Source organism: Shewanella nanhaiensis (assembly GCF_019457885.1).
Taxonomy (GTDB): Bacteria; Pseudomonadota; Gammaproteobacteria; order Enterobacterales; family Shewanellaceae; genus Shewanella; species Shewanella nanhaiensis.
On sequence record NZ_JAHZST010000004.1, the window covers coordinates 1 to 57,356 of the forward strand.

At 43.3% G+C, this 57,356-nt stretch carries 57 protein-coding genes (1 of these 57 running past the window's edge); 37 read left to right on the forward strand and 20 right to left on the reverse strand.

Going from position 1 to position 57,356, the window contains the following annotated elements; genetic code table 11:
* Window positions 1-925 precede the first annotated feature (925 nt).
* Window positions 926-1,204 (reverse strand): peptidylprolyl isomerase PpiC, encoded by a 279-nt coding sequence (ppiC, locus tag K0625_RS06675; protein ID WP_012323592.1) that lies wholly within the window; start codon window positions 1,202-1,204, stop codon window positions 926-928.
* A gap of 237 nt (window positions 1,205-1,441) precedes the next feature.
* On the opposite strand from ppiC, the gene K0625_RS06680 reads away from it, so the two are divergent.
* Both K0625_RS06680 and K0625_RS06685 read left to right on the forward strand, forming a co-directional pair.
* Window positions 1,442-2,722, forward strand: a complete 1,281-nt coding sequence (locus K0625_RS06680; protein ID WP_220108987.1) for an ABC transporter substrate-binding protein — start codon at window positions 1,442-1,444, stop codon at window positions 2,720-2,722.
* A gap of 12 nt (window positions 2,723-2,734) precedes the next feature.
* A complete protein-coding gene (locus K0625_RS06685; protein ID WP_220108988.1) occupies window positions 2,735-4,825 on the forward strand; it encodes a sensor histidine kinase in 2,091 nt (696 codons plus the stop codon).
* 178 nt (window positions 4,826-5,003) lie between these two features.
* Here K0625_RS06685 and rpiA read toward each other — a convergent pair whose 3' ends face one another.
* The gene (gene rpiA, locus K0625_RS06690) at window positions 5,004-5,660 is read right to left on the reverse strand and encodes a ribose-5-phosphate isomerase RpiA (RefSeq protein ID WP_220108989.1); all 657 of its coding nucleotides are present in this window, start codon (window positions 5,658-5,660) and stop codon (window positions 5,004-5,006) included.
* A gap of 255 nt (window positions 5,661-5,915) precedes the next feature.
* Between rpiA and K0625_RS06695 the strand changes: the two genes are divergently transcribed.
* Window positions 5,916-6,839 carry a DUF808 domain-containing protein gene (locus K0625_RS06695; protein WP_220108990.1) on the forward strand — a complete coding sequence of 308 codons (924 nt, stop codon included), beginning with the start codon at window positions 5,916-5,918 and terminating at the stop codon, window positions 6,837-6,839.
* A 207-nt stretch (window positions 6,840-7,046) separates the two neighbouring features.
* The gene (locus K0625_RS06700) at window positions 7,047-7,694 is read left to right on the forward strand and encodes a peptidylprolyl isomerase (protein WP_220108991.1); all 648 of its coding nucleotides are present in this window, start codon (window positions 7,047-7,049) and stop codon (window positions 7,692-7,694) included.
* 61 nt (window positions 7,695-7,755) lie between these two features.
* Here K0625_RS06700 and K0625_RS06705 read toward each other — a convergent pair whose 3' ends face one another.
* Window positions 7,756-8,178 carry a CBS domain-containing protein gene (locus K0625_RS06705; protein ID WP_220108992.1) on the reverse strand — a complete coding sequence of 141 codons (423 nt, stop codon included), beginning with the start codon at window positions 8,176-8,178 and terminating at the stop codon, window positions 7,756-7,758.
* Window positions 8,179-8,357: 179 nt separating this feature from the next.
* On the opposite strand from K0625_RS06705, the gene K0625_RS06710 reads away from it, so the two are divergent.
* Both K0625_RS06710 and K0625_RS06715 read left to right on the forward strand, forming a co-directional pair.
* On the forward strand, window positions 8,358-10,127 hold the full coding sequence (locus K0625_RS06710; protein ID WP_220108993.1) for an alkaline phosphatase D family protein: 1,770 nt from the start codon (window positions 8,358-8,360) through the stop codon (window positions 10,125-10,127).
* A 250-nt stretch (window positions 10,128-10,377) separates the two neighbouring features.
* On the forward strand, window positions 10,378-10,944 hold the full coding sequence (locus K0625_RS06715; protein ID WP_220108994.1) for a phosphoribosyltransferase: 567 nt from the start codon (window positions 10,378-10,380) through the stop codon (window positions 10,942-10,944).
* 66 nt (window positions 10,945-11,010) lie between these two features.
* Here K0625_RS06715 and K0625_RS06720 read toward each other — a convergent pair whose 3' ends face one another.
* Window positions 11,011-11,223, reverse strand: a complete 213-nt coding sequence (locus tag K0625_RS06720) for a hypothetical protein (protein ID WP_220108995.1) — start codon at window positions 11,221-11,223, stop codon at window positions 11,011-11,013.
* Between the two features lie 196 nt (window positions 11,224-11,419).
* Window positions 11,420-14,056, reverse strand: coding sequence for a M1 family metallopeptidase (locus tag K0625_RS06725; RefSeq protein WP_220108996.1), 2,637 nt, complete (start codon window positions 14,054-14,056; stop codon window positions 11,420-11,422).
* Between the two features lie 139 nt (window positions 14,057-14,195).
* On the opposite strand from K0625_RS06725, the gene yfcE reads away from it, so the two are divergent.
* Entirely contained in the window at window positions 14,196-14,753 is a 558-nt protein-coding gene (gene yfcE, locus K0625_RS06730) for a phosphodiesterase (protein WP_220108997.1), read from the forward strand.
* Window positions 14,754-14,826: 73 nt separating this feature from the next.
* On the opposite strand, the gene lpoB is transcribed toward yfcE, so the two are convergent.
* From lpoB to K0625_RS06750, 4 genes are all read right to left on the reverse strand, one after another.
* Window positions 14,827-15,420, reverse strand: a complete 594-nt coding sequence (gene lpoB / locus K0625_RS06735) for a penicillin-binding protein activator LpoB (RefSeq protein WP_181950444.1) — start codon at window positions 15,418-15,420, stop codon at window positions 14,827-14,829.
* A gap of 22 nt (window positions 15,421-15,442) precedes the next feature.
* Window positions 15,443-16,810: a COG3014 family protein gene (locus tag K0625_RS06740; RefSeq protein ID WP_220108998.1), complete on the reverse strand. Its 1,368-nt coding sequence runs from the start codon at window positions 16,808-16,810 to the stop codon at window positions 15,443-15,445.
* Between the two features lie 202 nt (window positions 16,811-17,012).
* Window positions 17,013-17,225: a SlyX family protein gene (locus tag K0625_RS06745; RefSeq protein ID WP_065187640.1), complete on the reverse strand. Its 213-nt coding sequence runs from the start codon at window positions 17,223-17,225 to the stop codon at window positions 17,013-17,015.
* An 8-nt stretch (window positions 17,226-17,233) separates the two neighbouring features.
* On the reverse strand, window positions 17,234-18,193 hold the full coding sequence (locus K0625_RS06750; protein WP_220108999.1) for a WD40 repeat domain-containing protein: 960 nt from the start codon (window positions 18,191-18,193) through the stop codon (window positions 17,234-17,236).
* 165 nt (window positions 18,194-18,358) lie between these two features.
* Here K0625_RS06750 and fkpA point away from each other — a divergent pair, with 165 nt between their 5' ends.
* Both fkpA and K0625_RS06760 read left to right on the forward strand, forming a co-directional pair.
* A complete protein-coding gene (gene fkpA / locus K0625_RS06755; RefSeq protein ID WP_220109000.1) occupies window positions 18,359-19,138 on the forward strand; it encodes an FKBP-type peptidyl-prolyl cis-trans isomerase in 780 nt (259 codons plus the stop codon).
* 267 nt (window positions 19,139-19,405) lie between these two features.
* On the forward strand, window positions 19,406-19,780 hold the full coding sequence (locus tag K0625_RS06760) for a YacL family protein (protein ID WP_220109001.1): 375 nt from the start codon (window positions 19,406-19,408) through the stop codon (window positions 19,778-19,780).
* 67 nt (window positions 19,781-19,847) lie between these two features.
* On the opposite strand, the gene K0625_RS06765 is transcribed toward K0625_RS06760, so the two are convergent.
* Both K0625_RS06765 and narQ read right to left on the reverse strand, forming a co-directional pair.
* The gene (locus K0625_RS06765; protein ID WP_220109002.1) at window positions 19,848-20,477 is read right to left on the reverse strand and encodes a response regulator; all 630 of its coding nucleotides are present in this window, start codon (window positions 20,475-20,477) and stop codon (window positions 19,848-19,850) included.
* 42 nt (window positions 20,478-20,519) lie between these two features.
* Window positions 20,520-22,223, reverse strand: coding sequence for a nitrate/nitrite two-component system sensor histidine kinase NarQ (gene narQ, locus K0625_RS06770; protein ID WP_220109003.1), 1,704 nt, complete (start codon window positions 22,221-22,223; stop codon window positions 20,520-20,522).
* Between the two features lie 244 nt (window positions 22,224-22,467).
* Here narQ and nrfA point away from each other — a divergent pair, with 244 nt between their 5' ends.
* The 5 genes from nrfA (at window position 22,468) to K0625_RS06795 (ending at window position 26,811) form a co-directional block, all read left to right on the forward strand.
* Window positions 22,468-23,868, forward strand: a complete 1,401-nt coding sequence (gene nrfA / locus K0625_RS06775) for an ammonia-forming nitrite reductase cytochrome c552 subunit (RefSeq protein WP_220109004.1) — start codon at window positions 22,468-22,470, stop codon at window positions 23,866-23,868.
* A 734-nt stretch (window positions 23,869-24,602) separates the two neighbouring features.
* On the forward strand, window positions 24,603-25,055 hold the full coding sequence (locus K0625_RS06780; protein ID WP_232846968.1) for a GNAT family N-acetyltransferase: 453 nt from the start codon (window positions 24,603-24,605) through the stop codon (window positions 25,053-25,055).
* 144 nt (window positions 25,056-25,199) lie between these two features.
* Window positions 25,200-25,496 (forward strand): hypothetical protein, encoded by a 297-nt coding sequence (locus tag K0625_RS06785; protein ID WP_220109005.1) that lies wholly within the window; start codon window positions 25,200-25,202, stop codon window positions 25,494-25,496.
* Window positions 25,497-25,615: 119 nt separating this feature from the next.
* Window positions 25,616-25,834 carry a hypothetical protein gene (locus K0625_RS06790; protein WP_220109006.1) on the forward strand — a complete coding sequence of 73 codons (219 nt, stop codon included), beginning with the start codon at window positions 25,616-25,618 and terminating at the stop codon, window positions 25,832-25,834.
* Between the two features lie 641 nt (window positions 25,835-26,475).
* Complete coding sequence (locus K0625_RS06795; RefSeq protein WP_220109007.1) at window positions 26,476-26,811, forward strand: 5-carboxymethyl-2-hydroxymuconate Delta-isomerase; 336 nt, start codon at window positions 26,476-26,478, stop codon at window positions 26,809-26,811.
* 449 nt (window positions 26,812-27,260) lie between these two features.
* Here the strand turns inward: K0625_RS06795 and K0625_RS06800 are convergent, their stop codons facing one another.
* Entirely contained in the window at window positions 27,261-27,803 is a 543-nt protein-coding gene (locus K0625_RS06800) for an isochorismatase family protein (RefSeq protein WP_220109008.1), read from the reverse strand.
* Window positions 27,804-28,067: 264 nt separating this feature from the next.
* Here K0625_RS06800 and K0625_RS06805 point away from each other — a divergent pair, with 264 nt between their 5' ends.
* The 5 genes from K0625_RS06805 to K0625_RS06825 all read left to right on the forward strand — a co-directional run bounded on the left by K0625_RS06805 (window position 28,068) and on the right by K0625_RS06825 (window position 32,858).
* Complete coding sequence (locus K0625_RS06805; RefSeq protein WP_012323619.1) at window positions 28,068-28,406, forward strand: P-II family nitrogen regulator; 339 nt, start codon at window positions 28,068-28,070, stop codon at window positions 28,404-28,406.
* A gap of 11 nt (window positions 28,407-28,417) precedes the next feature.
* Entirely contained in the window at window positions 28,418-29,668 is a 1,251-nt protein-coding gene (locus tag K0625_RS06810) for an ammonium transporter (RefSeq protein WP_220109264.1), read from the forward strand.
* Window positions 29,669-29,931: 263 nt separating this feature from the next.
* Window positions 29,932-31,140, forward strand: a complete 1,209-nt coding sequence (locus tag K0625_RS06815; protein ID WP_220109009.1) for a DsbA family protein — start codon at window positions 29,932-29,934, stop codon at window positions 31,138-31,140.
* A gap of 53 nt (window positions 31,141-31,193) precedes the next feature.
* Window positions 31,194-31,544, forward strand: a complete 351-nt coding sequence (locus K0625_RS06820; protein ID WP_220109010.1) for a hypothetical protein — start codon at window positions 31,194-31,196, stop codon at window positions 31,542-31,544.
* A 105-nt stretch (window positions 31,545-31,649) separates the two neighbouring features.
* The gene (locus tag K0625_RS06825) at window positions 31,650-32,858 is read left to right on the forward strand and encodes a tetratricopeptide repeat protein (protein WP_220109011.1); all 1,209 of its coding nucleotides are present in this window, start codon (window positions 31,650-31,652) and stop codon (window positions 32,856-32,858) included.
* An 83-nt stretch (window positions 32,859-32,941) separates the two neighbouring features.
* Here K0625_RS06825 and K0625_RS06830 read toward each other — a convergent pair whose 3' ends face one another.
* Window positions 32,942-34,231: a DUF4785 domain-containing protein gene (locus K0625_RS06830; protein ID WP_220109012.1), complete on the reverse strand. Its 1,290-nt coding sequence runs from the start codon at window positions 34,229-34,231 to the stop codon at window positions 32,942-32,944.
* A 10-nt stretch (window positions 34,232-34,241) separates the two neighbouring features.
* Complete coding sequence (locus K0625_RS06835) at window positions 34,242-35,099, reverse strand: esterase/lipase family protein (protein WP_220109013.1); 858 nt, start codon at window positions 35,097-35,099, stop codon at window positions 34,242-34,244.
* A 719-nt stretch (window positions 35,100-35,818) separates the two neighbouring features.
* Between K0625_RS06835 and aroG the strand changes: the two genes are divergently transcribed.
* A complete protein-coding gene (gene aroG / locus K0625_RS06840) occupies window positions 35,819-36,877 on the forward strand; it encodes a 3-deoxy-7-phosphoheptulonate synthase AroG (RefSeq protein ID WP_220109014.1) in 1,059 nt (352 codons plus the stop codon).
* Between the two features lie 67 nt (window positions 36,878-36,944).
* Here the strand turns inward: aroG and K0625_RS06845 are convergent, their stop codons facing one another.
* The gene (locus K0625_RS06845; RefSeq protein WP_012323627.1) at window positions 36,945-37,121 is read right to left on the reverse strand and encodes a hypothetical protein; all 177 of its coding nucleotides are present in this window, start codon (window positions 37,119-37,121) and stop codon (window positions 36,945-36,947) included.
* Between the two features lie 300 nt (window positions 37,122-37,421).
* On the opposite strand from K0625_RS06845, the gene K0625_RS06850 reads away from it, so the two are divergent.
* The gene (locus K0625_RS06850; RefSeq protein ID WP_220109015.1) at window positions 37,422-39,197 is read left to right on the forward strand and encodes an ABCB family ABC transporter ATP-binding protein/permease; all 1,776 of its coding nucleotides are present in this window, start codon (window positions 37,422-37,424) and stop codon (window positions 39,195-39,197) included.
* A gap of 73 nt (window positions 39,198-39,270) precedes the next feature.
* Window positions 39,271-39,534, forward strand: a complete 264-nt coding sequence (locus tag K0625_RS06855) for a hypothetical protein (protein ID WP_220109016.1) — start codon at window positions 39,271-39,273, stop codon at window positions 39,532-39,534.
* Window positions 39,535-39,619: 85 nt separating this feature from the next.
* On the opposite strand, the gene K0625_RS06860 is transcribed toward K0625_RS06855, so the two are convergent.
* A complete protein-coding gene (locus K0625_RS06860) occupies window positions 39,620-39,811 on the reverse strand; it encodes a hypothetical protein (protein ID WP_012323630.1) in 192 nt (63 codons plus the stop codon).
* A gap of 177 nt (window positions 39,812-39,988) precedes the next feature.
* The gene (locus K0625_RS06865; RefSeq protein ID WP_220109017.1) at window positions 39,989-40,528 is read right to left on the reverse strand and encodes a histidine phosphatase family protein; all 540 of its coding nucleotides are present in this window, start codon (window positions 40,526-40,528) and stop codon (window positions 39,989-39,991) included.
* A 116-nt stretch (window positions 40,529-40,644) separates the two neighbouring features.
* Here K0625_RS06865 and K0625_RS06870 point away from each other — a divergent pair, with 116 nt between their 5' ends.
* The 3 genes from K0625_RS06870 to K0625_RS06880 all read left to right on the forward strand — a co-directional run bounded on the left by K0625_RS06870 (window position 40,645) and on the right by K0625_RS06880 (window position 42,687).
* Complete coding sequence (locus K0625_RS06870; protein WP_220109018.1) at window positions 40,645-41,238, forward strand: DUF5610 domain-containing protein; 594 nt, start codon at window positions 40,645-40,647, stop codon at window positions 41,236-41,238.
* Window positions 41,239-41,318: 80 nt separating this feature from the next.
* Window positions 41,319-42,059, forward strand: coding sequence for a ferredoxin--NADP reductase (locus K0625_RS06875; protein WP_220109019.1), 741 nt, complete (start codon window positions 41,319-41,321; stop codon window positions 42,057-42,059).
* A 31-nt stretch (window positions 42,060-42,090) separates the two neighbouring features.
* The gene (locus K0625_RS06880) at window positions 42,091-42,687 is read left to right on the forward strand and encodes a glutathione S-transferase N-terminal domain-containing protein (RefSeq protein WP_220109020.1); all 597 of its coding nucleotides are present in this window, start codon (window positions 42,091-42,093) and stop codon (window positions 42,685-42,687) included.
* A gap of 19 nt (window positions 42,688-42,706) precedes the next feature.
* Here K0625_RS06880 and K0625_RS06885 read toward each other — a convergent pair whose 3' ends face one another.
* The gene (locus tag K0625_RS06885; RefSeq protein ID WP_220109021.1) at window positions 42,707-43,156 is read right to left on the reverse strand and encodes a hypothetical protein; all 450 of its coding nucleotides are present in this window, start codon (window positions 43,154-43,156) and stop codon (window positions 42,707-42,709) included.
* A 254-nt stretch (window positions 43,157-43,410) separates the two neighbouring features.
* Here K0625_RS06885 and K0625_RS06890 point away from each other — a divergent pair, with 254 nt between their 5' ends.
* The 5 genes from K0625_RS06890 to K0625_RS06910 all read left to right on the forward strand — a co-directional run bounded on the left by K0625_RS06890 (window position 43,411) and on the right by K0625_RS06910 (window position 50,407).
* Window positions 43,411-44,418, forward strand: coding sequence for a Fe(3+) ABC transporter substrate-binding protein (locus tag K0625_RS06890; protein ID WP_220109022.1), 1,008 nt, complete (start codon window positions 43,411-43,413; stop codon window positions 44,416-44,418).
* 135 nt (window positions 44,419-44,553) lie between these two features.
* Entirely contained in the window at window positions 44,554-46,185 is a 1,632-nt protein-coding gene (locus K0625_RS06895) for an ABC transporter permease (RefSeq protein ID WP_220109023.1), read from the forward strand.
* Between the two features lie 43 nt (window positions 46,186-46,228).
* Window positions 46,229-47,257: an ABC transporter ATP-binding protein gene (locus tag K0625_RS06900; protein ID WP_220109024.1), complete on the forward strand. Its 1,029-nt coding sequence runs from the start codon at window positions 46,229-46,231 to the stop codon at window positions 47,255-47,257.
* A 359-nt stretch (window positions 47,258-47,616) separates the two neighbouring features.
* Window positions 47,617-49,311, forward strand: a complete 1,695-nt coding sequence (gene ggt / locus K0625_RS06905; RefSeq protein WP_220109025.1) for a gamma-glutamyltransferase — start codon at window positions 47,617-47,619, stop codon at window positions 49,309-49,311.
* A 160-nt stretch (window positions 49,312-49,471) separates the two neighbouring features.
* Entirely contained in the window at window positions 49,472-50,407 is a 936-nt protein-coding gene (locus K0625_RS06910; RefSeq protein WP_012323640.1) for a Dyp-type peroxidase, read from the forward strand.
* An 81-nt stretch (window positions 50,408-50,488) separates the two neighbouring features.
* On the opposite strand, the gene argR is transcribed toward K0625_RS06910, so the two are convergent.
* A complete protein-coding gene (argR, locus tag K0625_RS06915) occupies window positions 50,489-50,959 on the reverse strand; it encodes a transcriptional regulator ArgR (protein WP_012323641.1) in 471 nt (156 codons plus the stop codon).
* 336 nt (window positions 50,960-51,295) lie between these two features.
* Here argR and mdh point away from each other — a divergent pair, with 336 nt between their 5' ends.
* Window positions 51,296-52,231 carry a malate dehydrogenase gene (mdh, locus tag K0625_RS06920; RefSeq protein ID WP_012323642.1) on the forward strand — a complete coding sequence of 312 codons (936 nt, stop codon included), beginning with the start codon at window positions 51,296-51,298 and terminating at the stop codon, window positions 52,229-52,231.
* Window positions 52,232-52,442: 211 nt separating this feature from the next.
* Here the strand turns inward: mdh and ispB are convergent, their stop codons facing one another.
* On the reverse strand, window positions 52,443-53,414 hold the full coding sequence (ispB, locus tag K0625_RS06925; RefSeq protein WP_220109026.1) for an octaprenyl diphosphate synthase: 972 nt from the start codon (window positions 53,412-53,414) through the stop codon (window positions 52,443-52,445).
* A gap of 274 nt (window positions 53,415-53,688) precedes the next feature.
* On the opposite strand from ispB, the gene rplU reads away from it, so the two are divergent.
* From rplU to folA, 6 genes are all read left to right on the forward strand, one after another.
* The gene (gene rplU / locus K0625_RS06930; protein WP_012323644.1) at window positions 53,689-54,000 is read left to right on the forward strand and encodes a 50S ribosomal protein L21; all 312 of its coding nucleotides are present in this window, start codon (window positions 53,689-53,691) and stop codon (window positions 53,998-54,000) included.
* A 16-nt stretch (window positions 54,001-54,016) separates the two neighbouring features.
* Window positions 54,017-54,271 carry a 50S ribosomal protein L27 gene (gene rpmA, locus K0625_RS06935; protein ID WP_012323645.1) on the forward strand — a complete coding sequence of 85 codons (255 nt, stop codon included), beginning with the start codon at window positions 54,017-54,019 and terminating at the stop codon, window positions 54,269-54,271.
* Window positions 54,272-54,404: 133 nt separating this feature from the next.
* Window positions 54,405-55,574 (forward strand): Obg family GTPase CgtA, encoded by a 1,170-nt coding sequence (cgtA, locus tag K0625_RS06940; RefSeq protein WP_220109027.1) that lies wholly within the window; start codon window positions 54,405-54,407, stop codon window positions 55,572-55,574.
* Between the two features lie 50 nt (window positions 55,575-55,624).
* On the forward strand, window positions 55,625-56,386 hold the full coding sequence (locus K0625_RS06945) for a threonine/serine exporter family protein (RefSeq protein ID WP_220109028.1): 762 nt from the start codon (window positions 55,625-55,627) through the stop codon (window positions 56,384-56,386).
* Window positions 56,383-56,853, forward strand: a complete 471-nt coding sequence (locus K0625_RS06950; protein ID WP_220109029.1) for a threonine/serine exporter family protein — start codon at window positions 56,383-56,385, stop codon at window positions 56,851-56,853. Before K0625_RS06945 ends, K0625_RS06950 begins: the two co-directional genes overlap by 4 nt.
* Before the next feature lie 58 nt (window positions 56,854-56,911).
* A protein-coding gene (gene folA / locus K0625_RS06955; protein ID WP_220109030.1) for a type 3 dihydrofolate reductase crosses the window boundary here: on the forward strand, window positions 56,912-57,356 show its 5' portion. The gene runs 38 nt beyond the window's last position; the window shows 445 of its 483 coding nt (coding positions 1-445); the start codon lies at window positions 56,912-56,914; its stop codon lies off the right edge, out of view.

Below are 57,356 nucleotides of genomic sequence, written 5' to 3' on the forward strand. Positions count from 1 at the left end.
AAGTATTCTAATCATAAAACTTCCATGTTAGCCAAGCTCTTGCTGAATAGGCTCTTGGCATTTTCAATTTAAAGTAATAGCTTAAGGAGGTTAACTCAGGAGCAACTGGTTGTATATAATTTAAGCTTCAATTCCCAAAGCTTACAGAATCAATCAGGCTTTCTGCCTATCAGGTGGCGACCAAAAAATAGGACAAGTATAACCTTTTTAGATTATCACACTCTTTCAGATTAGCTTTTGTATGGACAAAGCTTTACTCAGCCTACTTATCTTTTGAGCTGTGAAACTCATAATGGGGCAAAATCAGTTACGAAACCCTACCAAGTAAAGATAAATCGAAGAGACAAATGAACAGGTGTGGGTGTGGCTGCGAGCTTCCAAAACAGGGATGTTTTGGTAGAGACCACAAGGACGTGCTTGTGGCGCCTCGTAGAAGTAACTACACATTCCCCCGCTGGAGGCGATAGATAACAATGAAGGTTCGACCTTCAAAAACAGCACCAAATATCAAACCAGCCAGAAGCTAAACAAGAAAATGTAATCAGCCTTAATTCGAAGGCTAGCTAACTTTGGGGTAAAAATTAGTTACGAAACCTTACCTAATACAGCTAAATCGAAGAGAAAAATAACCAAGTGTAGATGCGGCAGTGACCGTCCGTGACATGGCCGTTCTATGACATCCATGTCACCACGGCATTCGTGAATCCATTCACATCAGATGTCACGGCCGAGACTATAGGGATATACTCGTGTCGTGTCACTGAAGTAGCTGCACATAAGCCTGCGGCAAGCAATAAACAGTAATGAAGGTACGACCTTCAAAAACTCACCCTGTACCAATCCAGATAAAAATTAACACATAGAAAATGTGACTAGCCTTCATTCGAAGGCTTGCCAACTTAGCGAGAAACTAGCTATATCGTCATTAAGTGCGATATAGCACTTTAATCACATGCCAACCAAACTTTGTCTTCACTAGATGTGGTGTGATCAGCTCACCAGTAAAACAGACCTTATCGAAAGCGGGAACCATCTGACCTTTCTTAAATTCGCCTAAACTGCCGCCTTTCTTACCCGATGGACAGGTAGAGTGCTTTTTGGCTAATTGGTCAAATTTTGCACCTTTATTGAGCTTTTGAATTATCTCTTCGGCTAGCTCTTTATGTTTGACCAAAATGTGTAGGGCGGAAGCGGTTCTTGCCATCTGTTTAGGTTCTTTATCTGCATGTTTGTGGTGTTGATTATACCGAGTATGTTATCGAGAGCCTAAGTTAAACGGGAATTTTTTAGCCTTGATTATCATTGATGAATGAAAAGCATCAACTTTTTAGCTGGCCATACCTCAATTGAGTTTGTGCAATCCATGTCCTACATTTATTAGATAGCAATTACTAGATAGCAATGCCGCCGATCAAACAGATCTCTTTGAGGAGATATCGAGATGCTAAAAGCAACCCGTTTTTCAGGTAGACATTATTCCGTAAGGTTGAATTTTGCTTTATTAAGGCATTTTCAACTTTCCTCCCTTTTACTCATCTTCCTTAGTTTTATTTTTGCTATTGGTGCCGAGGCTTGGGCACAGTCTTCTGAGTCCAAAGATAATAAAGGGGAGATTTTGCTTGGTATGTCTACAGCACTAAGTGGTCCCGCTGAGCAGCTAGGTAAAAATATGCTGTTAGGCGTCAATATGCAGTTTGAACAGGAGAATAACCAGGGGGGGATTAATGGCCGTAAACTTAGGTTAATCGCACTTGATGATGGCTATGAGCCTAACCGAACAGCGCCAAATATGAGAACCTTGATTGAAAAAAATAAGGTACTTGCTGTAATTGGTAATGTAGGTACGCCTACCGCAATCTCTGCTATTCCCATCGCCAATGAAAAACAGACTTTACTGTTTGCTCCCTTTACTGGAGCTGGTGTTTTGCGTAAGACGCCACCAGATCGCTACATTATAAATTATCGGGCTAGCTACGCTGAAGAGACTGCTACTATGGTTGATGCTTTAATAAAACATGCTGGCCTTAAGCCTGAAGAGATAGCGTTTTTTACTCAAAGAGATGGCTATGGTGATGCTGGATATATCGGTGGTATTACCGCTTTACTAAAAAATGGGCTGAAGTCTAAATCTCAGGTTGTTCACGGCCGATATGAACGAAATACCCTCTCAGTAGACAATGCACTTGCCGATATCATCTTGGCTGAGGTTACCCCAAAAGCGATTATCATGGTTGGTGCATACGCCCCTTGTGCCCGTTTTATTAAACTGGCCAGGGAGTCTGGAGTTAATGCTCTGTTTCTTAATGTCTCTTTTGTGGGAAGTGCACCTCTAGCTAAACAGTTAGGAGAAAATATTAAGGGGGTAGTTGTGACTCAGGTTGTGCCGCACCCTGAAAATCTTTCACTGCCTGTTGTTAAGGAGTACCGCGATGCACTCAAGGCGTTTGCACCAGAAGCCCTACCCTCATTTGGTAGCTTAGAGGGGTATATCGCAGCCAAAATTATGACAAAAGCGTTAAAAACGATAGGCGGTAAACCAACGAGAGAGTCGCTTATCGATGCACTGGAGGCATTAGGTAAGTTTGATGCTGGCGTGGGAAATCCGCTCTACTTTGATACCAATAGTCACCAAGCAAGCCATATGGTTTGGCCAACCCGTTTAGAGAAAGGCAAGTTTGTCTCTTTTGAATGGCCAGATATCGCCTCTTTTGTTGAGCAGTAATAGTGCTAAATTATGACTGAATCATCCATTGAGGCAAAACGTGTTGGAAAGATGCTGTGGGCCATCATCGGCCTGACTATCGTTATCACTATCGGGGTTAATCTCTCCATGGGGTGGGGGATCACTAATCAGCGTGATCAGTTAGCTGAGTTGGCAAATGAAACGATTAGATTTGCAGAGGATGAATCGACGGTCCGTTTTGAGCTGGGAAGAGGAAGACTTGAGTTAATTAAGTTACTTAATCTGGATGAAACCGTTGATGAAGATGCGGGTACAGCCTCAATAGTAAACCTTCAGCGAAGTATTGAATCCCTTACAAATCCTCAAATTTTATCTTCATTCGATCATGAGAGTGAGCAGCTTCTATCTCGCTGGGAGGTATTAAAGCGAAAGGGGCAGGAGTTTAGTCGGTTATTGGTGACTGTGCAGTTATGGCGTAGTCGTAATGAATCATTAAATCAGGATGTAAGAGATAAAATATCATTAGATAAAGTGCGTAACCGTTTGCAGGATCTTCATGGCTTAATTAACGACTCGGCTGGACGTGAAAGGATACGCTCTTCACTTCAAATTAGACAGTATCAGAAAGCCAAAGCTGGCGTTGCCGATAAGTTGGCGCGTGAGATTGTCGCAACATATCTGAAAAAATTACGAGGAGGCCGAGATAACCTTCAACTTGAGATTGCCAGTATTCAACAGCTAGTTGAGGTGTTAGATGGCGTTGATCAATACGATCTTTTGGCAGATATCAAGGACAACAAGTTAAAACCAGTACTTGTGCGCCTTCAACGAGATATGGAGGCGGTATTTTCTAATAGTAATACCAATGGAGAGCTAGAACTGGAGGCGTTAAGAGTCTCCTTGTTTGGTGATAACTATAATATCGATGAGAAACACCAGACGATCCATGTTAGCCAAGGTGGGTTTTACACTCTGCGTCGTGACTATTTATCCATGCTGATTGAGAGACACCAATTTAAGCAGGAGTTGGAAGCATTAGTGCTTGATATTGAACAGGAGCTGGGGCGTTTCGTCCTCCTTGAGCAAAATCGACAAAAAGTGATGGAGCAAAGCTCGGCGGACAAACTAACGGCAACTTGGATATGGGTGCTGGCATTAAGTTTTATCGGAGGAGTTGTTTTTCTGTTTCTGATCCGCAGAGTATTCGGTGCAATCGAGAAACAGGTTGCAGCACTTGCTGTATTAAGGCTGAAAGCTGAAAAGTCGAAACAATCTGCTGAAACTGCATTGAATAAGCTGGAGCTTGCCCAGGAAACCTTAGTTCAATCGGAAAAAATGGCAGCCTTAGGCACTTTAGTTGCTGGTGTTGCTCATGAGGTGAATACGCCCATAGGTATCTGTGTCACGGCTATCTCTACTCTCGTTGAGGAGACTGAAAAGCTTCAGGACGATTATAACAATGAATGTTTAGAGCATGAGGGGATAGAGAGATTCTTTGAAATGAGCAAGATGGCTGAATCATTAATCTCAAGTAACCTCTCCAGAGCTAGGGACTTGATTAAAAGTTTTAAGCAGGTGGCTGTGGGTCAGCACGTGGATGATAGAGCCACGTTCGAGTTGCTTTCGTTTATCGAAGAGTCAATGTTGAGTATCAGGCATGAGCTTAAGATGGGGCAACATAAACTCAATATTAGTGGCACGGGATCGACTTATGTCCACGTTACGCCAAATCATATATGGCAGGTCGCGAGTAATCTGGTACTCAATGCAGTGAGGCACGCATTTAAAGATAGAACCGAAGGCACCATTAACATTGAAGTTGGCGAGATGGATGACAGTGTTTTCTTCTCCGTTGAAGATGATGGTCATGGTATGGATGAGGAGACAATGAAGAAGTGTTTCGATCCTTTTTATACTACAGCTAAGTTAACTGGAGGGAGCGGCCTTGGTTTATCAATTGTGCATAGCTTGATCACCGAGGGGTTAGGGGGAAGCATAGATGTGGAGTATAAAAATAGAGAAAAAGGCGTGAAGTTTATGGTGATCTTCCCAAGTGGTTTAGATGATGAACAAGTGGCTTCAGTAAAGGAGCAGGACGAGGTAAAGCCTGTACAGGGACTCATTGAGCCATTAGAGGAGTAAACACCACTTAGGATCTCCCGTTTAAAACAATGAAGGTTACCCATCCATGATAAATCTTCATAAGAGTTCCATACACAAAAGCCACCTTCGGTGGCTTTTGTGTATAAGGGCAAAGCATTGGAAGCCGATTTAATTTAGCGATTAAAATAGCTTCCTTTAATGTTGCCTGTAAACGGGTCTACTTTAATGTTTTAACACCATCTGGCGAACCCACTAACAGCACATCAGCGCCGCGGTTAGCAAATAGACCGTTAGTCACAACACCAACTATCTTATTTATCTGCTGCTCAAGCTCTTTTGGATTGACTATCTTCATGTTGTACACATCAAGAATAATGTTGCCGTTATCTGTGATCACACCTTCACGATAAACGGGATCTCCACCGAGTTTAACTAGCTGACGAGCCACATATGAGCGAGCCATAGGGATAACTTCAACGGGTAATGGGAATTCACCTAAAATATCAACCTGCTTAGTGTTATCGACAATACAGATAAACTTATCGGCGACTGCTGCAACGATCTTTTCGCGAGTTAAAGCGGCTCCACCGCCTTTAATCATATCCATATGAGCGTTGATCTCATCGGCGCCATCAACATACACAGAAAGCTCATCCACTGAGTTAAGATCAAATACTGGGATCCCAAGATCTTTCATCTTCTGAGTTGAGGCTTCAGAGCTAGATACTGCTCCCTCAATATCGGCCTTCATGGTGGCTAAGGCATCGATAAAGTGATTAACAGTAGAGCCCGTGCCAACACCTACGATACTGTCTTTTTCAACGTATTCTAGTGCTGCCCAACCGGCGGCTTTTTTCATCTCATCTTGTGTCATACTGGCTTCCTATGAGGAGTGCTTCATAAAATTCTGTATGTATTATACGCTTACATCGATACGAGTGTCAGTCCTCGGGTCGCACTTTTAGTTATAGGATTAAACACTAAAATTTTCATTTTTTCTTAGCGGTGTGTATCTTATGTTTGATATTACTGGTGGATTAACCTGATTTTCAGAAGAAAATCACTTCTATCAGTTTCGCTCTTCTCTTTTTATCTTGTTTAGAGAGTTTGTTTAACTTAGGGAGTTATTATGGCTGGAGCTAGCCTACTGACATTACTAGATGATATTGCGGCTATTTTGGATGATGTTGCTTTAATGAGTAAGGTGGCAGCGAAAAAAACGGCCGGTGTATTAGGTGATGATTTAGCACTTAATGCGCAACAGGTCTCAGGTGTTAGCGCCGATAGAGAGCTGCCAGTGGTTTGGGCTGTTGCTATAGGTTCATTGAAAAATAAATGTATTCTCGTCCCTGCAGCGTTGCTTATTAGTGCTTTTATCCCTCAAGCTATCACTCCTTTGCTGATGTTTGGCGGCTTGTTTCTCTGTTTTGAAGGGTTTGAGAAGATCTATCATAGCTATAGCCATAAGCGAGCAAAGCACAGTGAAGGTGGGGAGAGCGCGGTTGCGTTAGTGGATGATCTGGCCGCTTATGAAAAGGAGAAGATCAAAGGAGCGATCCGAACTGACTTTGTGCTTTCTGCCGAGATTATTGCCATCACTTTAGGCGTGGTTTCTGAGGCGAGTTTTTCAACTCAAGTCGTTACCCTATCTGCAATCGCTTTAATGATGACCATAGGGGTTTACGGTTTAGTGGCGGGGATTGTGAAACTTGATGATCTTGGTCTCTATTTAAATAGGCGGGAAGGTGCTGGGCTCTTCACCCGTTTTGGACGTTGGTTTGGTGGTGGACTGGTTAATGCCGCGCCTTATTTGATGAAGGGGCTGACTGTCGTAGGTACGATTGCCATGTTTATGGTGGGTGGTGGAATTTTAACCCACGGATTGCATGTGGTGAGTGAGCATATAACCCATGTTGCGACGCTACTTGGCGAGCTGTCTGTGGTGGGGCCAACACTGTCATTTATCACACCTAGCCTACTTAATACCTTGTTTGGGATTGTTGCTGGTGCATTGGCCTTGGCGTTAATCTCAATGGTTCAGAAGATTAAGTAGCTCTTTACTCACTTTTGGTTGTCGGGCCAACTGATTTGGCCCGATTATCCTACGGCATTGATTCACAGAAATACCTCTTCCCCTTTAAGTAACACTTTGTATCTACTATTGTTTCGCTTTCAACTTAACTATAACATCTTGTCAGCCTTTGGCAGTCTAGTGTCAACGTTCCTTAGAATGCGGCGCTAAAATAGAGAAGAGATAGCGATGAAGAAGTTAATATTGAGTTTAGTCTTGGGTTCTACCTTAGTGGCTTGCGGTGGTGGAAGCGATTCTGAAGACACTAGTGTGCCACCGACTCCAGATCCTGCTCCGGAACTGGCTGCCGACGTATGTTATCTGATGGATACCAGTATGGGAGAGGTGAAGTTAGCCATCGATCTGACCAATACCCCAGTGACTGGCAGCAACTTTAAGCAGTATGTGGATGAAGGCTTCTATGATGGTGTTATCTTTCATCGTGTGATAACTCAATTTATGGCGCAGACCGGTGGGTTTACACCGGGACTCATCTATAAAGAGGGGCGCGATCCCATTATTAACGAATCCGATGTTGGCATAAGTAATGCTCGTGGAACCTTAGCCATGGCCCGTACCAGCGCACCTAACTCAGCGACATCACAGTTCTTTATCAACGCTGTCGATAATACATTCTTAGATAAGGAGCATGCACAAGATGGGGTCGGCTATGCAGTTTTTGGTAAAGTGATTGAAGGTTTAGAGGATGTGATTGACCAGATAGATATTGTTGAAACAGGTATCGCTAAAGATCCTGATGGAAATAGCTTTAGTGATGTCCCTGTTGAGGATATTGTGATCAACAGTATCTCTGAAACAGCTTGTCCAACACGCTAAGATAGATCTCAAAGCTAGGAGTGACGCTCCTAGCTTTACTGTTTTTATGACATATTTGTTCTCATTGACTTTTTAGTAGTTCTGCACAGAGTTTCACAAAATCAGAGGATGTCACTATCCCCTCAATCTTACCTTCAGAGTCGACAACGGGCAGACAGCCTAGTTTATTATCGATAAAATATTCAACTACGATGGCAAGAGGCTCATCTTGAGCTAACCGTTGAAAGTCAGATTCCATCAAAGATTGGATCCCTTGAGCTCGCTCTTTTCTATCCAGTGCATCGGCGCCATATTTGTAGATCATAGACATGACAGTGCTTATCATCTTCTTGTGAGTCAGTATGCCCACAAGCTTGCCATCAGATTCTGAGATCACTGGTAGATGTCGTACACCACGATTTTGCATTAAGCTGTGGGCATCTTTTAAACTGGCTTCATCACTGATACAAACCAGTTGAGTACTCATTATATCCCTGACGTTCATTGACCCCTCCTTTTCTCATTAACTTATTACTTTGATTATATAAGATAAAAAAGATCGCCTACTTCAAAATTATCCATAACCTTGAGTTTTGTCTCATAAATGTCATAGTAGTGTTGCAAAATAGATACTCGTAAGACCTCTTACCACTACGAGATGATAAAAATAAAGGAATAATAATAATGAACCGGTCTTTTACACGTAGAGATTTTTTGGCCATGTCGGCTAAAGGTGTGGGCGCTGCTGTAGTTTCCTATGGCTTGATGGGTTGTAGTAGCAGTGATGATGACGATGCTAGTGCGATTCAAGCAAGCTTTAGTCATGGTATTGCCAGTGGTGATCCTAGCCATAGCGCTGTGATCCTATGGACACGTGTCACCCCAAGCAGTGAAGGTGAAGTGAAAGTAAGCTGGGAGGTGGCAACAGATTCAGGCTTTACCGATCTGGTGACCAATGGCGAAATGGTAACAACCGCAGAGCGTGATTATACCGTGAAGGTCGATGCCATCGGCCTAGACTCCGGCACTGCTTATTACTACCGTTTTACCTCAGGTGAGCTCACCTCTGAAGTGGGCATGACACGTACCTTACCGGAAGGTGCTGTTGACTCCGTTAAACTGGCGGTGATGTCATGTGCTAACTTTCCCGCTGGTTACTTTAATACCTATGAGCTGGCCGCTCAGCAAGATGAGCTGGATGCAGTGATCCATCTTGGAGATTATATCTATGAGTATGCTCGCGGTGAATATGCCAGCGAGAATGCCGCAGAACTTGATCGAGAAGTGCTACCAGAGGGGGAGCTGTTTTTACTCAGTGACTACCGTACCCGTTATGGCCAATATCGCGGCGATGCAAGTTTGCAGAAGCTTCATGCCAAGGTGCCGTTTATCACGGTATGGGACGATCATGAGGTCGCGAACGATACTTGGTCTGATGGCGCTGAAAATCATAATGAGGGTGAAGGTAGCTTTGATGACAGAAAAGCTGCTGCACTTCAGGCCTACTTTGAATGGTTACCGATCCGCCCTTGGAGTGAAGGGAACAATGAAGAGATCTACCGCTCATTTAGCTTCGGTGATCTTGTCGATCTGCATATGATGGATACACGCGTATTAGCGCGTAATAAACCATTGGATTATGCCGATTACATCGATCCGGCAACACAAGGTATAGATAGTGCCAGGTTTATGGCCGATGTGACGAGTACCGAGCGTACCATGCTAGGCCAAGAGCAGCTGCAGTGGTTACAGCAAACCCTGTTAACGGCAACTGGAAAATGGCAGGTGTTAGGACAGCAGGTGTTGATGGGAAGAATGTTGCTTCCAGCAGCAATTGCAACTCAGCAGTTAAGTATCGCCGAGTTTGCCGAGTTAGGAGCGATTGCACAGATTGCAGCAAGGGCTCAGGCCAATGATCCTACTTTAACGGCTAGCGAGTACAGCTTTTTAATCGCGAACCAGCATAGGTTAACGCTTGAGGTGATGGCACAACTACAATTGCCTAACATCCCTTATAATTTAGATGCTTGGGATGGTTACGCCTATGAACGTGAAGTTATCTTAGGCACAGCAAAATCGAAAGGGAGTAATCTCGTCGTTATTGCTGGCGATACCCATAACGCTTGGGCAAATGAGCTCAGTGATGCTGGTGGCGATGCCGTTGGGGTTGAGTTTGCAACTAGCTCTGTATCCTCACCAGGTTTAGAGTTTTATCTAGGGATCCCTGCCGATCAGCAAGCTGCCACAGAAGCGGGCGTGACTCAAATGGTCGATGGCCTGCAATATACTAATCTGCGCGATCGTGGCTTTATGGTTCTGACATTCACAGCAGAGCAGGTGCGCAGTGACTGGCACTTTGTTGATACCATCGAATCGACTGAGTTTAGTGAAGATATGGATAAACGTTATAGCGCTGTTAGCCAGCTAGGCTCGGCGAAAATAATGCCTGCGTAACAGCTCCCTTTGTTCGCTAAAGCCATCTCAGTTGAGGTGGCTTTTTTATCTCTAGAGAGAAGATGAAACATGCGCTAAATGACAACTTTTGACTTTAAATAGAGCATAAAGCCTATTTTTAGTTTAAAATTTCGCTCCAAAATCTGGTAGGTGTCGGTTATTTTGCTCTATGGGGCAGAATGGGCCGCGTATCTCCATCTTTTGGATGGCGCCTTACCTACTATATAAATAACAAGATGGGGACGGTTCGATGTCTGATAAACGGTTTATTACAGCTCAAGAGTTACTTGAAGATTCTTTTCGCTTAGCAGCGCAGGTGTATGAGAGCGGCTTTCGTCCGCAGTTTATTGTGGGCATTTGGCGCGGTGGTGCGCCAATAGGTATCGCGGTTCAGGAGTATTTTGATTTTAAAGAGGTAGAAACCGATCATATCGCTGTGCGTACCTCCTCATATTACGGCATAGGCACAGATAAGCAGAGTAAACAGATTAAGGTTCATGGTCTGCACTATATCGTCGAGAATGCCAATGCTGATGATGGGCTTTTGATTGTCGATGATGTGTTTGATTCTGGCCGTAGCATCCATGCCCTTATGGAAAACTTAAGTGATTTGATGCGCCTTAACTTACCTAAAGATGTGCGTATCGCTTGCCCTTATTACAAGCCAAAAAATACCGCCGTTCCGCTAAAACCTGATTACTTTATCCATGAATCTGATGAGTGGTTAGTCTTCCCTCACGAGGTGTCGGGCTTGACTCCGCTGGAGCTAGCTGAGGGTAAGGGCGATCTAAAAAACATTAAAGAGCTGTTTGCTTAATCGAAATCATCTTATACTGATTTGTATAAAGCAAAAAGCCAGCGATATCGCTGGCTTTTTGTTTTGTTAGAGCTTGTTAATCTGCTCACCGAGCTGGTATGACTTATCAGTCACTATGGTCTCTAAGGTTGCAACTCTTTCCTGAAGTTTCGCGAGTTCCGCTTTTAAGGCATCCACTTCACCTGAGTCCACATCTCCTTTGCGTTTGTTGTATTCCTTATAAGCACTCACCGAAAAAGCGCCGATGATAGCGATAGCTGCAATCTCAAAAGGTCCCATAACCTATACTCCTTACTCTTTTTTATAATTGGGTAATATCAATGCTGTATTAAAATGTATCAAGCTGATCTGTTTAATACAAACCTCATGCCAAAATAAAAAGTGATTTTTATCATTAGGTTAAATTAATGCTTAGCCTTTCTTCTGTAATAAACACTACTTTATGGTGAGTCTGGCTAATTTCACCATTATAAAATTAATGAAGTAATCTCTCCTTAATTCTCACGCAGCGAACCTCATCTTGATAGGCGCTAAGTAGAGCTTCTTGACTTGTTTTTGAGAGCTTTCTCTTTTGCAACGCGGTGAGGGGAAAGTTTACATACTCCTTCAGGACTTTTTCGAGTGTTTCAATACCGCGGTAGTTGCATTGAGCTGGAATTAAATGTTTAGCATACAGATCCATAAACTCAGGTGTTTTACGGCTGTTCAACTCGTTTAATTTAGTCAGCCTTAACTCTGCGGTCATTGCACTTAACTCTGCCTGCTCCTTAGGATAAAGGTTGGGAATGACCTGCTCTATGATAGCAGGGGCAATTCGTTCATCACTTTGAATTCGAGTTAGCCAGCGACGTTTGATATTGGCTTCTGGACGCGATGCCTGAGCTGCAATAAAGGAGAGTTTACCTGTCTCTGAATCGTCATTTTTCTGCTCGGTTAACAGTAACTTTTTAGCCTTAATGTGATCGTAGCGGTTAATCTGTTTGACGATACTCCAGCGCATAGCTTGCGTTAAGACAAGACCGTTAATGTGAGCTGAACCTTCTATGAGTTGCTGCAAGTGATCAAGGGCTTGAGTGTTAGTCGCAAGTTGAATATAGGCATTAAACCATTGTTTTTGCAGTGCAGGGTTTTGGTTGTAAAACATGGTTTTTCTCAGGCTCATCTGAGCCATCCCTTTTAGTGCACTACGGGTATAACTCAGATGCATCGGCTGCATCTGCTCTAGATAGGTTTTACTTTTTATTAGTAGTTTTAATACCTGAGCCAATACTTCTGGATTTTGTTCTTGGGGAAGATTAATAAATACAGCCCCTAAAAATTGATCCAGTGGTAGTTTTCCATCTAATACACTCTCCCACAGGGTTTGCCACAACATGGATTTGAGCAGAGGATCTTCGAGAGTACTGAGTTCAAGTTTGGCTGTATCCATAGACTTAGGGTCCAGCTCAACCTTAACGTAACCCCAGTCATGATCGTTGGGATAGACTAGGTCGGGACAGCGAACGCCAATGAGCCTGTTAATTTGGGTCTCTGCACCTTGATACGTGATGGCTGCATCTAAGTTACGGTGAAGTTGGCGCCGCCCCTTAGTATATAAACCTAAGGTGACTCTTTGCGTGTCTAGCTTATTGTTCAACTCCTTGCTCATGCCACTTGCTGGGCTCTGCAGTACAGTAAATGAGTTGATACGTTTATCTGCGCAGCTAAAGTCGACTTTTATGTGACCAGCTATGGCTTGAAGCTGTGTTTTATCTTGGGATTGATTGTGAGGCGGCTTTTCATCTGCGGCTAACTTGTTGATAAAGTCCGCCAGTGTCAGAGAGCCATTTTGTGAGTCCAGAAGCTCTGTGAGTGTCTGCCGAAAATGACGACTTGTGAACTGATACTCAAGCTGTTTGAGTATCGCAGCCCCCTTAAACGGGCTCATGGCTGGAGCTTTTCCTGCCAGAGGTAGGGCGTAGAGCTCATCTTGCTCATAGGCGATCTGTTTCTGATTAAGGAAAAACTGATGCCAAATTGGAGAGTACTCGCCTGTATCAGCTTGCGCCTGTATTGCCATATAACTTGCTAAGCTTTCGCGCAGAGAAGAGCGAGCAAGTTCGCCAGCTTCAGATTGTTCAACAACATTTAACGTGTTTAACCACTGCATAGATACTTGATAGTCGATTTGAGACGTGAGGCTCTGTTGCGCAAACTTATCTTCGTCACTTGGGGTTAAATCTCGCTCATTGAAGCTGCCTACCCCAATTTTTGAAGAGGTGGCTAAAGGGGAGGGCTTGATTATCAGGTCCAATTTATCATTTGGGTAGGGTTGGCCATACTGTTGTGTAAATTTAGTAAGCGCATTGTGGGCGTTTGAAAACCACAGCTCTGAATCGATCGCATCTTTAACCGATTGACGGGCGATCAACCTAAGTGGGAGCTCTGTTGTGGTGTTGTGCCAGATCTGAAAAGGCCCCGCGTAAAGGGGGAGCTGATAGGGCGTAAGCTCTGGGCTTGGCGGAAATTGCCAGAGATTAAATTCGCCCTTCGATATCAACTCTGTCTCGGCTTGGGTTGTGATTATGGTCCAGCTTTTTGGGGCCGTGATATTGAATTGAAAGCTGGCCTTATTACCTTGGTTGAAAATAGGCAGGAGCTGGCTGACACTCTCCTCATCGAAATTGGAGTAGAGGTAAATATGCTGATCTAGCCGGTCGATAACACGACTCATGCCGCTCTTCTCGGTGGTGAGTGCAACGCGATAATTTATCTCTAAGGTATTACTGCCATTCTCAAGTAATCTTGGGCTCAGGGTGAACTGCTCTCCATCATAATTAGGGTAGATCTTATGGCCATTGATAATGAAGCTGCTGACTTGAGCCTGCCTAAGGGCTAAGGTGAGTGGCTGCTCACTCTCAATGAGTCTGAAGTTTATTTTACTCACCACATTAAGCTCTGGTTTATCACTGAGCGAGAGTGATACTTGATAGCTGAGCTCTGAGACTCGTGATTCGATTATTGCTTTTTTGGTCTCTGCTTTTGGGGAGATGGCAACACTAAAAAAGAGGGCGAGAGAGAGTAGAGAGCTAAGGCAGACGCGCAGCAGATCCAAGGTTAAGGTCCTAATCATTATTATTTGGCTTAGAGTACCCGATTTTGACAATTGAGACTATGAGTGTACGCTCTTTTCTACATGGGACAGAGTTAACGGTAATGTGATGGAAAAGGGCGTATGATACTGCTCCATTTTTTACCATAGTGCCTATCTTATGAAACTCTTTTTTGCCTCGGATATTCATGGTTGCTTTGAAAGCGCCCAGAAGATGATTAAGGCTTTTGAACAAAGTGGCGCTCAGCACTTATTGCTACTTGGGGATATTCTTAACCACGGGCCGAGAAATGCCATACCTCAGGGATATGCTCCCATGAAAGTGGTTGAGTTACTCAATGGTTATGCTAATAAGATTATTGCTGTGCGTGGTAACTGTGACAGTGAAGTGGACCAGATGCTGTTGAGTTTTCCTATGATGGCTGACTATAACTGGGTGCTGCTTGACGACGGTCGTCGACTCTTCTTAACTCATGGACACCTTTATCGTAGCGATAACTGTCCGCACCTGAGTGCTGGCGACATTATCGCATCGGGGCACACACACCTGCCTGTTGCTGAAAAACAGGGGGAGATAATCCTTTTTAACCCAGGCTCTGTGACAATCCCGAGGGGAGAGAATAAACCTAGCTATGGTTTGTTGGAAGATAATAGATTGAGCGTAATGAGCTTTGATGGGGATGAGCTTAGCTTCTATAACTTAGTTCCTATAACTTAGCTTCTACAGTTAAGTAAAAAAATGCCAACCTAGAGGTTGGCATTTTCACACTTATCTTAATGCGCTTATCCGCTTATAAACCAAGGAAAGACTTAGATCTTACCTTGCGGATCTCTTTTTCATCAGACCATTCAATCAGACCTGTTTCAAGATCCATTAGACGCATGGTCATCTTGTAGTACACATCAGTGGTGCTGCCATCTTGCTTAACTATGCTAGAAAGATTGCCGTATAGCATATACTGAGCGCCGATTTGACGGCCAAAGTTGATGGCAGTAGAGGGGTCAACCATACCGGCATTATTTTGGTAATCCAGTTGTTTACGTACTGAGTCAACTTTAGTCATGTCGATAAAACGGAACTTACCAGAACGAAGCAGTTTATTGCTGATAGAGTCAGTGACAGACTCTGTATCGATATGCTCAGAGGTCTTGTTCTTAATCTTATCGACAAAGACGATAGGGCGATCGTTAGCCGTTAGCACCATGACTGGCGGGAAGGTTAACATGCTATCAACCATCTTAGATGTGATAGCTTGTAGATCGGTTGAACCAAAGTTTTCATTAACGGTTTCCACTTCTGTGGCATCCCCGTACTGAACTTTAGATTGGCAACCTGCTAGGCCAATCGCTGCTGCTAGCAGAAAAATTAGTTTGAAATGTTTCATAGTGAGTTCCATTAGATGTTGTTTAAATGATTATTGTATAAAAACGGGTGTAATTACCAGTGTCGATTACCCAAACCAGTGTTGTTCTTCCACTTTTTACCTCTATTGAGGCTGGAGCCGAGTTGTCCAATTGGACTGAATACTGACCTTGATTCACGTAGGTTCGTGCTATCTGAGCCTGCTTAGGCAAGGTTAGCCAGCTACGCCTGTCAGCTTGTTCTGTGACGACATTGAATATCTGCATGGCGATGGAGCCGAAATCGGTTTCATTGTTACGCGCTTTAGATTCGCTACGTACACTTCTAGCCATCTCTGCTTTAGCATAGGCCCTCGCTGCTTGACGGACCAAGGCGGCTGGTAGCTCCTCTTTTAGAGCTGTGATGGCTAGCGCATCAATATTAGCGATCGGTGCTGCGGTTAAACGCTTATCTAAGCCTCTTATTTGCCCCTTAGCGACAGGGCGGGAGTTAAATGGGTAGGTTGCCAGAGACGCAGTTTGCCAGCTACCGTGGACTCGAAATGGAACGGTTAGGCTCTGTTTTTCATCCACAAAACCACGCTCGACCAGCATGATCACTTCCCCTTCGCCCTTTTTCGGTTTAGCTGCTTTTCCCCAGCGCTTCTCAAACTCATCGGCTTGAGGCATTGAGAGCTGTTTCGCTAAGCGAACTAGGTCCTTTTGCACGTACGGGTTGTTGGGGGCGATTTGGGCGGCTTTACGGTAATCGATAAAGGCGTCATTGGGCTCCCCTAATATTTCGTGGAGCACTCCCGTGATGTAATAGCTGTAAGCATTTAAAAATGAGCTGGTGGTGCTTCCAGCCGCTTTCCCTAGCTTGTTGACTTCCGCGTCAATGGTGCCATTGGCAATCGCTTGAACCGATTCATTGGATTTCTGGTATCTGCGCTGCTCAGAGCTTTGCAAGTTATTGCTGCGCCTAACTTCGACGAGTGCTCCCTCTTTATCACCACTTAACAGGTAATTGAGTGCCTGGTATTGATGCAGCATCACTCTTTCATAACCTGGGCCGCGGTAGGGGATGACGTTATCGTTGATAAATAGGCTGCTGGCTGTGGCGCCAAGCTCTGATGCACTCAGGGTCGCCTTGTCATCAAACTCAAGGTAAGCGGCAACCGCTTGCTGGTAGTAGGCTTTACTGGCTTCAAAATCTCCAGCGATTTGAGCGACTCTGCCCGCTTCTTGGGCGTAGAGCAGGCCATCGGCACCTGAGATATTATCAGCAACCTCATCGGCACCCTTTATCGGATCATTACTGTTTATCTGCGCTTTTACCGGCGCGATCTGAGAGGGGTAATTAATGAAGATACTGTTAAATGCGCAGCCTGTTAGCGACAAGCTGAACAGTGGAATAAGTAGCCACTTCTTCATTGTGTCGCCCCAATTAGACTTACCTGCTGCATATATATCCTTTGGTTTGGACTGTGTTTAACACTATATCCTTTAACATCCGTATAATAGATTCAAGTTAAAACGCAGCATCTAAACATAATTTAGCTGAATATCTGCTGACTCACTTGTCAATTTTGTGAAATTAAGTTGAGTCAGCAGTATCTATTTATACTGATTGGCATTAATAGTGTGGCGGTGGTGTCTCTTCAGCTTGAGTCGCCATATTACTCGGTTCTACACTTTGTAATTTGCTGATAAGAACGCGTAACTGGTGTTGCTGCTCTGCAAGGAGGTCATTGAGCTTGATCACTTGTTGATCAAGGGCATCGATGGTGCTCTCCTGAAAAGCCAGTTTCATCTCAAGATCTTCGACTCGTTGTGCTAATTGTTCCATTTTTACCTCTAATGGACAGGTACTGGCCAAGTTTCCACAAGGCCGTTACTACTGATACTAATGATCCTATCTGGATCTTTGTTTGCGACAGAGTATACAACGGCTCCCTTAATTTGGGCATGTTTGGTTCGCTGAACTTGCCATTTAGCCAGTTTTTCCCCTGTTTTAACCTGCCACACTATCAACTCTCTCGCAGGAGTGCCTGTAATTAGCTGAGTATCATCGCTGGAGAAGCGCGCCGCCGAGAAGTTCATCTTCCTTCGGTGGATATTTAATTGGCTTATCACCTCACCAGTTGCGTTATCCATAATTTGAGCAACCTTAGTGCTATCACCCACAAAGGCGTAGGTGCCACTGGCGTTTAATTTGACCTTGATCACTCGATTACCCAGTTGCCAATCCTGTATTGGTTGACCGCTTGATGGGTTCCAAAGAATGGCGTGCTTATCGTTAGAGCCTGTCAGTGCCAGCTCTCCATCGGAGGAGAGGGAGACGCTATTGACCTTCTCGCTGTGTCCTAGAAATTTAATCAGCGTGCGGGTGTTGGGTCTCAGAGACATCACACTGCCATCATTTAAGCCGATAAGCAGTGCCCCATTGTTAGCGACATCGACACTTTGACCGCTAGAGGGGAGTGACCACCAACCCAGAGAGTGGCCATCAGAGATACGCCATAGGCCGACAGAATCGCGGCTAAGTGAAGCCGCATAGGCTTGATTTTCTGAGATGGCAGTATCGAAAGCACTGGCGCCAGCTTCACCGTGTCGCCAAGTAAATAGTTGTTTTTGCTTTTGAAGATCCCAAAGTTGTAGCCCGCTATTGGCGGTACTCACTAGCGCGAGATCCCCCTGTGAGGATAGACTGGCATCATAGCTAGGCTCGAAGATTAACTCTTGAGTATCCAGTGCTTGTGGCTGGCAAGCGGATAGAAGCAAAGTGTAAAAAATAACCAAAAAGATTTTTTTCATGAACTTGCTCCAAAAGTTGTTGTCTCTAGGTCAAGTGAAATTACATTATCATCTGAAAATGAAACTTGAATAATGTAATTGGAATATCATATTTAACTAGTATAAAGTGGTTCGCCTAATAGAGTAAGGTTATTGTAACTACAAGAAGATGCTGAGGAAGCTTTAATGAAATCAATTTATAAAATCTCACTGGTTGCGTTGGCCGTTATTGGTCTGTCAGCTTGTAATCAAGAACAAAAAACAACTGAAACTGCTGCCAATGTTGAATTGAAAACAGAAGCACAGAAACAAGCCTACAGCGTTGGCGCATCTATTGGTAAGTATATGTCAGGTCACATCAAGGAGCAGGAAGAGTTAGGTTTACCTGTTGACCGTAGTCTTATCATCACAGGTTTTAGCAATGGCTTGAATGACGAGCTTAAGCTAACCGAAGAGGAGATGCAGACTGTACTACAGACTCTTGATGAGAAGTTAAATGAGAAGCGTCAAGCTCAAGCGACCGCTTTAGCTGAGAAAGCACTCGCTGATAGCGCTGCATTCCTTGAGACAAACAAAGCCAAAGAGGGTGTTGTCACTACTGAATCTGGCCTTCAGTACGAAGTATTGACTCCAGGTACAGGTGAGAAGCCAAAAGCTGAAGATACTGTTCAGGTACACTATGTTGGTACATTAACTGACGGTACTGAATTTGATAGCTCTGTTGCTCGTGGCGAGCCAGCTAAGTTCCCACTAAACCGTGTTATCCCAGGTTGGACTGAAGGTGTTCAGTTGATGCCAGTTGGTGCTAAGTACAAGTTCGTTATCCCTGCAGAGCTTGCTTATGGCGATCGTGATACAGGTACTATCCCTGCTAACTCAACGCTAGTGTTTGAAGTTGAACTGCTCTCTATCGAAGAAGCACCAGCTCCTACTGCAGAAGCTGCACCAGAAGCACACGCACACTAATACATCATTTGTGTGAATGTAAAGGACGCTCAGGCGTCCTTTTTTATGTCTGGCCTTTAATGAGTATTCCAAACGTCCATGTAAAAATTGACCTTGTGTCTGATTTTTAATCCGTTTCTTTTTATTGCCCCTACCTAATCGTCACTCTACTTACTGAGCGACTTATTGAACTATTTACTGAGAGACTTATTGAATTAGGCTTTTAGTTACCCATACTACCCGCTATTGAGTTAAAATTAGCTTAGAGATATTTAAGGTAAAAAATTTATGGAATATGAATTTCGACGTAATACCTTAACGGGCACTGTGATGGCCAATTTCAGCATGGATCATGAAGCGTTAGGCTTTTGGTTTGCTGAGGAGCTAGGGGAGTGTGCTGAAAAGTATAATGAGATCTGCCAGGTTGTCGCTAAGCTGCAGTCAAATCAGCTAATACACTGGCGTATGGTGGGTAAAGCCCTCTCTTTGGAGTTAGATGCTGAGCAGGCGAGGATCTTTGCTAATGAGTTGGAAAATGGCGAAGAGTTTGAGCTTGAAGATGCCATGTCTCTCTATAATGGTGAGTCAGAAGCCTACTGCGGCCTAGAGGATTTTCAGGCAGCACTTGAAAGCTGGCATGTTTTCCTAACCGAGACTCATTAACTGATACTTATTAGTTCAGATGAAAAAGGCAGCGAGTCGCTGCCTTTATACTATTTTTGCATTTAGACTATTGATTTAGGTAACGAACTGCCATCTCGGTTCTCGATTTAGCATGACCTTTTCTCAATAGATTTTTCACATGCACTTTTACTGTCCCTTCGCTAATGTGCAGCAGTTCAGAGATCATTCTGTTGCTCTTTCCTTCGGCAACCTGTTCTAAGATCTGCAACTCCCTAGGGGTTAAGTTACTGAGCCAGTCATCCTCATCGGTGGCATCTTTAAGTTCATAAAGATACTCCTCAACAGATTCACTGATCACTCTGTGTCCCTGCATGGCATTTTTGAGCTTTTCAAGCAGTAGGTCTGGCTCTGTGTCTTTCAACAGGTAACCATCGGCGCCAGCACGAATAATACGAATCACATCTTGTTTGGCATCAGAAACCGTTAAGATCACGATACGTGATGTCACCCCTTCTTGGCGTAATGCATTGAGGGTGTCTAATCCTGTCATCCCTTTCATGTTTAGATCTAACAGAATGATATCTGGCTCATTGTCTTCAATGGCTGATAAGGCATCTAGCCCGCTACCCGCTTCACCAAAAAGAGTAAAATCCGAATCTGAAGTAATTAATTGGCAGATCCCACGGCGTAATAGTGGATGATCATCGACAACGAGAACTGAATATGGCTTCCCCATTTTTGTACCGACTCCTTGAGGTGTAAACATCTTAGACTTAATTTATTGAACAGGTTTTTGCTGAGGTGGAAAAGTGAGTGTCACTGTTGTTCCTCCATCAGGGTTGCTGCCAAACTCTACTATACCTGATAAGCGGCTCGCACGCTCATGCATAATGCCAATGCCAAAGTGTTGATCGCGCTCTTTGAGTTGTTCTATACCTACGCCATCATCGCTGATAGAGATGGTGACATGGGTATCTGAGCTTTTAAAACATTTTATCTTTATGTGCTGAGCCTGTGCATGCTTTATCGCATTGAGTGTCGCTTCTCGGGTCAACTGTAACACGTGGATATGCTGATGTGCGCCTAATAGTTGCAGCGGTAGCTTATAGTCCAACGAGATAGATATTTTTGACTGACTTCTTAGCTGATCTAACATCGCCTCAATAGCATGGTTCAGGTTAGGATCGTTAATGGTGAGCCTAAAGGTAGAAAGTAGCTCTCTCAACTGCACATAGGCGGTATTTACCCCCTCATTTATCTCTGCAATCTGTCCCTCTACTTGAGGGCTTCTACATGTGGTATCTAACCCCTTAGAGAGTAGATTTACCTGTATTTTTAAAAATGAGAGGATTTGACCTAGCGAGTCATGTAGCTCTCTGGCAATAACGCCACGCTCCTCCATTAACGCTAGCTGTTGTTTCTGCTCTCCAGCATTAAAGATAACGATGGAGCGGGCCAGCATAATGGCAAAATTATCAAATAAAGGGTGATTCGGCGTACTTGAGATCACCTCAAGGTAGCCCAGTTCGTAGTCTTCAAACTTTAATGGGTAGTGTATTTGATTCCCACTTGCTAGGGGCCAGCCATTATCGGCTTCAATCACTTGCTTGCTTTCCTGATCTTGTGAAATAACCAGACGTAAGAAGGTATGAGGTTCATGTTTACTGAGCTGGTTTAATGCTTTTTTCAGGGTTTTAATATCTAAGGTACCTGAGTGCAGCATGACTAGGTTGTCGTAGAGTAGCGTTAGTTCATTGTTGGCTCGGGTCAGTGCATGGGTCTTCTCCTCTACTTGGGATTCGAGGTTGCGATAGAGGGTAGATAGCTCCTTTGCGGTGCTGTCGAGTGCATCACTTAATGAGCTGAGTTCGATATACTCAGTTTTAGGCATTCGCACATCAAAATCGCCCTTAGAGATAGTGTTAGCTGACTCCATCAGTTGGTTTAGGGGGGCAACCACTTTTTTCTTGGTAAAGCGAACGGCTAAAAATGCAATAAATAGCATTAAACCTAAACCAAAAATCTGGCTTGCAGCCAGAATTTTTAACTTAAAGGCGGCATGAAGCTCAGTTTCAAGTACCAGTAGATCTATGGTATCGACAAAGTCTTTAAGTGAGGCGGCATAGAGGCGTGAGTTTTCATCTTCAATGTAGGATTTCATCACCTTCCATTTCTCAACTACTAGTCGATATTGATCCTCCAACTCTTGAGGACTATACCAGACAATAGAGCGCTTTAGTGCTTCAGAATAAAGGGTATTTTCAAACTCCTTTATCTTGTCTTCGGCCTCTTCACTTCCTGAATTAGCGTAAAACATTAAGCGATAGCTTTGCATTCGCAAGGAGCCAGATGCGTTGATGGCGCGGGCATCGCCTAAGCTATAGGTTAGGTTGATAATCGCAAAGGTTGCTAAACCACTGGATAATAAAATTAACGTTAACATTAGACCTAAAATGGTGGATGTTAGACTGCCGTTTTTCATTATATAAAAACTCACTAAATTAGAATTATTAAGCTATAAATTGAAGGTGATTAATTTAGTTAACCCTTTAGTACGTTAACAAAAATGCAAAAATGTGAGCAACAACACGTTCACATGTTGATCTACCGCAAACTTTATCTCGGATACCTCATAAGGGGTATATTTTTCCTATAAGTAAGAGGCTAACTTTGGCCTTGGAGATGTTGTGGTTATTAAGATTACTATAAAGTAACACGGAGATGAGATGGTGAGAATATTAACTAAAAAATCCTTTGCACTGAGTGCATTGGTCGCAGCAAGCCTGATGGCTTCTGGTGCGATGGCAAGTGATAAAACTGAGCCACGTAATGAGCAATATAAAGATAAGTTTTCTAAGCAATACAATAGCTGGCATGAGACTTCAGAGAGCGTAGAGATCACCGACGCACTCGAGCAAGATCCTAACCTAGTTATTCTTTGGGCGGGTTACGGTTTTGCGAAAGACTATAACAAGGCTCGTGGACATATGTATGCAGTGGCAGATGTTCGTAACACGCTGCGTACTGGCGCGCCTAAGTCTGATGCTGATGGTCCTATGCCTATGGCTTGTTGGTCTTGTAAGAGCCCAGATGTGCCTCGCATGATCGAAGAGCAAGGTGAAGACGGTTACTTCTCTGGTAAGTGGTACAAAGGTGGAGCTGAGATCGTTAACACTATTGGTTGTAGTGATTGTCACGAAAAAGGTAAGTCTAAGCTACGTATCTCTCGTCCATTCGCTGAGCGCGGCATGGAAGCGATTGGTACACCATTTGATAAAGCGTCTCGTAAAGATAAGCAGTCTATGGTGTGTGGCCAGTGTCACGTAGAGTACTACTTCGAGAAGACGGCCGATAAGAAAGGCTTTGTTAAGTTCCCATGGGACAAGGGTACCACTGTTGAAGATATGGAAGCATACTATGATGCTATCGACTTCGCAGACTGGACTCACAAAGTCTCTAAGACGCCAATGTTGAAAGCTCAACACCCAGGTTATGAAACTTGGCAGCTAGGTATGCACGGTAAGAACAACGTAAGCTGTACTGACTGTCACATGCCTAAGGTTAAGAATGCTGAAGGTCGCAAGTTTACCGATCATAAAGTGGGTAACCCATTTGATCGTTTCGAAGAGACCTGTGGTAATTGTCATGATCAAAGCAAAGAGTTCATGGTTAACCTAGATAAAGAGCGTAAAGCTAAGGTTAAAGAGATCCAGCTTAGAGCTGAAAACCAGCTAGTTAAGGCACACTTCGAAGCAGGTGCTGCTTGGAAAGCCGGTGCTACCGAAGCTGAAATGAAGCCAATTCTAACCGATATCCGTCATGCTCAATGGCGCTGGGATTATGCAATTGCCTCTCACGGTGTTGCCTCTCACGCTCCTGATGAAGCACTACGTGTACTAGGTACAGCGGTAGATAAAGCAGCTGATGCTCGCGTTAAGTTAGCTCAACTACTTGCTAAGAAAGGTGTACCACAGCCAATCGCTATTCCAGATATCTCTACTAAAGCGAAAGCACAAGCTGCGCTTGGTATGGACATGAAGAAGATGAATGCTGATAAGGAAGAGTTCAAGAAGACTGTACTTCCTAAGTGGGATGCTGAAGCTAAAAAGCGTGAAGCAACTTACTAAGCGATAAGCCTGAACTTGTACTGTACAAGTTAACAAAACCTGCATAGATAAAGCCCTCTTTTCCCAAAGAGGGCTTTTTTTCATCCTTCGAATGAAGGAGGTTACATTCTTTATTTTAGTTTCCGGCAGATATTTTATTGGAGGATGCGTTTGGAGGTTATGCTTTCATTTGTATTTACCGCTTGCAGCGTGCTTATGTGTAGACACTTCTGCGAAACGCCGCAAGTACGTTCCTTGTAGGCTCGACGATGGCATCCTTCCCATCAACGTCCGCAGCCGCATCTACACCTGCTGATTTTAAGCAAGAGTATCTCTTCGATTGTGGTTATTTGAGTTGCTAACAAAAAATACATCAAAATCATTTATCACTGATAAAAAGGTAAGTAGTACAAGTAAGAAGCTAAAGTGAAAGGTTTTTGCATCGCCTATAAGCTATGTCAGCCCTATCTTTTGTTGGTGTAAAAAGGAAGGAGGTTTAGAGTTAACAACTACTAAATGACTGTTTAAAAACATCTATATCTAATAGTTAAATCAAATCACATCACAAATATGCAAATTCTGGTTTTCACTATAAGAATAGTCAGTGAAATCGCAATTAATATTTTTGTAAGGCATTGAACATAATGTTATTTAAAGTTATTTTTCTAGTTAAAGTCAACCTGGCTGACTGTTCTTATTCGGAATTCAGCCTAATACACTGTTAAATATTTCTTAGGCTTTAAGAGGAAAGTGGCTTGATTGAATTTAAGAAAATATTATCTGAATCAGTGCCAATGAAGCTATTGCTTGAAGCTGATCCGTCCGAAACTGCTATCAAAAAATACTTAATAGATTCGGCTTGTTTTGGCGCGTTTGATGGTGATGAGATTGTTGGTATTTGCGTTAGTAAGTCATTGAATACCTCTACTTCTGAAATTTTTAATATAGCAATAAATCCTAAATATCAGCAGAAAGGTATTGGTTCAAAACTACTCCAATTTGTATTAAAAGAATTAACCACGATTGGCTACAGTAAAGTTGAGCTTGGAACGGGTACTTTTGGATACCAATTATCGTTTTATCAGCGTCACGATTTCAGAGTAGATTCCATTTTAAAGGATTTCTTCCTCGACAATTATGATGAAGAAATGTTTGAGAATGGAATTCAGCACAAGGACATGTTGCGATTAGTTTGCAGGCTACGTTGAGCCACATTTAACAATCGCATCAACACGATTTGCTACATTTGGTATTCTAGCTTTTCTTTGGCTTTACCATATTCAGTGGTAAATTTAAGCTTAATTTGCATGGCAGCAAACGTGTTATGCAGGCGTTATAACTCTTGAGGGAATATGAGTAATTCTGAAAAAGTTAATTGTCACCAACACGGAATAATGGACTACGCACTTGTATGCCAACACCTTGTAAATCAGAAAGAAAGTGACACTCCTATTGAGTATTTTTCTGGAGAAGATATCGGCGATCTAGATGAATCAGAAGTTGAGAATGTGTGGTGCAAATCGTGCGATGACACTCTTATTGAGCAAGGCGAGTGGAATGATGTTTCTGAAGCATTTGCTGCTCCAAAGGTTATATGTATAGCGTGCCTTCAAACTATTAAAAATAGGAATATGAAAGGCGAGCTATGACAAATAAGGATAGGCCGTGCGTAGCCGCGTTCTAGTTTCGATTTGGTCACCAGTATGGATGCTAGCTTTTCTAATTTCAATAAGGGATTAGGTTACATATTTACATTAAGGAAGATAGCGTGAATAAAGAAGAATTAACAAATATCTTCAAAAAAATGGGGGCAGATGATCCTGAATCGTGGGCCTTGAGTGAAATAGATGAAGATTCCACTTTAGACACATTTAACTTTCAAGCCCTGGGTTTCTATAAAAAACAGGGCTATGTATTGGTAGGTCACTTGATGGTTATTATGGGAAGCATAAACGCCACTATCTTCAGAAGCAACTGGTGTAAATAAAGGCCTATGGCTGTGTATTCAATACAGGATGGAGAGATTGAGGTTACAATATTCTAATAATTAATCTGAGTAATCATTTCGTTTTTAAGAGGGAGCTAGCACCTAATAGATCCTAATACTCTAAAAGTTGTCATTATTTTTCGGAGATAAGTTACTCCACGATTATTGGTGGAGTTAGGCTTAATCTCATAGTAAACAAGGAAGATATCATTTTGGGAATGATAATTTTAATGTTGATTACCGTAGTCCCTGTAAAAATTGGGGCGGAGCTGTTTGGTACAGAAAACAAGGGATCGGATTTTGCGTTTTGGCTGTTATTGTCGGAACTATATTATCTGTTGGTAGTGCCTTCATCATAGGCGGCTTGTTAGGTCTTATTGTTGCTTATGTTGTAGTTTCTATAGTCTACGGTAAGATCTTTCTATTCTCATTTCGTGGGAGTTTAGGCTTTACTCTAGTTGTCTTACTTATTCAAGTAGGAATCGTTCAGGGGTTGAACGATTTGGGTCTGTATCTGATTTCACCCACTTAACAAGTCCAAGCAAGCCTACTTCGTCAGTTGTCTTACTTTTACAAAGGTCGCAATAAATCACGTCAATTATTTTACGATTGTTGGCTCGCTAGCATTAGAGGAGAATTAAGTGCCACATTGTGTCATCGAGCATTCAGAAAATATTGAGGGTGATCTTTTGATTGCCTGTGTTTATCAGGGAGCTTTAGCATCAAATTTGTTTGAGGCAGAAGGCAGTGATATCAAGGTTAGAGCCTTGCCATATGCCAATTATCAAACAGGTAATGTAGAGCTAAAGTTTGTACATGTTACGTTAAAAATACTTTCGGGGCGTAACCTAGAGCAAAAATCACGATTAACCGAATTAGTTTTAGCACAATTAAAAAAGTTGCAAATGACGGATTGCTCAATCTCTGTTGAAGTTGCTGATATAGAGCGCGATAGCTACGCCAAGGTTATTGTGTAGGCACCGCTCTAATCATTGAATAGCACTCTGTAATCCTAAGTCTCACACCGAAAAAATATTCAAGTATGGAACAGAGCCAGCTGTGAATGCGGCTGTGGGCTTAGATTTCAAGGTGAGGTATCGCGAAAAATAAAGGGATCGGAGCGAATTAGCCTTTGGTCGTTATTCTCGATAAAGGGGTCGGAGCTAATAGGGGCTGATATACTTTTTCTAATCAATTGGGTCTAACTCACTTCTGTTCAAAAATGAGTTACAGCCCAAAACCTCAATCGAAGAGATAAATACTCAGGTGTAGGTACGTCAGTGAGCTTCGATGACATGGCCGTTCTATGACATCCTGTCACCACGGCATTTGTGAGTCCATTCACATCAGACGTCATCGCAGAGACTACAGGGATTGTACTTGCGTCGTCTCACTGAATCAGACAAGTAAAACAACCTTTGGCTAGTTACTTTATAAGTTTGAGTAACGCTTTAAACCTCTCTCCTACGGCTTCATGTTGAAGTTCAAACAGCAGTGATTCCATATTGGTGATCTGTGCGCCCTTGTGTTGCATCATCTCAATGCCTAGTTGCTTATTTGCATAGGTGCGTGAGGAGATGGCATCGACGATAAGATGAACATCAAAGTCGTTCTCTAGAAGATCGCTGCAGGTTTGGTATACGCATACATGGGATTCTATTCCGACTAGCAGTACCTGTGTACGATTTAGCGCGGTGAGCTGCTCTTTAAACTGCTCAGCTTGCCAGCCACTAAAATGCTGTTTTGCTATGGGAGAGCTGTGTTTTATCAACTCCTGATAGAGAATTGGGCTAGTTTGGCCCAGCTTATCGGGCAGTTGCTCTAACCATAATGTTGGAATATCAAATAGGGCGGTTCCCTTGATTAGGTTCAGTAGTGTTTGGTGTAGCTCTGCACTGCTGTCCATCACTTGAGCTAACTTTCCCTGAACGTCGACAACAACCAGTACGCACTCTTGTGGATTCAACATCTTTGCACACCTCTGATGATAGTGAGTTTTATTCTACAGCTAATCATCCTCTTTCCAATGCGCATTTGGTCTAACAGCTTAATGAAAAGGGTGCGCTAATTCTGTGCATTGAGTTTTTATGCGCACCTTAATGGTGCGCAATACACTAGGCAGATTTTAAGGAAGATAGCTAACTCATTAAAAGTTATCAGTTTGTTAACTTGGCCTGATGCTTGAATTAGTCATTAGCAGAAGTGATTAACAATTTAAGTTAGGGAGATTGGTATGAAACTGGTCAGCGCTATCATTAAGCCGTTTAAGTTAGATGATGTTCGTGAAGCGATTGCGGGTGTCGGTATTGAGGGGATGACGGTTACAGAGGTAAAGGGTTTTGGTCGTCAAAAAGGACACACTGAGCTATATCGTGGCGCAGAGTATCAGGTCGATTTCCTGCCAAAAGTTAAACTTGAGATCGCCACGAAAGCGGAGAATCTTGAGCTGCTTATTGAGTCGATTGTGAACGCTTCTCGCACTGGAAAAATTGGTGACGGAAAGATTTTTGTGTCGGATTTAGAACAAGCCATCCGTATTCGTACGGGCGAGCTAGATAACGAAGCACTTTAAGGGGATAGATGATGGAAGAGTTAGTGAAGTTAGGTGTGACGGTATCTGAATTAAGGTTTGCTTTAGATACCTTCTATTTTTTGATCTCCGGTGCGCTGGTTATGTGGATGGCTGCGGGTTTTGCCATGTTAGAAGCTGGCTTGGTGAGATCGAAAAACACCACAGAGATCTTAACTAAAAACGTATGCCTGTATTCTATCTCCTGCGTGATGTTTCTGATTGTGGGTTACAACATCATGTATGTTGATAATGGTGAAGGGGGCTGGTTACCCTCTATTAGCACCTTGATCGGCAATCAAGCTGAGGGAGCCGACCATGCTCTTGAGTCTGATTTCTTTTTCCAGGTTGTCTTTGTTGCAACGGCAATGTCAATTGTATCTGGTGCTGTGGCTGAGCGTATGAAGCTATGGGCATTCTTAGCTTTTTCAGTGGTGATGACAGGGTTTATCTATCCAGTTGAAGGTTATTGGACATGGGGTGGCGGTTTTCTCTCTGAAGCTGGATTTGTCGACTTTGCTGGTAGCGGTATTGTTCATATGGCTGGGGCTGCTGCTGCGATTGCTGGGGTTCTTTTACTTGGTGCCCGTAAGGGGAAATATGGCCCCAATGGGCAAGTTAATCCCATTCCAGGTTCCAACCTGCCTATGGCAACCTTAGGTATGTTTATTCTGTGGATGGGCTGGTTCGGCTTTAATGGTGGTTCGCAGTTATTAGTTTCAGATGCTGAAAACGCAACTGCCGTGGCTAAAATTTTCCTTAACACTAACTCGGCAGCAGCTTTTGGTGCGGTCTCTGCTTTGGTGGTATGTAGAATGGTGTGGGGCAAGGCGGATCTGACCATGATCTTAAATGGTGCGTTAGCGGGACTTGTTGCTATCACTGCCGATCCTCTCTCTCCCTCTATCGCCTTTGCCGGCGTGATAGGTTTAGTGGCTGGTGGTGTGGTTATCTTCTCTATTGTGGCATTGGATAGACTGAAAATTGATGATCCTGTAGGTGCTATCTCAGTACATGGCGTTGCTGGGTTCTTAGGCTTGATGTTAGTGCCGTTATCAAACGCAGATGCTACTGTGTTAGGTCAGCTTTACGGTGCAGGTGTTATCTTTGCTTGGGTATTTAGCGCTTCACTTGCTGTGTGGTATGCCCTGAAGTTGAGCATGGGGATCCGAGTGAGTGAAGAGGAGGAGTATAAAGGAATGGATGCCTCTGACTGTGGTATCGATGCCTATCCCGAGTTTGTCTCAATTAAGAGCGCTCGTTAAGTTTAACACCTCTTTTTCAATGCAAGTTTTCAATGCCAGCCTTCAGGGCTGGCATTTTTGTTTGTCCCAGTCCGCTCTTAACGTGGATGGCTATCAAATTGGGGCTGAATCGACTAAGTTAAGTTTGAGTCCACCATGAAGGGGTCACAGCAATCATATCTGTCATCAAATCTTACCTTATCTCCTACCTTGCACGCGGGATCAGCAGTGAAGGCTGGCTAAGTGTCAAGAGGTGTCTCCATGAGGTCAAGCGCCGCTTATTGATGCGAGAGCATAGGCTTGAGGTCTTTATTGATCTTCAAGATCCATACTCCTATCTGCTCCTACAGGCACTTGTTGAATTCAGACCCCACTACTTTAGCCACCTTAAATTAGCATTTCATTTTTACCCCGTGAATTGCCAGGATAGTGAAGCATTCCCTGAGTTGGCGCTTTGGAAGGCTAATGCTTTTGATGATGCCAGCTATTTTGTAGAGCGTTATGGTTTTGATTTCCCAGCAAACAAGCCAATGCGCTCTGATGGTGAGCTAAGGTGTGCGCAGGCGGCACTCTTTAAAGCTGAGAATTCGCTTACCGCTTGCTTGGCCGTGTTTCGCCATTTTTGGCATGAGGGAGCCGAGCTAGATAGCGGCTCATTGAATTGCGATTCACTGCTTGATGAAAGGCTTGATACAAATAACCATTATCTTAATCGCCGTGGTCATTACATGGGGGGCATGCTCTATTATGCTGGAGAGTGGTATTGGGGAGTCGACAGGTTAGTTCATCTTGAGCGGCGTTTGATTAAGCTTAAAGGTCTTAATCTGCAAACATTATTTGATAAAAGTGATTTAGCATTTAAAGGTTTTAAAGAGAGAAAAACTAAGGTTTGTGAACATCTGCCTCCTCTTACTCTCTACTTTTCTATCCGAAGTCCATACTCTCATCTGGGGTTAGAGCAAGCTGTTCGTATGAGTGAGCACTATGGAGTCAAGTTAGTCGTTAAGCCTGTACTTCCTATGGTGATGCGAGGCTTATCAGTTTCCAGTAAGAAGAAACTGTACATATTTCATGATACTAAGCGTGAGGCGCTGAAGCGAGGAATTCGTTATGGGTTTGTGGCCGATCCCTTAGGCAAAGGCGTAGAGCATTGTTACGCCCTGTTTGATTATGCTTGCAGACAGGGAAGGGAGGTGGAGTACCTTTTGGCTTACTCCAGAGCGGTGAATACACAGGGAATTAATAGTAAGAGTCTGTCAGGGTTAAAAAAGATAGTGCAGATGGCGGGGTTAGATTGGCAGGATGCGCAAACAGAGCTTAGCAGTGAGGACTGGCGTGATTGGGCGAAGCGAAATCTAGAGGAGTTGTATGAGCTCGGGCTTTGGGGCGTGCCAAGTTTTAGCTATAAAACGTGCCAGGTATGGGGCCAAGATCGGCTATTTAGAATTGAAGATGAAATTTTAGAAGATATTAAGCGTGTTGAGCAAACTTGAGCAGTATCTGCTTAGCGTGCGATAATTAATCGTGATTATTGATGGAGTAAAGTATGAATATCTGCCGGCGTAAAATCGTGTCTACTCTTGCTCTCTTTTTACTTGTGGCAGGCTTTTCTCATACAGCGACAGCTGGTCAAGTTGTGGTACGTAAATCCAGCGAGCCGTTTGATGCTTTTGCGGTTAGAGATCAAGTGTTACTTGAGCATGAGTGGAAGGAGGCCTTAAGGATGCAGCAGCAAATTCAGATCCTGCAAGCTCTGCCTTTAGCCTGTACTCCCTATTCTCATCCCTACATCTATTATCGATGTAATGGCCTTTTTTATCGACCTTATCAATATAAAAACAAGGAGTTATACATTCAAGTTGATGATGTTATGTCTGCCTCTGAACAGGTAGAGTAATCTCTCTTTCTGCTTGTTAATCTTTTGTAACGCATTAGCCTTGTCTGTTTTTTGCTCATTCATGTACACTGAGTTTAACCTCTTGCTAGATTAAAGTTGGTGTCCATGAAATCGTTTAGCTCTAATTTTTGCTGTGTTAAGCCTAGTCTCTCCAAATCTAGTCTTCTGTTTATCTGTTTGCTTCTTATCTCTCTTCAAGCTTGTACCTCTACCTCTAATACCGCTCATGTTAGCCAAATTGAGCAGTACTTTTATGATGAACATTTTACTGAGGTGGATGGGCTTCCTCAGCCTGATGAGCTCTTTTCGTTACCGGATGATGCAATAAGAGAGCTCAGGACAGAGCTACAGCGGGCCAAATTAACTAAGTCGAATAACATGCTGGCCAATGAGTGGTTGGCTGAATATATCAATGCCGAAGAGGGAGCGTTTCAGTATCGAGATAACATGACTCGAGTTGCTAGCGAAACCTTCAGCGAGCGTGCGGGAAACTGTTTATCTCTGGTGCTGCTGACATCGGCCTTAGCCCAAGAGTTAGGAGTCGAGGTCGAGTTTCAGGAGATTGAGGTGCCTCCTGTTTGGGATAAGCAGGGGGGATTTTATCTAGTGAATGGTCATATTAATTTAAGACTACTGCCATTAAGTCATGGTGATACTGTGCATATGTTAAAGCGGGCTATTCAGGTTGATTTTCTGCCTGAGCGGGCTGTTCGAGGTTTTGATAAGAAAAAAATCAACAAAAAGACAGTTACAGCAATGTTTTACAATAATGTTGCCGCTGAATCTCTGGTGATGGGGGATTATGATAAAGCCTATGGCTTTTTAAAGTTAGGTCTGCAAGAGATGCCAAGTTATATGCCCGCACTGAACACGTTGGCGGTGCTCTATCGCTACAAGGGATTAAACCAAGAGGCTGAAACACTCTACAAGTTGGCACTGGAGATAGATAACTATGATATGAACGCCCTCTATAATTATGCCGTGATGCTAGGAGCACAAGACAGGCTTGAGGAGTGGGCAGCTGTGCATAAGCGATTAGAGTTGGAGCGAATCGATAACCCCTATTATTACTACGATATGGCTCAGCAAGCCTACTTTGATAAGGAGTATCAAGATGCACTACTTTGGTATAAACGTGCGGTAGCAAAGGCGGATTATCGCCATGAGTTCTATTTCGGTTTATCCAGAGCTTACTGGCAAACAGGTGATGAACGGCGAGCGCAGGCGAACATGAAGAAGGCCCTTAATCTTTCAAATGATGAGAATAACAAATTAAAGTATCAATCTAAGCTGCATGCGATGAAGAGTCATTAACTCCTATTAGCCAATAGGATAAAAAAATGCTCCTTAAAATAAGGAGCATTTTTGTTCGTCGTGAACAGTTATACTGATTGGTATTAGTTTAATGTCACTCCATGGGCTTGGTAGCTTAGCCTTGCCATCTGCCCCTGATCTTTAAGGGTTAATCCTTGTAACTTATAGGGAGGCTTTAAACCAGACTGAGCAATGAGCTGTGTGTCTAGTTTTAAGGTGAGCTTAGTCGAGTCAGGCGTTAACCAATCGGCTGATTCAGTTCTTAGGATTGGCTTATCATTGTCCTGCGTATCGACCCCTGTCAGAAAGCCTGCAACAGAGAAACGTCCCGCTTTTTTCATCTCTAAAGTTAATGTGAGTGAGCTTGGTATCCCTTGCTCCCAACTTGTAGAGATCTCTGGTTGGATCTTTGCCGATGGCACAAACTGCTTAAATGCCTTCTTAACGGTTCTGATAACCTGTTTACCAGCAACCTTGGTTTTCACTTCGAGTTGGATCTCACTCAGACCTGAGTTGCTAACAGGCATAGCATTGAGTTCAGGTAGCTTGGCGCTCCACTGGCCATTAACCTGCTCAACTTCTAGTGCTTGATAGTAGCCATTGGCGTGTTTAAGGCTTGCTTTTGGCTTTAACTGAGTCTGGTTATTACTTAGCTCAAGTTGAAATGGCATTGAGGTTTGAGCCGATGAAAGGCTATCTTTGCTAGTTAACTTTAGTTTGTAAGGGGAGTGCTTCTCCTTCACGTTCACCATATAGCTGGCGTTGGGTTCGAGCTTCTCGCTTACTTTCAATCGATATTGGCCTGCGGTTGCATCTGAGGAGAGTATTAAGGCGCTGGAGTCATCTGTTAGACCTGCAGTGGCAAGAGCTTGCGAGTCTGCCAGTGATTTTATGTATGAGCGACTTTGACTCTCCTTATCGCCCTCTTTGAGCAGTTGAATCGTTTCAGGCTCAATCGCTTTACTGTGGGTTAATGTACCTGAGCTTGTATCACCTCTGGGGGAGATGCGGATCACACTGGAGGCTTGGCTTATTGCTAATTTAACACCGCGATTTAGCTCATCGCCAGTTACCTTAGTCCAATACTCATCACTTTGAACTGAGCGCGCTATTACAGGTGGTGTGAGTGTATAGTCTGATGGGACTTTTGTGACAAAACTAACCGCTTCTGGGCTGCTGTTGATGGGGGGAAGCGTGGGCTCATTGATCTCAGTTGAACCAAAGTCACCTGTTTGAGGCGCTGCAAGGATGAAGCTTTTCGTCTGCTGCTTAGCAACTTCAACCTGCGGCTCTTCTGTTTGGGCGTCATCCTGACAGGCGACCAATAAGCTTGCCATGGCTAGAGATGTGGCTAAATGTGTTAACTTTTTCATCTGTGGTCTCCTATATATGATCGCGAATAATGGTGTGCAGGTTGAAACAGTCACGTCGGCTCTGTTGGTGACTCAAGGGCTCACTGCCTCTTGTGCGCTGCTTATCTGTGAACCAGACACTACCTGCTGCGCTTTGAGAGCTACACTCTAAAAAACCATCGGAGCAATCATCTAGCCAGTTTTGAGTGGTTTCTAAAGCCACTTGGTATTGGTATCCAGCGCAGTAACTATCACCATCCCAAATTGCCGAGTCGACATCGGAGCCAACAACTGCTTCAAAGGGGGCGCTTAATGAAGGTCTGCCTTGGGTGCCATTAAGCCAAGTGCTGTTGTAATAGCTCATCCAGCTCACTTGTTGCTGTTTAACAGCGTCACTGCCATATCCCAATATCCAACCTAAAGTTGTTTCAAATACTGAGCCTTGGTTGACGGCGTCGGCCAGTGGAGTACCACCACTAGAGGGGGCGATAGCAACGACTCGGTTAACGGCATTGATAATAGTAGGGTATCGGCTATCCCAGGTTGGATTTGACAGTATCCACCTGACCACATTGCCACCATTAGAGTGGGTAATTAGGGTGAGGTCATCGATATTTTTGCTATCGATAAATTGAGTGAGTTGGGTTGCAAGGCAACCAGAAGCTGCAGCATCCCACATATATTGATCAAAATCGCAGTTAACGACCATGTAGTTATTAGGTTGCGAGATACCTTGGCGAATTGTGTTGATAAAATTTGGATTCCAGTAATCGTTGAGTGCATCACTTTGGTCTCCGGTTCCATGTACAAATGCGACCCCACTTGCACTTTGGGCCAATGGGCTGACAGCAAACAGACCCAAGAGTAGTAACTTGTAGTAATGTTTCATTGGCTTTTCTCTTTATTATATTGTTAATCGGGTAAAGAGGTCTGACGTCAGACCTCATTGGCACAACCTAACGGCTAGTTTTTGTGCTATCAAGTAAAATCGGTAGTACATTAGTACCCTTTAAACTAAAGGCATGCAGGTGCTGTTTGAAATTTTATCTTCTATCTAGATTTGGCAGTAGTTAGAGACGATAAATAGTGAAGGGGTTTGTTTTAAAAAATTTTTTACTTCGTTTCTATATTTTTCGGGTGCGAGATAATTATCTTATTTTTGGTTTTTTATGTGTAATTAATCTATTTTTATTACCGTTGTTAGTAGTTAGTACTGCTTGGGTTAAGATGCTGTAGAACGTTTTCTAACCTGTTTTAGTTTGTTTACTAGTATGGGATAACGGCTTGATTAATCATGATTTCGTTAATTGCCCATCCTCTCAAAAATCCATTTTGAAAAGTTTTATATATCTGCATTTGAGCTCCTATGCTGGTTAAAAGCTAATATATTGTTAAAGTTGTTGTGTTGAAAATGCCATGAATTCAGCTTTAGTTTAATAATAAAATTGAAAGGGAATATTTTAACTTGTTGATAATAAAGGGGTGAAATCTTTATTGTGTTTATTTGTTATATCCTAATTGCATTATTGGTTAATACTGGATAAATTGAACTTAGTAGCATTGCCGAGAGAAATTTGTTTAACAGTAAGCCGGAGTAAGTTGATAACCATGTATTATAAAAATGATGATGTACGAATAAATAAGATCAAAGAGCTATTGCCTCCCATTGCGATTCTGGAACGATTTCCGGCAACCGAGAACGCGTCGGCAACGGTTTTTAATGCACGTGACAATATACATCACATTCTTAGAAAAAATGATGATCGCTTACTGGTCGTTGTCGGCCCTTGTTCGATTCATGACCCTGTAGCGGCGCTCGAATATGGCCGGAAACTGGTCAAGCTAAGAGAGCAGTATAAAGACCAGCTTGAGATAGTGATGCGAGTCTATTTTGAGAAGCCTCGCACGACCGTAGGTTGGAAAGGTTTGATTAACGATCCTGATATGGATAACAGCTTCAAGCTCAATGATGGTTTACGAACTGCACGTAAGTTGCTGCTGGATCTTAATGATACGGGGATGCCAACAGCCGGTGAGTTTCTTGATATGATCACGCCTCAATATGTGGCAGATCTCATGTGTTGGGGAGCGATTGGTGCTAGGACTACAGAGTCTCAAGTGCATCGCGAGTTGGCATCGGGTCTATCTAGCCCTGTTGGTTTTAAAAATGGTACCGATGGCACTATTAAGGTCGCTATAGATGCGATTGGAGCGGCAAGTGCACCTCACCACTTTCTTTCTGTGACCAAGTTTGGCCATTCAGCCATTGTTGAGACGAAAGGAAACGCTGATTGCCACATTATCCTTCGTGGTGGCAAAGAGCCTAACTACAGCGCCGAGCATGTGAGTGAAATTAAGCAGCAGCTTGATAAAGCAGAGCTGGATCTCAACATCATGATCGATTTCAGCCATGCTAACAGTGCTAAGCAGTTTAAACGTCAGTTATTAGTAGGCGAAGATGTTGCGGGTCAATTAAGCAAAGGTGACAAAGCCATTTTTGGTGTGATGATTGAAAGTAATCTTATTGAGGGGCGTCAGGATTATATTCAGGGCGAGCCTTTATGCTATGGACAGAGTATTACCGATGCTTGTATCGGATGGAATGATACTGAATCGCTGCTTGAGACACTAAATCAAAGTGTCAAAGCTAGACGTGATAATATATAAGTTAAAGCAGATGTAAAAAAGGAGGCTAAAGCCTCCTTTTTTATTGTCAAACATTGGCTTATAGTAATTAGCCTTTGCCCTGTTTAACTATATATTCGTTGGCTTTAGCAAGACTTCCAAATGAAGCAATGAGGTTATTTTGACCTTTTTTCTGGATATCAGTGTCGCCCGATTGGGTCATCATCCATACCCAGGTTTGAATGAGAGGCAATGGGGGATATTGATTTTTTGATGAATCCAGCATGTATATTTCCTTAAAATAACTGAGCAAGAAATAGTGATTCCTTACCTTGAGCGGCTGTAAGCTTCTGGGTCGAAGAGTATCAAATTCTTTTCATTTGCATAACAGCAATTGGCTTCATTCAAGCCATATTAAAAAATAATCACACGTGTCGATACCTTAGTCTATATTATTTTTTATCTTTGTCAGTCAAAAGTATTACTTGGGTTTTAATTAAACAGGGTTGGTAAGATGAAAATTGAATATACTTTAATCTGTCATACCGAGATTTTTTAGTTCAACAAACTTATAAATGGAATTTTAATGCGCCCTTCTCTCTATTTCGATGGACCTGTAGATAAACTAAATTGGCATGTGCTTAAACTCCTGTGGCCCTACCTTTTTGAGTATAAAAAGCGCGTTGCTTTAGCTCTTTTATGTTTAATTATCGCTAAAGTTGCCAGTGTTTCTTTACCCTTTGTGCTTAAATCTCTAGTTGATACATTGACTGAAGCGTCACCTGAGCAGTTGATTAGCGTGCCTATCTCTTTGGTTATCGCTTATGGGTCACTGCGCCTGTTAAACACCCTTATTTCTGAAGTTAGAGATACCCTTTTTGGCCGAGTGACTGAGCGTGCTATACGTCGTTTAGGCCTGTCTGTTTTTGAGCATCTGCATCGATTAGATCTCGAGTTTCACCTAGAGCGCAGGACCGGAGGTTTATCCAGGGACATAGAGCGGGGAACCAGCGGGGTTAACTTTTTGATGCGATTTATGGTGTTTAATATTGTGCCGACAATATTAGAGATCGCTCTGGTGATAGGCATTCTGTTTTACAACTATGGGGTTGCATTTGCAACGATTACCTTAGGAGCTGTTGTGGCCTATGTGGCTTTTTCCGTATTAGCTACAGAGTGGCGAACAGGTTTTGTGAGAGAGGCAGCAAAAGCCGATTCACACTCAAATTCTCGTGCAATAGACAGCTTGCTTAATTATGAGACGGTAAAATATTTCAACAATGAAACCTATGAAGCGCAAAGGTATGACATGGCACTGGAGGAGTGGGAGCATGCAAAGCGCAAGAATCGTTTATCTCTTTTTGCGCTCAATGCGGGTCAAGCGTTTATTATCTCAACGGCAATGACCTTGATGCTCGCCTTAGCAGGATCTCACGTGGTGAGTGGCGAAATGACTATAGGTGATTTTGTGTTGATAAATGCTTTTATGATGCAGTTATTTATTCCACTGAACTTTTTAGGTTTTGTCTATCGCGAGATCAGAGGGGCACTAGCTAATATTGAGCGTATGTTTGGCTTATTAGACAGAAAGCCTCTGATTGAAGATAAAGAGAATGCAAAAAAGCTGGCGATAGGAGCGGGTGAATTAACATTTGAGGATGTTAGCTTTAGCTATGATTCCCGTCAGATCTTAACATCGATCAGCTTCTCTATTTTACCGGGTCAGAAAGTGGCGATTGTCGGCGATAGTGGTGCCGGCAAGTCAACCATAGTGAAACTTCTGTTTCGTTTTTATGATGTAGATAGCGGTAGCATCAGTTTAGATGGGGTAAATATTGACTCACTAACTCAACATGCTCTGAGGCAATCCATAGCGATAGTGCCCCAAGATACAGTGCTCTTTAATGACTCCTTATTAGAGAATATTCGTTATGGCAGGCCAGGTGCTAGTGATGATGATGTTGCTGAGGTTATTAAGATGGCGCACCTTGCTCACTTTGTTAGCTCCCTGCCCGAAGGCTGGGATACTAAGGTAGGAGAGAGGGGATTAAAGCTTTCTGGCGGTGAGAAACAACGGGTTGCGATTGCAAGAGCGATCTTAAAGGGCTCTCCTTTATTAGTGTTTGATGAGGCGACATCATCACTCGATAGTCACTCTGAACAGGCGATATTAACCGCATTGAAAGAGGTGGCTAAGGGGCATACAAGCTTGGTGATTGCACATAGATTATCGACCGTGGTTGATGCCGATCAGATTATAGTGTTGAGCCAAGGTCAAATTGTTGAAACAGGCGACCATTCATCTCTATTAAAAAACAATGGTTTATATTCCAAATTGTGGACTATCCAAAATCAAAAATGAGAGTTCAGCATAGGTTCAGCTAAGCAGTTGTATAATAGCCATACTCAAAGATAACAACTTGGTGAGATAATTGATGAAGAATATTCCTTTGCAAGTCAACATTGAAGGTCAGGATAGCACTGTTGATACTGATTGGTTGGCGATAATGGCAACCTTAAAAAAACGCGGGCTGTCACAGAGTGAATTATCTACCATCTATCAGGAGTTATCTGCGGGAATGCGTGTGACAACTCGAGGCTTAACCTTAGCCGAAATCAAGCCCAGCATCGCTTTAGATGGGATTATTCGTGAAACTAAATTTTCAGAGAATGATTATGTGGGCATGATGCGCGCGTAAGCTTAATGCTAGTCTTCCAACTTGACTTAGTCTCTAGCTAAAAAAGTCTTCTAGCTAAAAAGAGTAGAAGCTATTGTGCTGAACTCTATTTGGTCTTCCAGCCTTTGCATGACAAACTGATATTTTTAGGTTCAGTTGGCATAGGTAATAAGCTGATGATCTCGCCTTGGTGATAGCAAATCGTCTCTCCCTCAATAACCGTAAAGCGTTCACAGCTTTGACAGCTTAGTGACGGCTCCTTAGTTGATGGAACTTGATTTACATATTCTGAACTCAATTCGAACTCCTCATTAATTTGTTAGGTGTATTGGTTTTCACAGGCGCGGATTGTGAAGCATGTCTCAATAAAACGCCAGCACTCATTATTGGTAACTCATCATATTTGAGCAATTATACTAATTGCTAATATTCATTTCTAATTCTTCCCTATTGCTAGGTTATAATATCTATCTGTTTAATCACCATATTTTGTGTGGATTAAGCCAACCTTGTTATCAGGTGAGATAGATAAAATGTATATATTGTTGTAGTCAGTTTCAGCTATTTTGTCGATCTCAGGTCCGCCTAATGCAGTAATAAGCATTGAAATCGTATTAGAGTGACCGGCGACTAGCACATTGCCAGTTTCAGCTTTAATGGCTTTAGCTCCCTCTCTTATATGTTTTTTTATTCCACCCTCTAGTCCCATGATTTTTATCACCATATCTCTACTTTTACTGATAGGTTTAAGGGTGGCTTGAGTGCGCTTAAAGGGAGTGGCGTATAGGGCACTGAGTGGCATCTCCTTTAGCGCAAGGCGTAGTAGATCCGCGCGCTGCTCACCTGCTGGCGTCAAGGCTGGATCTTTTCCTTGGTGTTGTTGCTTCTCTGCATGCCTTACCAAGATAACGACTTTACCCTCTGGTTCGATAGCTGAGAGCTTAGGTTCTGAGGCAAGAAGAGGCGTGGTAAAAAAGAGTAATAAGATAATGGGGAATAAGAGAAATCTTGTCATATTTAGTCACCTATTTTTTCGAATATAGCAAGATAACAAATTAAATTAATAAAAACTAAAGTTGCATAAAAAATGGTCGATAATGATTGTATAAAGTTATCATTTGAGAGGCTGTTATGGAAATTAAAAACCATGGCGCAGAAGTATCCCAAGCTGCAAAAAGTAATACTCAGACAACCGAGAATCATGGAAAGTCAGTCTCTGAGGTGGCGACAAATAAAACGGCTTACGCCAGTAGTAAACAGCTGATGAACTCAGCCATTATTTCAGCACAGCAAGAGGTCAGCTTAAGCTCAAGTAATGAACCACTTGTACTGCTTTACCGTGCAGCAATTGAAGCGATTAATGAAGAGTTAGCTCCCTCAATGGGTGAGAATGCGTTACAAACAGCCTATGACAATGGGGTTGATACATCGCCTGAAGCAACCGCTGACAGGATCGTCAGTTTTGCCACTAACTTTTTTAGCTTATACCAAGAGCAGAACTCCAATATGTCATTCGATGAGCAGTTGACCTCATTTATGGAGATCATTGGTGGGGCGATCGATCAAGGCTTTGATGAGGCTAAAGATATTCTAAACGGCTTACAAGTTTTGGAAGGTGACATCGCTGATGGTGTTGAGCAGACCTACTCCTTGGTTCAAGATGGGCTATTAGCATTTAAAGAGAGTGTCAGCTCTGACAAAGGTGATGCAGCCATATCCTCTTAATCTTTAGCAAGCCCAATTGGTATTACCCCCTCTTATATGCTAAATATCAATTAGGAAAACTATAGATATCGGAGCGATGAATGTGGGTTGATGGCGAAGTTATTGAACGAACGGAATGGTGTGACAATTTATTCTCTTTAAAGATCAAAGCTAGTATCGAACCTTATATCGCAGGTCAGTTTATTAAGTTAAGTCAGATAATTAATGATAAGAGGATCGGCAGAGCTTACTCTATTGTTAATGCCCCTAATTCTGATTACGTTGAAGTTTTGGCTGTGTCGGTACTCGACGGACTGCTATCCCCAAATCTGCAACAGCTTAAGGTTGGTGACCATATTGAGGTGTCCAATAAAGCGGCAGGCTTTATGACATTAGATGAGGTGCCACCTCAAGGGAAAGATCTTTGGCTTCTGGCCACAGGAACTGCGGTTGGCCCCTTTATCTCCATTCTTGAAACCGATGAGCCTTGGGAAAGGTTTGAGCATATTATCCTCGTTTATGGTGTGAGAGAAGCGAAAGATCTTGCTTATAAAGAGAAGCTATTAGCACTTGAAAAGCGTTACCCTAACCAATTTAAATTACTTTTCTCAGTTACTCGAGAATCATACCCTGATGCGTTAGAGACTAGAATATCCACTGCTTTAGCATCTGGTGAAATTGAGCAGCGTCTTGGGCTTAAGGTTACCGCTGAAGATTCACAGGTGATGCTTTGTGGTAATCCTGAGATGATTAAGGATGCTAATAATATTTTACTTGAGAAAGGGCTGAGTAAGAATTTACGACGAGCCCCTGGTCAGATCACGATAGAGAAGTATTGGTAGCGCTTATCTTTTGGAGCAAGGGATTGATAAAATGAGATTACTGTATTCAGATGCTTCCCCGTACTCTCGTTGTGTTCGGGTCTTAATCCGTCATCTTGAGATTACTGGTATTGAGGAGTGCACTGTTGATCCTATGGAAAATAGTGAGCTCTTGCTTGAGCTGAACCCGTTAGGAAAAATTCCCTGCTTGCAGCTTAATGATGGTTCGTCCCTCTATGACAGTGAAGTGATTTTACGCTATTTAGATCATGAGTTTGGCGCTAATCGCCTATTTGGTGAATATGGGTATAATTGGAAAAATGAGTGTCAGCTGTCACTGATTAATGGCTTATTAGACTCAGCAGTTGCGCTTAGGCAGGAGCAGATGCGAGAGCTAGAGGGGAAGCGTTCGCTTTTTTGGACATCTAGATTCGAGATGGCTCTGCTTCGTGGATTAAAAGAGATAGAGCAATCGGGGGTAATGGTGAGTCCTCAGTTGACGATTCAGCAGATAGGATTAGCCTGCCTACTTGAATATCTCGACTTTAGGCATGCAGATCTGCAATGGAGAAAAGTGGTGCCAGCGACAGCAACTTGGTTGTCTGGCTTTGAACACCTCTCAATGATGAAAAGTACTAGACCAATTTAATCTGAGCCATCATTTTAACCTACTCCTCCCCACGGTCCTCTTTACGGCGGCCTCGCGAGAGTTTTCGGCGGTTTTTTTCGCCGAAGGCTCCATATAGTTCCCTTGTTACGCCAAAGTCTAACCTTCTGTTTTCCTGAGTGCCTCGTCTATCTTCCTTGTGTTGATAGTGACAATTACATTGAGCAATGTCGCACTCTTTTAGTGGGATATGAGGCGCTTCGTGTGAGAGGTAGTAAGTGTTATCTATCTCTTTTACTGCTTGGCAAGCAGGCTCGCCTTGAATAATGGTGACACAATGGTAAGGGTGTTCGGTTGAGCAAAACGGGGTGCTTTTCACCTCGGGAGCCGATTCGGTAATGTGTGTAGGAGCGGCTTTAGCCGCTCTTTTACGTTTTCTATGTGGTTGATGGTAAATATAAAAGCTGACAGCGATGATCAACAGAACAAGGATCCCCCCAAGCATGAGCATATTTTCCTTTATATAAGAGTCTCTGATTTTATTGTAGTTCGATAAAATGTATCTGCCTGAATAATGAGGCGAATAAGGATATCTCCTTCGTCAGTTACGCTCTGACTTATCCTATGAGAAGGGAGCAGTATGTGTATGAGTTAACAATTTCGATAACAAAACTTGCTCATTGACGGCGGATTTATTACTCTAAGTACAATTGATAACTATTATCATCGCCATGTTGGCTTTGGTGCGCTGTATAGGGTATATAGATGAAAATAATAAAAAATCTGGCAGTTCTAGGCTTTGTGTGTTTCGCCTCTGTTGCCAATGCCGCAGATAAATTAACTGTTTACTCCTACCGACAAGCTTTTTTAATCGATCCAATCCTAAATGACTTTACTAAAGAGACGGGGATCGATGTTGATGTGGTCTTTTCCAAAAAAGGGATTGCCGAAAGAATGATGCGTGAGGGGAGACTCTCACCTGCCGACGTGGTGCTTACATCAGACTTTTATCGCCTAATGGAATTAGTTGATAAAGAGCTCGTGGTTCCAGCCTCCAGTGAACTGCTAAGCAGTAATATTCCAGCCCAGTACCGCTCTCCTGACGAGACCTGGTATGCATTGACAATGCGAGTGCGCAATGTCTACTCCTCTAAGGAGCGTTTAGGTAAGCTCAATATTAATTATGAAGATCTGGCAGATCCCAAATACAAAGGAAAAATCTGTACTCGAAGTGGTAAGCACCCTTATAACATCTCTTTGGTTGCTTCGATGATCGCTCATCACGGTGAGGCCGAAACTAAAGCTTGGCTGACTGGATTAAAAGCAAACTTAGCTCGTAAGCCTCAGGGGAATGATCGTGCTCAGGTTAAAGCGGTTAAAGAGGGGCTTTGTGATCTAGCCATAGGGAACAGCTACTACCTAGGTAAGATGTTGCAAGATCCTAAACAGGTACCATGGGCTGAAGCGGTTGAGATTAATTTCCCGAATCAAGACAACTTAGGTTCTCATATCAATGTTTCTGGTATGGCGTTGGCTAAACACTCTCGTAATAAAGATAATGCACTTAAATTGATGGAGTATCTGTCGGGTGATAAAGCGCAGAAAGCTTATGCTGAAGTGAACATGGAATACCCGGTTAAAGCGGATGTTGAGCCATCTGCTTTGGTAGCATCTTGGGGAGAGTTTAAAGCGGATAGTTTACCTATCTACAAGCTTGCAGAGTTTCATCATGCTGCGGTTAAGATGCTAGATGAGGTTAAGTTCGACCTATAACTTTTTTTTAGATTAAAATAGCAGGTCCTGCTTTGTAGGGCCTGCTATTTTTTTACAATTAATAATCGTTTCTATTTAAGTTTAAATTTAGGTTTGTAGTGGATAATATCCCTATAAGCTTTAGTGGAAATATTGATGATTTTAGGTTTACCCAAACGTTGGTCGCTGGCTGGTTATTTTGTCGCCTTAGTGATCACGCTTCCACTTGTGGCAATTCTTATTCAGGCGATGATCCCTGATGAGTCTGTATTTGGCCACCTCCTCGATACTGTGTTGCCTACTTATATCAGTAACACTCTTCTATTGATGTTCTGGGTCTGTCTAGGTGCTATCTTGATTGCGACACCAGCCGCCTGGCTAGTCGCAAAGTGCCACTTTCCTGGGCGCGCTATATTTCAATGGGCATTATTGTTGCCTTTAGCCATGCCTGCATATGTGGTGGCATATGTGTACACGGATCTGCTGGATTACGCTGGACCTATTCAGTCAGCATTGCGTAGCTTTTTTGGTTGGGGTTCTCCTCAAGATTACTATTTTCCTGAAGTGCGCAGTTTAGGCGGCGCTTCCATGATGCTAGCATTTGTGTTGTTTCCCTATATCTACCTGTTGGCAAGAACTGCGTTTATGGAGCAGTCTTCGAGCCTGCAGCATGCTACACGGGTTATGGGGTGTGGTCCTTGGCAGAGTTTCTGGCGTTTTAGTTTACCTATGGCAAGGCCTGCACTCGCTGTTGGGGTTGCTTTAGTTGCTATGGAGACGGCTGCGGATTTCGCCACTGTGAGCTATTTTGCTGTACCGACATTAACCACGGCTGTGTATGACACTTGGCTGGGGTATGGGAGCTTATCGGCGGCGGCGAAGTTGTCGGCAATTATGTTACTTGTTGTTTTCACTATGATAGGTTTTGAGCGATTTGCTCGTAGAAAACAGCAGTTGTTTCAAAAACAGAGTGGGGCAGAACCGTGTGAGCTTTACTCTCTAAAGGGGATTAAAGCCCTGCTCGCAACGGGATACTGTACTCTTCTGCTTCTTGTTTCATTTCTACTGCCTTTTATCATTTTACTTAACTATGCATGGCAATATTTTGATGAAAGTTGGCATGTTGAGTTTTTAGCGTTTAGCTTTAATAGCTTCTATATTGCGGCGATAGTCAGTGTTATCTCAGTAACACTTGGGATATTGTTAATGTTTATCAGCCGAGTGAGCCCAAGAAAAGCCGATCTGCTCCCCTCACGTTTATCCTCAACAGGCTATGCGCTTCCAGGTACTGTCTTGGCTATTGGTATCTTAGTTCCCCTGACTTATCTGGACTTTGCGGTTAATGATCTTTATGAGTATCTAGGTCAACAAGGTCCTGGGCTTATCTTTACCGGCAGTGTATTTGTACTTATTTTTGCCTTCTGTATTCGTTTTTCAGCTATCGCTATTGGCAGTGTGGAGAACAGCTATAAACGTATCTCACCCTCTCTAGACATGGCTGCTATAACAATGGGATTAAAGCCTAGCTCATTACTTTGGCGTGTTCACTTACCTCTGTTAAGGAAAGGGATATTCGCGGGTATGTTGCTTGTCTTTATCGAGTGCATGAAGGAGCTGCCAGCAGCCTTGTTGTTGCGGCCCGTAGGCTTTGAAAATCTGGCGACTTATGTATTTCAGTTTGTCTCCGATGAACAGTTAGAGCATGGTGCTTTGGCTGCAATCGTGATTGTTTTGGTTGGTTTAGTTCCGCTTATCTATCTGAACCGCTCACTGGAGCAGCAGGGGTGATTCAGTGTTGTTTGAAATTTTTAGTATCCCGGAGTAGGTCTGTATGTCGACGTTAACTATTAGTGATGTTCATAGTGATTACCAAGGACAACAGGTTCTTAAAGGGCTAGATCTTACCCTTAAAAAGGGGGAGATTGCGGCACTATTGGGTCCTAGTGGTTGTGGTAAAACCACGCTTTTAAGGGCCATCGCTGGATTGCAAACCATCAGCCAAGGCGAGATATGTATCAATAAGAGAGTGCTCTCTGGCTCAAACGTATTTGTACCAAGTGAACAGCGTGGTGTAGGCATGATTTTTCAAGATTATGCCCTATTTCCTCACCTGAATGTGGCTGACAACATACTTTTTGGAGTTAAGGGGGGCGATAAAGAGCAGCGTAAGAGACGTCTTAATGAGATGCTTTCACTAGTTAAGCTCGATGGGTTAAGTCAGCGTTTTCCCCATGAGCTTTCTGGAGGCCAGCAGCAGCGAGTCTCCATTGCGCGTGCATTAGCCTATGAACCTGAGCTTTTACTTCTTGATGAACCCTTTTCAAATATCGATGCCAAGGTGCGTGGTGAGATGATGCTGGAGATCCGTGCTATCTTGAAAGAGAGTAATGTCAGCGCGGTATTTGTGACTCACAGTAAAGATGAAGCTTTTGTGTTTGCAGATAAGTTAGCCCTCTTTAATGGAGGACGGATAGCGCAATATGGCACGGCTGAGGAGCTGTATAGTTCACCTAATGACAGGTATGTTGCAGAGTTTTTGGGGGCTGGTAACTATCTTCAAGCTAGGGTTAGCAGTAGCACCAGTGTTGAGACTGCCTTGGGAACTTTTAAGAGTACTGCTGAGTTGAAGCATGGGCTTAATTATCAGGGAGAGTTGATGTTGAGGCCACAGCAGCTGGAGATTGTAGCCGATGACGCTGGAACTGGAGTGATCTTAGAGCGTCGTTTTTTAGGGAATACTTGCCATTATAAGGTTAACGTTGCTGAGCAGAGTTATGAGGTGAATAGCCAACTTAGTCAATTAGTTCCGGGTCAACGAGTGACTCTGACAACCCCAGTTCACCCTTTGGTCATGTTTTGATGATTTATACCCAAGCTACCTCAAGGTGCTCGTTTCAGAGCCCCCGTAGGATAGCTGAACAAGGCAGTGATTGAGGATAATGGTTATTCCCTTGTTGAAATCACTAAAGCAGTGCAGCGATTCTACGGGAACTCCCGTAGGGCACGGCGAGAAGCAACATTTTTCTGTGTTATGAAATATTGAATTACGACTGTATGGATGCAGAAGGTAGGGCGAAGCAGGATGCCAGAGCCGAGAATAACTAGTCCTACTATTTCATGCCTTGAACTCTGTCTCTTCTCGACATGCTGAACCCTGCATCTTGAAGTTGTTTGGGTACAATCCCCACTTCGTGATAGCTTGTCACTATTGGAGGGATTATGATAATAAAAATAATAGTCGTCTTTATCACCTTAGCGACATTCGGGGCTAATGCAGCAGATAGAATAACAGGAAAACCTTTTGCGACACGCTCTGAGGTCCTAGCGACCAATGGCATGGCTGCGACCAGCCAGCCCCTTGCAACCCAAGTGGCTCTGGATATTCTTAAACAAGGTGGCAGTGCTGTTGATGCAGCTATCGCTGCCAATGCGATGTTGGGGCTAGTAGAGCCTACAGGCTCTGGTATCGGTGGCGACCTGTTTGCCATTGTCTGGAGCGCCAAAGATAAACGCCTTTATGGCATTAATGGTTCTGGCAGAAGCCCAAAAAGCTTAACTTTAGCTAAACTAAAACAGCTAAATCTAGACTATCTCCCTCCCTATGGGCCTTTGCCTGTTTCAGTTCCAGGTACAGTGGATGCTTGGTTCGAACTTCATGATAAGTTTGGCAAGCTTAAAATGGCTACCAACTTAGCCCCTGCAATCGATTATGCTCGCCAAGGTTTTCCTGTTTCAGAGCTTATCGCTTACTACTTAGCACGAAGCGCACCTAAATTATCTCAATATCCTGGTTTTAAAGAGACCTACATGCCAGGCGGCAAGATGCCAAAGAGTGGTGAGATCTTTAAAAATCCAGCGTTAGCGAATACCTATGAAAAAATTGCATCAGGTGGGAGAGAGGCTTTTTATCAAGGGGCTATCGCTAAGAGCATTGCCAGATATATGAAAGAGCAGGGCGGATACCTCTCTTATGAAGACTTAAGCGAGCATAAGAGTGAGTGGGTCGAGCCCGTTTCAGTGAATTACCGCGGCTATGATGTGTGGGAGCTTCCCCCCAATGGACAAGGTATTGCAGCATTACAGATTTTAAAAACCTTAGAGCCATTTAATCTTGCGCAGATGGGGCTGGGGAGCACTGAATATATTCATCATTTTGTTGAGGCCAAAAAGTTGGCTTTTGCCGACAGAGCTAAGTTTTATGCTGATATGGACTTTAACGCGATCCCGGTGGCTGAGCTTATCTCTGAGGAGTATAACTACCAAAGGGCCAAGCTTATTGATGTAAATCAGGCTCAAAAAGTTGTTGATGCTGGCCACCCTGCATTAATGCATGGTGATACTGTGTACCTGACTACCGCAGACAGTGAAGGAAATATGGTGTCGTTAATTCAAAGTAACTTTAGAGGGATGGGGTCGGGTATGACGCCGCCAGATTTAGGCTTTGTATTGCAAGACCGTGGTCAGCTGTTTGATCTTAGCCCTGGACGTTTTAATAGCTATGCTCCAGGTAAACGTCCCTTCCATACCATTATTCCAGCTTTTGTCACTAAAGAGGGCAAGCCTTGGTTGAGTTTTGGCGTCATGGGTGGTGCCACTCAACCTCAGATGCATGCACAGATCTTAATTAACCTGCTCGATTTTAAAATGAACCTACAGGAAGCGGGAGATGCACCGAGAATTTTGCACTCTGGTTCATCTCAGCCCACAGGAGAGAAGATGTCTGATGGTGGATATATTAGTTTGGAATCTGGTTTTTCTGTTCAGACGCGAAGAGAGTTAATTAAGAAAGGTCACAGTTTAAAAGATAACTTAGGCGGGTTTGGTGGTTATCAGGCAATAGCAGTGGATTCTGATACAGGCGTTTATCGAGGGGCTTCTGAAAGCCGTAAGGATGGACAAGCATCGGGATATTGATGTCTCAAGTCTTAGAGTTAGGTGTTAATATAGTTGAAATGTATGCTAGTTTGTTGATGGATAGTAATCCTATTAAATGTGCGTTAGTTAATATCATTAATAGCTAAAATTGTAGATAATGCTACCGATAATAAATTAGTGCTAAAGGGTGATTAAAGAGATGGATAACCAGGTTATGCCTCGTGAACAGTTGGGTGTTTGTGCTGAAGGTAATTTGCACAGCGTGTATTTGATGTTTAATGCTAATGATGGCGTCGAATCTCAGTTACGACCTTGTCTAGCTAACGTAGCTCAGTATGTCTATGAGCTTAGTGATCAATATGCTGATAGTGCATTCAATGGCTTTGTTGCTATCGGTGCTAACTATTGGGATAGCTTATATCCATCAGCCCGCCCGGCACAGTTGAAACCGTTTCCTGCGATGAATGCGGATAACCGTGATGCGCCAGCGCTGGAATATGATCTTTTTGTGCATATTCGTTGTGACCGTTTCGATATTCTACATCTGGTTGCTAATGAAGTGTGCCAAATGCTTGAGGGGCTTGTTGAACTTGTTGATGAAGAGCGTGGCTTCCGCTTTATGGATAATCGCGATCTCACAGGTTTTGTTGATGGCACAGAAAATCCAAAAGGGCGTAATCGCCAAGAGGTTGCATTAGTAGGCAGTGAAGATGAGGCTTTCAAAGCTGGCAGCTATATTCATGTACAGAAATACGCACATAATTTAAGTAAGTGGCATAGACTCCCGCAAAAGAAGCAGGAGGATATCATTGGCCGCACTAAGCAGGACAATATTGAGTATGCATCTGCTGACAAGCCGTTAACCAGCCACATTAAACGAGTTAACCTTAAAGATGAGCAGGGGAATTCGATGGAGATTTTGAGACAAAGTATGCCTTATGGTTCGGTTAAAGAGCAGGGGCTTATGTTTATCTCAAACTGTGGGAATTCAGTTAACTTTGAAAAGATGCTTGAAAGTATGGTTCAGGGAGATGGACATGGACATCATGATCACTTACTTCACTTTACCCAAGCACTAACAGGTTCCTCTTTCTTTGCTCCTTCACTGGATTTTATGGAAAAAGCTGCGGATTAATTCTTTATAGCACTGCCATAAAAAACGCACCTTAAAGGTGCGTTATATGAGCGATGAGGTCTATCGACTCTACCTTGCTATTTAATTAGTAAAATTAAATAGCGATTTGACAGTAATTAATGTTTTGTCGATCTCTTGGATATTTGATGGCGTAATAAAGATGGTATCGTCGCCAGCAATAGTACCCAGTATCCCTTCGGGCTTGCCTATCGAATCAAGCAAGCGAGCGATAAGCTGTGCAGCACCTGGGCTGGTTCTTACAACGATCATGGCTTGGTTATGATCAACATCTAATACTAAGTTTTTCAGCGGGCTGCCAGCCGTAGGCACCCCTAGCTCAGCTGGAAGACAGTAGACCATCTCTTGCTTGGCGTTACGTGTACGAACGGCGCCAAACTTACTGAGCATTCTAGATACTTTAGATTGGTTGATATTGTTATAGCCTTCAGCTTGAAGTGCGATAACAATTTCACTTTGGGAGCCAAATCGCTCCTCTTTTAAAATTGCTTTAAAGGTCTTAACGAGCTCGTCTTGAGTTTTTGCTGCCTGCATAATTTTATTATTCTATATTCAAAAAACTGAGGTATTTTGAATATATTAGTCGATTTTGTCAACAAATACCCGACTTTAATGAATAAGAATGCAATTTAATGTTGCAAGGAGGCCTAAAGATCATCCTTAGTTATATAAGTAATGGCGATATTACGCTGAAAAAGCCACTTCAAGCTTGAAATATGACGTTCTTAGACTATTTATTAATCATAATGACCATAAAAGCCTAACCACGACTAAGGGATAATTGAAATCTCTTTGTGATTCCAGTAATGTTGCCGACATCTTGAATGTAGACCTACATCACAAAACACCTAAGAAAAGACGGAGATAACTATGAAAGTTGCTGTACTTGGTGCCGCAGGTGGTATTGGACAAGCTCTTGCCCTACTACTTAAAACACAATTGCCTGCCGATTCTAAACTATCACTATATGATATTGCTCCTGTAACACCTGGTGTTGCCGTTGACCTTAGTCATATCCCGACAGCTGTAGAAGTTAAAGGTTTTGCAGGCCAAGATCCTTCGCCTGCACTTGAAGGTGCTGATGTTGTTCTTATCTCAGCGGGTGTTGCTCGTAAGCCTGGAATGGATCGCTCAGATCTATTTAACATCAACGCTGGTATCGTTAGAAACTTAGTTGAAAAATGTGCTGCAACTTGCCCTAAAGCACTTATCGGAATTATCACTAACCCAGTAAACACAACAGTTGCTATTGCTGCTGAAGTGTTGAAAGCGGCAGGTGTATACGATAAAAATCGTTTATTTGGTGTGACAACTTTAGATGTGATCCGCTCTGAAACTTTTGTTGCTGAAGCAAAAGGTCTTAACGTTGCCGATGTGAATGTCAATGTTATCGGTGGCCACAGTGGTGTGACGATTCTTCCACTTCTTTCTCAAATTGAAGGCGTAAGCTTCAGTGATGAAGAGGTTGCTGCATTAACAACTCGTATCCAAAATGCTGGTACTGAAGTTGTTGAAGCTAAAGCTGGCGGCGGCAGTGCAACACTTTCAATGGGCCAAGCAGCTTGTCGTTTTGGTCTATCACTTGTACGTGGTCTTCAAGGCGAAGCTAACGTTGTTGAGTGTGCTTATGTCGATGGTGGCAGTGAGCATGCAGAGTTCTTCGCACAACCAATACTACTTGGTAAGAATGGCGTAGAGAAAGTGCTAGCCTATGGTGATGTGAGTGAGTTTGAAGCAAACGCACGCGATGCCATGTTAGATACACTTAATGCCGACATCAAACTAGGTGTTGAGTTCGTTAAGTAATGATTGTCTGAATCACATCAGATAATAAAAAAGGAGCCTAACGGCTCCTTTTTTGTACATGGCAGGAGATGTTCCTACATCTCTGTGCATTCCTATCACTGACCCATAGGGATATGGGAAATGTCTTTAAAGCGAATGGAACGCTGAAGACCTTGATAGTCAGATTACTTATCCCTGATCGCAGGGATTGAGTTTAGCAATCTATATAAAATTAATGGTTACGAGCTACCGCTATTTTAGCAAGTGAAATCAAAGCTTGCTTGTAGTCACTCTCCGGAAGGATAGAAAGTGCGCCTATGGCCTTTTCAGCTTCCTCCTGAGCACGTTTATAGGTGTATTCAAGTGCGCCACAGTTATCGAGTGCTGCTAAAATTGGGTCGATACTGTCTGTACCATCACCTTTCTCTATTGCTGTGCGAATAAGCGCCTGTTCTGTTTCTGAGCCGTGGGCGATAGCATAGATAAGTGGCAGAGTGGGTTTCCCCTCTGCAAGATCGTCACCTATGTTTTTACCTAACTCTTCAGTATCAGCTGTATAATCAAGTAGATCATCTGTTAATTGGAAAGCTGTGCCTAAATATTTACCATAGTCGGCTAAAGCGACCTGCATCTCTTTAGGGCTGTCAGCTAACACACCTGCTAAACGGGTTGCAGCTTCGAACAGCTTGGCCGTTTTGCAGTAGATGACGCGCATATAGCTCTCTTCGGTAGTATTTGGATCGTTGCAGTTCATTAACTGCAGCACTTCACCTTCGGCGAGCACATTGGTTGCATCGGCAAGAACTTCAAGCACCTCCATGCTACCCAGCTCTGTCATCATCTGGAATGAACGGGTATAGAGGAAGTCTCCGACTAGTACGCTGGCACTGTTACCAAAAAGGGCATTAGCAGTTTCTCTTCCGCGGCGTAACATAGACTCATCAACAACATCATCATGAAGCAGTGAAGCTGTGTGGATAAACTCAATAATTGCGGCAAGTTTAAGGTGAGCTTCACCATTATAGTCAACCGCACGTGCTGCTAAGATAGAGAGTAGGGGGCGCATACGCTTGCCGCCGCCGTTAATAATGTAGAAGCCTAACTGATTTATCAGGGCTACATCAGATTCTAGTTGTTTGTATATTAGCTTGTTGACGTTTTGCATGTCGTTGTCGGCTAACTGACGAATAGCGTTCAAATCCATATATAGGCTCTGGTTGGTGGGGAGTAATAGATATTAGACACCCCATTTATGGCTTAAATGTTATAATGATTGGGATTCTACCTAAAAATATACTCTAAGGCATCATAAGAAGCCGATACTGGGAGTAATTCCGTTCTTTTTTTATTCTTATTGAATTAAGGCTTGTCAGCTTGGTGTTCTTAGCGTAAACTCCGCGACCATTGTCATTAAAGCTTTTATACACCCCTGCCTCAGAGTTGAGCCGGCGTGTTAGAAATATCGGAGTGAAATAGCTATGTACGCTGTTTTTCAAAGTGGTGGTAAGCAACATCGTGTTGCCGAAGGCCATACTGTTCGTTTAGAAAAATTAGAAGTCGCTACAGGCGAAACTGTTGAATTTGACCAAGTTCTTTTGGTTGCAGACGGTGAGACTGTACATGTTGGTGCACCTTTAGTTGAAGGTGGTAAGGTTGTTGCTGAAGTTGTTAGCCACGGCCGTGACGAGAAGGTAACTATTGTTAAGTTCCGTCGTCGTAAGCACCACGACAAGAAAATGGGCCACCGTCAGTGGTTCACCGAAGTTAAAATTACAGCTATCAACGCTTAATTAGGAGATATAACTCATGGCACATAAAAAAGCTGGCGGTTCTACTCGTAACGGCCGCGATTCAGAAAGCAAACGTCTTGGTGTAAAGCGTTTTGGTGGTGAATCAGTTCTTGCTGGTAACATCATCGTTCGTCAACGTGGTACTAAATTCCACGCTGGTGTAAACGTAGGTGTTGGTCGTGACCACACTCTATTCGCTTTGACTGACGGTAAAGTTAAGTTCGAAGTTAAAGGTCCTAATAACCGTAAGTTTATTAGCATCGAAGGCTAATCTTTAGCTAACGCTAAGATTGCTTATTAAAGCCCCGCCTTTGGTGGGGCTTTATTGTTTATGGTAAAAATTTTTTGGCTACATGAATCACAAAGAAGTATAATTCTTTTATTCTGTGGCGCCCGGAGTAGGTATGAAGTTTGTCGATGAAGCTGTGATCAGAGTCGAAGCTGGTGATGGTGGTAGTGGTTGCGTCAGTTTTAGACGTGAGAAATATGTACCCGATGGTGGCCCAGATGGCGGCGACGGTGGTGACGGTGGCAGTGTGTATCTGCAAGCCGATGAGAGTTATAACACCCTTATCGATTTTCAATTTGAGCGTTTTCATCGTGCAGAGCGTGGCAAAAATGGCCGCGGTCGTGACTGTACAGGACACGGTGGCGAAGATTTAATTCTTACAGTGCCAGTTGGTACCCGTGCTATCGATGAAGAGACGCAAGAGTCTCTTGGTGATTTGACTAAACATGGTCAAAGAATGTTAGTTGCCAAAGGCGGCTTCCACGGATTAGGCAATACGCGCTTTAAGAGCAGTACTAACCGTGCACCAAGACAGAAGACTCTAGGGACTCCAGGTGAAGTGCGCAGCTTAAAACTTGAGTTGATGCTGCTTGCTGATGTGGGTCTTTTAGGTATGCCTAATGCGGGTAAGTCTACCTTTATTCGTTCTGTTTCAAGAGCCAAGCCAAAGGTTGCCGATTACCCATTTACTACATTAGTGCCTAACCTTGGTGTTGTTAATCCAAGACATGGCCAAAGCTTTGTTATTGCTGATATTCCAGGCCTGATTGAAGGTGCTGCCGATGGGGCTGGATTGGGTGTTCAGTTCTTAAAGCATCTAGAGCGTTGTCGTGTATTACTGCATATCTTAGATATCGATCCTATCGATGGCTCTGATCCTGTGGAATCGGCTCGCGCAATTGTTGCTGAGCTTGAAAAACACTCACCTAAACTTGCAAGCAAGCCACGCTGGTTAGTGATTAACAAGACTGATCTTATGCTTGAAGATGAGCTTAAAGAGCGTGTTGCCCATATCGTTAAAGAGCTTGAGTGGGAAGGCGATGTTTACACTATTTCAGCCTATAACCGCGAAGGTACTGAAGCATTAAGCCTTAAGCTTATTGACTTTATCGAGGCTTTACCGCCAGAGGAAGAGATAGATAAAGAGGCTGAAGTTGAATTCAAGTGGGATAACTACCATGAGAATGCAAACGAGTCATTAAATGAAAATTTTGAAGATGATTTTGATGACGATGATGACTTCGACGATGATGATTACGACGTAAAAGTGATCTATCAAAGGTAAGAAGCGTTAATTTTTTCCAGTATTTTTGAGATATTTTTTTTGAGACTAGTGTGTACGCCGATACTCAAAATGATATAACTCGGCAAGTTGTCCGAGTGGCTCAACTCCTGTTGGCCTATGGCGCTGAATCAGAGCTTGTCGAAGAGATAAGTCAGCGCCTTGGTCATGCTTTAGGCTTAGCCAGCGTAGAGATCTCCATCTCCTCAAACTCCCTTGTGTTAACTAGCTTGGTCCATGGTCGCTGTATTACCACGACACGTAGAACCCGTGAACACGGCATTAATATGACCATTATCTGTGAGCTACAACGGATCTGTTTACTCACCGAGAAGGGCTTATATGGCATTGACGAGGTGAGAAAGCGGGTCTCTCGTATTGAGCCAAGAACTTATCCAAAACGTTATTTAGTGCCCATGATAGGATTATCATGTGCCAGTTTTTGTCATCTGTTTGGCGGCGACCTTGCTGCTTGCATTATCACTTTTTTAGCCTCCTCCATCGGCATGTTTGTACGGTTATCAATTGCTAAGCATCACTTTAATCTACTGCTTAATTTTGCCGTTACCGCGTTTGTGACCAGCATGATTGCGCAAGTTGGCTACCAGTTTTCACTGACTGAAACTCCTAAATTACCTATGGCTGCCAGTGTTTTGATGTTAGTGCCAGGCTTTCCGATGATTAACTCAATTTCAGATATGGTGAAAGGGCATCTAAATGTTGGGATCTCCCGCTGGGGACATGCGACGCTACTGACAGTCTCTTCCGTTATTGGGATCACCGTCGCGATGCAATTGGGTGGGCTGTTTTTATGATGGAGCTGTTATTAACGTTGCTCAATGATGCCATCTTTTCCGCTATTCCTGCCGTCGGCTTTGCGATGGTATTTAATGTCCCTAAGCGATTTTTGCCTTATTGTGCAATGGCTGGAGCCTTAGGCCATAGCTGTCGAACCTTGTTGTTACACGTTAACTTACCCATAGAGTGGGCAACCTTTGTGGCTGCCGCCTTGGTTGGATTGGTGACTATTGGTTTTGCTAAGCGTCATTTAGCGCCGCCTTTGATGTATGCAGTTGCGGCAATCATTCCCATGATCCCGGGAACGTATGCATTTAATACTGTGATAGCCTTAGTTCAGTTGACGGCTCAGTCAGAGATAAGTCCTGAGCTCACCTCTGCTGTTATCAGTAATGGCTTGAAAACGGTATTTATATTAGGTGCGTTATCTGTCGGGCTGGCGATGCCGAGTCTACTCTATTTCAGAACTCGGCCAGTGATATAACTCTACGAAATCATTGTCTTACTCTCAACTAAATCAATAAGAAACCCTCGGAGATAGTATGAAAATTGCCTTGATTGCCGCGATGGCTAACAATCGTGTTATAGGAAAAGATAACCAGATGCCTTGGCACCTTCCTGAAGATCTTCGCCATTTTAAAGCGATGACCTTAGGCAAGCCTATTGTCATGGGCCGTAAGACATTCGATTCAATTGGTCGACCACTACCTGGACGCCACAATATTGTTATTAGCCGTCAAGAGGGGTTAAAAATTGAGGGAGTAACATGTGTCAACTCCTTCGATGCAGCTGTGAGCGCAGCAGGTGATATTGAAGAGTTAGTCGTTATCGGTGGTGGACAGCTCTATAGCGCAACGTTAGCCCTAGCAGATAAGTTATACCTCACAGAGATCAACTTAGATGTCGACGGGGATACCCATTTCCCGAGCTGGGATGATGGAAGTTGGCTGCTACTTGATGAAGATGTTGGCGTAAATGATAAAGGTT

Coding starts and splice junctions, on each gene's coding strand:
- ppiC (WP_012323592.1), bottom strand. CDS start 1,204: ATGGCAAGAACCGCTTCCGCCCTACACATTTTGGTCAAACATAAAGAG.
- K0625_RS06680 (WP_220108987.1), top strand. CDS start 1,442: ATGCTAAAAGCAACCCGTTTTTCAGGTAGACATTATTCCGTAAGGTTG.
- K0625_RS06685 (WP_220108988.1), top strand. CDS start 2,735: ATGACTGAATCATCCATTGAGGCAAAACGTGTTGGAAAGATGCTGTGG.
- rpiA (WP_220108989.1), bottom strand. CDS start 5,660: ATGACACAAGATGAGATGAAAAAAGCCGCCGGTTGGGCAGCACTAGAA.
- K0625_RS06695 (WP_220108990.1), top strand. CDS start 5,916: ATGGCTGGAGCTAGCCTACTGACATTACTAGATGATATTGCGGCTATT.
- K0625_RS06700 (WP_220108991.1), top strand. CDS start 7,047: ATGAAGAAGTTAATATTGAGTTTAGTCTTGGGTTCTACCTTAGTGGCT.
- K0625_RS06705 (WP_220108992.1), bottom strand. CDS start 8,178: ATGAACGTCAGGGATATAATGAGTACTCAACTGGTTTGTATCAGTGAT.
- K0625_RS06710 (WP_220108993.1), top strand. CDS start 8,358: ATGAACCGGTCTTTTACACGTAGAGATTTTTTGGCCATGTCGGCTAAA.
- K0625_RS06715 (WP_220108994.1), top strand. CDS start 10,378: ATGTCTGATAAACGGTTTATTACAGCTCAAGAGTTACTTGAAGATTCT.
- K0625_RS06720 (WP_220108995.1), bottom strand. CDS start 11,223: ATGGGACCTTTTGAGATTGCAGCTATCGCTATCATCGGCGCTTTTTCG.
- K0625_RS06725 (WP_220108996.1), bottom strand. CDS start 14,056: ATGATTAGGACCTTAACCTTGGATCTGCTGCGCGTCTGCCTTAGCTCT.
- yfcE (WP_220108997.1), top strand. CDS start 14,196: ATGAAACTCTTTTTTGCCTCGGATATTCATGGTTGCTTTGAAAGCGCC.
- lpoB (WP_181950444.1), bottom strand. CDS start 15,420: ATGAAACATTTCAAACTAATTTTTCTGCTAGCAGCAGCGATTGGCCTA.
- K0625_RS06740 (WP_220108998.1), bottom strand. CDS start 16,810: ATGAAGAAGTGGCTACTTATTCCACTGTTCAGCTTGTCGCTAACAGGC.
- K0625_RS06745 (WP_065187640.1), bottom strand. CDS start 17,225: ATGGAACAATTAGCACAACGAGTCGAAGATCTTGAGATGAAACTGGCT.
- K0625_RS06750 (WP_220108999.1), bottom strand. CDS start 18,193: ATGAAAAAAATCTTTTTGGTTATTTTTTACACTTTGCTTCTATCCGCT.
- fkpA (WP_220109000.1), top strand. CDS start 18,359: ATGAAATCAATTTATAAAATCTCACTGGTTGCGTTGGCCGTTATTGGT.
- K0625_RS06760 (WP_220109001.1), top strand. CDS start 19,406: ATGGAATATGAATTTCGACGTAATACCTTAACGGGCACTGTGATGGCC.
- K0625_RS06765 (WP_220109002.1), bottom strand. CDS start 20,477: ATGGGGAAGCCATATTCAGTTCTCGTTGTCGATGATCATCCACTATTA.
- narQ (WP_220109003.1), bottom strand. CDS start 22,223: ATGAAAAACGGCAGTCTAACATCCACCATTTTAGGTCTAATGTTAACG.
- nrfA (WP_220109004.1), top strand. CDS start 22,468: ATGGTGAGAATATTAACTAAAAAATCCTTTGCACTGAGTGCATTGGTC.
- K0625_RS06785 (WP_220109005.1), top strand. CDS start 25,200: ATGAGTAATTCTGAAAAAGTTAATTGTCACCAACACGGAATAATGGAC.
- K0625_RS06800 (WP_220109008.1), bottom strand. CDS start 27,803: ATGTTGAATCCACAAGAGTGCGTACTGGTTGTTGTCGACGTTCAGGGA.
- K0625_RS06805 (WP_012323619.1), top strand. CDS start 28,068: ATGAAACTGGTCAGCGCTATCATTAAGCCGTTTAAGTTAGATGATGTT.
- K0625_RS06810 (WP_220109264.1), top strand. CDS start 28,418: ATGGAAGAGTTAGTGAAGTTAGGTGTGACGGTATCTGAATTAAGGTTT.
- K0625_RS06815 (WP_220109009.1), top strand. CDS start 29,932: ATGCGAGAGCATAGGCTTGAGGTCTTTATTGATCTTCAAGATCCATAC.
- K0625_RS06820 (WP_220109010.1), top strand. CDS start 31,194: ATGAATATCTGCCGGCGTAAAATCGTGTCTACTCTTGCTCTCTTTTTA.
- K0625_RS06825 (WP_220109011.1), top strand. CDS start 31,650: ATGAAATCGTTTAGCTCTAATTTTTGCTGTGTTAAGCCTAGTCTCTCC.
- K0625_RS06830 (WP_220109012.1), bottom strand. CDS start 34,231: ATGAAAAAGTTAACACATTTAGCCACATCTCTAGCCATGGCAAGCTTA.
- K0625_RS06835 (WP_220109013.1), bottom strand. CDS start 35,099: ATGAAACATTACTACAAGTTACTACTCTTGGGTCTGTTTGCTGTCAGC.
- aroG (WP_220109014.1), top strand. CDS start 35,819: ATGTATTATAAAAATGATGATGTACGAATAAATAAGATCAAAGAGCTA.
- K0625_RS06845 (WP_012323627.1), bottom strand. CDS start 37,121: ATGCTGGATTCATCAAAAAATCAATATCCCCCATTGCCTCTCATTCAA.
- K0625_RS06850 (WP_220109015.1), top strand. CDS start 37,422: ATGCGCCCTTCTCTCTATTTCGATGGACCTGTAGATAAACTAAATTGG.
- K0625_RS06855 (WP_220109016.1), top strand. CDS start 39,271: ATGAAGAATATTCCTTTGCAAGTCAACATTGAAGGTCAGGATAGCACT.
- K0625_RS06865 (WP_220109017.1), bottom strand. CDS start 40,528: ATGACAAGATTTCTCTTATTCCCCATTATCTTATTACTCTTTTTTACC.
- K0625_RS06870 (WP_220109018.1), top strand. CDS start 40,645: ATGGAAATTAAAAACCATGGCGCAGAAGTATCCCAAGCTGCAAAAAGT.
- K0625_RS06875 (WP_220109019.1), top strand. CDS start 41,319: ATGTGGGTTGATGGCGAAGTTATTGAACGAACGGAATGGTGTGACAAT.
- K0625_RS06880 (WP_220109020.1), top strand. CDS start 42,091: ATGAGATTACTGTATTCAGATGCTTCCCCGTACTCTCGTTGTGTTCGG.
- K0625_RS06885 (WP_220109021.1), bottom strand. CDS start 43,156: ATGCTCATGCTTGGGGGGATCCTTGTTCTGTTGATCATCGCTGTCAGC.
- K0625_RS06890 (WP_220109022.1), top strand. CDS start 43,411: ATGAAAATAATAAAAAATCTGGCAGTTCTAGGCTTTGTGTGTTTCGCC.
- K0625_RS06895 (WP_220109023.1), top strand. CDS start 44,554: ATGATTTTAGGTTTACCCAAACGTTGGTCGCTGGCTGGTTATTTTGTC.
- K0625_RS06900 (WP_220109024.1), top strand. CDS start 46,229: ATGTCGACGTTAACTATTAGTGATGTTCATAGTGATTACCAAGGACAA.
- ggt (WP_220109025.1), top strand. CDS start 47,617: ATGATAATAAAAATAATAGTCGTCTTTATCACCTTAGCGACATTCGGG.
- K0625_RS06910 (WP_012323640.1), top strand. CDS start 49,472: ATGGATAACCAGGTTATGCCTCGTGAACAGTTGGGTGTTTGTGCTGAA.
- argR (WP_012323641.1), bottom strand. CDS start 50,959: ATGCAGGCAGCAAAAACTCAAGACGAGCTCGTTAAGACCTTTAAAGCA.
- mdh (WP_012323642.1), top strand. CDS start 51,296: ATGAAAGTTGCTGTACTTGGTGCCGCAGGTGGTATTGGACAAGCTCTT.
- ispB (WP_220109026.1), bottom strand. CDS start 53,414: ATGGATTTGAACGCTATTCGTCAGTTAGCCGACAACGACATGCAAAAC.
- rplU (WP_012323644.1), top strand. CDS start 53,689: ATGTACGCTGTTTTTCAAAGTGGTGGTAAGCAACATCGTGTTGCCGAA.
- rpmA (WP_012323645.1), top strand. CDS start 54,017: ATGGCACATAAAAAAGCTGGCGGTTCTACTCGTAACGGCCGCGATTCA.
- cgtA (WP_220109027.1), top strand. CDS start 54,405: ATGAAGTTTGTCGATGAAGCTGTGATCAGAGTCGAAGCTGGTGATGGT.
- K0625_RS06950 (WP_220109029.1), top strand. CDS start 56,383: ATGATGGAGCTGTTATTAACGTTGCTCAATGATGCCATCTTTTCCGCT.